Source organism: Ruegeria sp. AF1 (assembly GCF_056542125.1).
Genome location: NZ_JBQFZG010000009.1, coordinates 1 through 57671 on the forward strand (window position 1 = coordinate 1; position 57671 = coordinate 57671).

The 57671-nt window shown below is 57.7% G+C and carries 53 protein-coding genes (1 of these 53 running past the window's edge); 29 read left to right on the forward strand and 24 right to left on the reverse strand.

The genetic code is table 11. The features are described 5' to 3' along the window. Positions 1–203: 203 nt before the first annotated feature. Positions 204–857, reverse strand: a complete 654-nt coding sequence (locus ACR0BK_RS13035) for a GntR family transcriptional regulator (RefSeq protein ID WP_170328650.1) — start codon at positions 855–857, stop codon at positions 204–206. Between ACR0BK_RS13035 and ACR0BK_RS13040 the strand changes: the two genes are divergently transcribed. The 13 genes from ACR0BK_RS13040 (at position 856) to ACR0BK_RS13100 (ending at position 15985) form a co-directional block, all read left to right on the forward strand. After that, complete coding sequence (locus tag ACR0BK_RS13040; RefSeq protein ID WP_480554956.1) at positions 856–2157, forward strand: Gfo/Idh/MocA family protein; 1302 nt, start codon at positions 856–858, stop codon at positions 2155–2157. The two genes, ACR0BK_RS13035 and ACR0BK_RS13040, sit on opposite strands and share 2 nt — an antisense overlap. Positions 2158–2244: 87 nt before the next feature. Then, positions 2245–3255 (forward strand): sialic acid TRAP transporter substrate-binding protein SiaP, encoded by a 1011-nt coding sequence (locus ACR0BK_RS13045; RefSeq protein WP_480554957.1) that lies wholly within the window; start codon positions 2245–2247, stop codon positions 3253–3255. A 30-nt stretch (positions 3256–3285) separates the two neighbouring features. Beyond that, positions 3286–3861, forward strand: coding sequence for a TRAP transporter small permease (locus ACR0BK_RS13050; RefSeq protein ID WP_480520424.1), 576 nt, complete (start codon positions 3286–3288; stop codon positions 3859–3861). Beyond that, positions 3858–5153 (forward strand): TRAP transporter large permease, encoded by a 1296-nt coding sequence (locus tag ACR0BK_RS13055; RefSeq protein ID WP_170753386.1) that lies wholly within the window; start codon positions 3858–3860, stop codon positions 5151–5153. The genes ACR0BK_RS13050 and ACR0BK_RS13055 overlap by 4 nt, the downstream gene beginning before the upstream one ends. Then, on the forward strand, positions 5153–7039 hold the full coding sequence (locus ACR0BK_RS13060) for a bifunctional sugar phosphate isomerase/epimerase/4-hydroxyphenylpyruvate dioxygenase family protein (RefSeq protein ID WP_480554958.1): 1887 nt from the start codon (positions 5153–5155) through the stop codon (positions 7037–7039). Before ACR0BK_RS13055 ends, ACR0BK_RS13060 begins: the two co-directional genes overlap by 1 nt. Continuing rightward, positions 6981–7913, forward strand: a complete 933-nt coding sequence (locus ACR0BK_RS13065; protein WP_480554960.1) for a shikimate dehydrogenase — start codon at positions 6981–6983, stop codon at positions 7911–7913. The genes ACR0BK_RS13060 and ACR0BK_RS13065 overlap by 59 nt, the downstream gene beginning before the upstream one ends. Further along, positions 7910–8725: a citryl-CoA lyase gene (locus ACR0BK_RS13070; RefSeq protein WP_480554961.1), complete on the forward strand. Its 816-nt coding sequence runs from the start codon at positions 7910–7912 to the stop codon at positions 8723–8725. Before ACR0BK_RS13065 ends, ACR0BK_RS13070 begins: the two co-directional genes overlap by 4 nt. After that, complete coding sequence (locus ACR0BK_RS13075) at positions 8715–9902, forward strand: Gfo/Idh/MocA family protein (protein WP_480520416.1); 1188 nt, start codon at positions 8715–8717, stop codon at positions 9900–9902. Before ACR0BK_RS13070 ends, ACR0BK_RS13075 begins: the two co-directional genes overlap by 11 nt. Continuing rightward, a complete protein-coding gene (locus ACR0BK_RS13080) occupies positions 9892–10563 on the forward strand; it encodes a hypothetical protein (RefSeq protein ID WP_480520414.1) in 672 nt (223 codons plus the stop codon). The genes ACR0BK_RS13075 and ACR0BK_RS13080 overlap by 11 nt, the downstream gene beginning before the upstream one ends. Beyond that, positions 10556–11746 (forward strand): Gfo/Idh/MocA family protein, encoded by a 1191-nt coding sequence (locus tag ACR0BK_RS13085; RefSeq protein ID WP_480554962.1) that lies wholly within the window; start codon positions 10556–10558, stop codon positions 11744–11746. The genes ACR0BK_RS13080 and ACR0BK_RS13085 overlap by 8 nt, the downstream gene beginning before the upstream one ends. A gap of 153 nt (positions 11747–11899) precedes the next feature. Next, on the forward strand, positions 11900–12814 hold the full coding sequence (locus tag ACR0BK_RS13090) for a sugar phosphate isomerase/epimerase family protein (RefSeq protein WP_480520410.1): 915 nt from the start codon (positions 11900–11902) through the stop codon (positions 12812–12814). Then, positions 12795–14204 carry an aldehyde dehydrogenase family protein gene (locus ACR0BK_RS13095; protein ID WP_480554963.1) on the forward strand — a complete coding sequence of 470 codons (1410 nt, stop codon included), beginning with the start codon at positions 12795–12797 and terminating at the stop codon, positions 14202–14204. Before ACR0BK_RS13090 ends, ACR0BK_RS13095 begins: the two co-directional genes overlap by 20 nt. Next, the gene (locus ACR0BK_RS13100) at positions 14204–15985 is read left to right on the forward strand and encodes a thiamine pyrophosphate-binding protein (RefSeq protein ID WP_480554964.1); all 1782 of its coding nucleotides are present in this window, start codon (positions 14204–14206) and stop codon (positions 15983–15985) included. The genes ACR0BK_RS13095 and ACR0BK_RS13100 overlap by 1 nt, the downstream gene beginning before the upstream one ends. Before the next feature lie 523 nt (positions 15986–16508). Here the strand turns inward: ACR0BK_RS13100 and ACR0BK_RS13105 are convergent. From ACR0BK_RS13105 to ACR0BK_RS13135, 7 genes are all read right to left on the reverse strand, one after another. After that, a complete protein-coding gene (locus ACR0BK_RS13105) occupies positions 16509–17528 on the reverse strand; it encodes an IS110 family RNA-guided transposase (RefSeq protein ID WP_480554965.1) in 1020 nt (339 codons plus the stop codon). Between the two features lie 338 nt (positions 17529–17866). After that, positions 17867–18169, reverse strand: a complete 303-nt coding sequence (locus ACR0BK_RS13110; RefSeq protein ID WP_480554966.1) for an HdeD family acid-resistance protein — start codon at positions 18167–18169, stop codon at positions 17867–17869. Positions 18170–18282: 113 nt separating this feature from the next. Then, positions 18283–19584, reverse strand: a complete 1302-nt coding sequence (locus tag ACR0BK_RS13115) for a carbohydrate porin (RefSeq protein WP_480554968.1) — start codon at positions 19582–19584, stop codon at positions 18283–18285. 73 nt (positions 19585–19657) lie between these two features. Continuing rightward, positions 19658–21193 (reverse strand): HoxN/HupN/NixA family nickel/cobalt transporter, encoded by a 1536-nt coding sequence (locus ACR0BK_RS13120; protein ID WP_480554970.1) that lies wholly within the window; start codon positions 21191–21193, stop codon positions 19658–19660. A gap of 39 nt (positions 21194–21232) precedes the next feature. After that, positions 21233–22012 (reverse strand): DUF3299 domain-containing protein, encoded by a 780-nt coding sequence (locus ACR0BK_RS13125; RefSeq protein WP_480554972.1) that lies wholly within the window; start codon positions 22010–22012, stop codon positions 21233–21235. Positions 22013–22015: 3 nt separating this feature from the next. After that, entirely contained in the window at positions 22016–23644 is a 1629-nt protein-coding gene (locus ACR0BK_RS13130; RefSeq protein WP_209599453.1) for an amidohydrolase family protein, read from the reverse strand. Between the two features lie 41 nt (positions 23645–23685). Beyond that, positions 23686–25245: an amidohydrolase family protein gene (locus tag ACR0BK_RS13135; RefSeq protein ID WP_224891407.1), complete on the reverse strand. Its 1560-nt coding sequence runs from the start codon at positions 25243–25245 to the stop codon at positions 23686–23688. A gap of 200 nt (positions 25246–25445) precedes the next feature. Between ACR0BK_RS13135 and ACR0BK_RS13140 the strand changes: the two genes are divergently transcribed. Continuing rightward, a complete protein-coding gene (locus ACR0BK_RS13140; RefSeq protein WP_209599455.1) occupies positions 25446–26447 on the forward strand; it encodes an AraC family transcriptional regulator in 1002 nt (333 codons plus the stop codon). A 634-nt stretch (positions 26448–27081) separates the two neighbouring features. Here ACR0BK_RS13140 and ACR0BK_RS13145 read toward each other — a convergent pair. The 4 genes from ACR0BK_RS13145 to ACR0BK_RS13160 form a co-directional block, all read right to left on the reverse strand. Then, complete coding sequence (locus ACR0BK_RS13145; RefSeq protein WP_480554973.1) at positions 27082–28101, reverse strand: IS110 family RNA-guided transposase; 1020 nt, start codon at positions 28099–28101, stop codon at positions 27082–27084. A 592-nt stretch (positions 28102–28693) separates the two neighbouring features. After that, complete coding sequence (gene tcuB, locus ACR0BK_RS13150) at positions 28694–29773, reverse strand: tricarballylate utilization 4Fe-4S protein TcuB (RefSeq protein WP_480554975.1); 1080 nt, start codon at positions 29771–29773, stop codon at positions 28694–28696. Then, positions 29763–31157: an FAD-dependent tricarballylate dehydrogenase TcuA gene (gene tcuA, locus ACR0BK_RS13155; RefSeq protein WP_480554977.1), complete on the reverse strand. Its 1395-nt coding sequence runs from the start codon at positions 31155–31157 to the stop codon at positions 29763–29765. The genes tcuB and tcuA overlap by 11 nt, the downstream gene beginning before the upstream one ends. An 11-nt stretch (positions 31158–31168) precedes the next feature. Beyond that, positions 31169–31849 (reverse strand): GntR family transcriptional regulator, encoded by a 681-nt coding sequence (locus ACR0BK_RS13160; protein WP_480484186.1) that lies wholly within the window; start codon positions 31847–31849, stop codon positions 31169–31171. 78 nt (positions 31850–31927) lie between these two features. Here ACR0BK_RS13160 and ACR0BK_RS13165 point away from each other — a divergent pair, with 78 nt between their 5' ends. Next, positions 31928–32992 carry an AbrB family transcriptional regulator gene (locus tag ACR0BK_RS13165; protein ID WP_480487417.1) on the forward strand — a complete coding sequence of 355 codons (1065 nt, stop codon included), beginning with the start codon at positions 31928–31930 and terminating at the stop codon, positions 32990–32992. Here ACR0BK_RS13165 and ACR0BK_RS13170 read toward each other — a convergent pair. From ACR0BK_RS13170 to ACR0BK_RS13190, 5 genes are all read right to left on the reverse strand, one after another. After that, complete coding sequence (locus tag ACR0BK_RS13170; protein WP_480554978.1) at positions 32961–33941, reverse strand: D-2-hydroxyacid dehydrogenase family protein; 981 nt, start codon at positions 33939–33941, stop codon at positions 32961–32963. The two genes, ACR0BK_RS13165 and ACR0BK_RS13170, sit on opposite strands and share 32 nt — an antisense overlap. After that, positions 33938–34174, reverse strand: coding sequence for a hypothetical protein (locus ACR0BK_RS13175; RefSeq protein ID WP_480554979.1), 237 nt, complete (start codon positions 34172–34174; stop codon positions 33938–33940). The genes ACR0BK_RS13170 and ACR0BK_RS13175 overlap by 4 nt, the downstream gene beginning before the upstream one ends. Before the next feature lie 51 nt (positions 34175–34225). Continuing rightward, on the reverse strand, positions 34226–35314 hold the full coding sequence (locus ACR0BK_RS13180) for a 4-oxalomesaconate tautomerase (protein ID WP_480554980.1): 1089 nt from the start codon (positions 35312–35314) through the stop codon (positions 34226–34228). A 10-nt stretch (positions 35315–35324) separates the two neighbouring features. Next, positions 35325–37355 carry a tripartite tricarboxylate transporter permease gene (locus tag ACR0BK_RS13185; RefSeq protein ID WP_480554981.1) on the reverse strand — a complete coding sequence of 677 codons (2031 nt, stop codon included), beginning with the start codon at positions 37353–37355 and terminating at the stop codon, positions 35325–35327. A gap of 74 nt (positions 37356–37429) precedes the next feature. Further along, positions 37430–38518 carry a tricarboxylate transporter gene (locus ACR0BK_RS13190; RefSeq protein WP_480554983.1) on the reverse strand — a complete coding sequence of 363 codons (1089 nt, stop codon included), beginning with the start codon at positions 38516–38518 and terminating at the stop codon, positions 37430–37432. 139 nt (positions 38519–38657) lie between these two features. Between ACR0BK_RS13190 and ACR0BK_RS13195 the strand changes: the two genes are divergently transcribed. From ACR0BK_RS13195 to ACR0BK_RS13220, 6 genes are all read left to right on the forward strand, one after another. After that, positions 38658–39326: a response regulator transcription factor gene (locus tag ACR0BK_RS13195; RefSeq protein ID WP_480505559.1), complete on the forward strand. Its 669-nt coding sequence runs from the start codon at positions 38658–38660 to the stop codon at positions 39324–39326. Continuing rightward, positions 39323–40690 (forward strand): sensor histidine kinase, encoded by a 1368-nt coding sequence (locus ACR0BK_RS13200; protein WP_480554984.1) that lies wholly within the window; start codon positions 39323–39325, stop codon positions 40688–40690. Before ACR0BK_RS13195 ends, ACR0BK_RS13200 begins: the two co-directional genes overlap by 4 nt. Positions 40691–41245: 555 nt before the next feature. Then, positions 41246–41413 (forward strand): hypothetical protein, encoded by a 168-nt coding sequence (locus tag ACR0BK_RS13205; protein ID WP_480488542.1) that lies wholly within the window; start codon positions 41246–41248, stop codon positions 41411–41413. Positions 41414–41521: 108 nt separating this feature from the next. Further along, positions 41522–41899: a lysozyme inhibitor LprI family protein gene (locus ACR0BK_RS13210; protein ID WP_480554986.1), complete on the forward strand. Its 378-nt coding sequence runs from the start codon at positions 41522–41524 to the stop codon at positions 41897–41899. 93 nt (positions 41900–41992) lie between these two features. After that, complete coding sequence (rlmN, locus tag ACR0BK_RS13215; protein ID WP_480554988.1) at positions 41993–43180, forward strand: dual-specificity RNA methyltransferase RlmN; 1188 nt, start codon at positions 41993–41995, stop codon at positions 43178–43180. A 286-nt stretch (positions 43181–43466) separates the two neighbouring features. Beyond that, the gene (locus ACR0BK_RS13220; protein ID WP_480493906.1) at positions 43467–44087 is read left to right on the forward strand and encodes a cytochrome P460 family protein; all 621 of its coding nucleotides are present in this window, start codon (positions 43467–43469) and stop codon (positions 44085–44087) included. Here ACR0BK_RS13220 and ACR0BK_RS13225 read toward each other — a convergent pair. From ACR0BK_RS13225 to ACR0BK_RS13235, 3 genes are all read right to left on the reverse strand, one after another. Then, positions 44084–45742 (reverse strand): U32 family peptidase, encoded by a 1659-nt coding sequence (locus ACR0BK_RS13225; RefSeq protein WP_480554989.1) that lies wholly within the window; start codon positions 45740–45742, stop codon positions 44084–44086. The two genes, ACR0BK_RS13220 and ACR0BK_RS13225, sit on opposite strands and share 4 nt — an antisense overlap. 64 nt (positions 45743–45806) lie before the next feature. Continuing rightward, positions 45807–46145 (reverse strand): hypothetical protein, encoded by a 339-nt coding sequence (locus tag ACR0BK_RS13230; protein WP_267363720.1) that lies wholly within the window; start codon positions 46143–46145, stop codon positions 45807–45809. Continuing rightward, positions 46142–47062, reverse strand: coding sequence for a DnaJ C-terminal domain-containing protein (locus tag ACR0BK_RS13235; RefSeq protein ID WP_480554990.1), 921 nt, complete (start codon positions 47060–47062; stop codon positions 46142–46144). The genes ACR0BK_RS13230 and ACR0BK_RS13235 overlap by 4 nt, the downstream gene beginning before the upstream one ends. Before the next feature lie 159 nt (positions 47063–47221). On the opposite strand from ACR0BK_RS13235, the gene ACR0BK_RS13240 reads away from it, so the two are divergent. After that, positions 47222–47605 carry a hypothetical protein gene (locus ACR0BK_RS13240; protein ID WP_267363718.1) on the forward strand — a complete coding sequence of 128 codons (384 nt, stop codon included), beginning with the start codon at positions 47222–47224 and terminating at the stop codon, positions 47603–47605. Here the strand turns inward: ACR0BK_RS13240 and ACR0BK_RS13245 are convergent, their stop codons facing one another. Together ACR0BK_RS13245 and ACR0BK_RS13250 are read right to left on the reverse strand one after the other, a co-directional pair. Next, positions 47606–48706: a cystathionine gamma-lyase gene (locus ACR0BK_RS13245; protein ID WP_480554991.1), complete on the reverse strand. Its 1101-nt coding sequence runs from the start codon at positions 48704–48706 to the stop codon at positions 47606–47608. A gap of 3 nt (positions 48707–48709) precedes the next feature. Next, a complete protein-coding gene (locus ACR0BK_RS13250) occupies positions 48710–49552 on the reverse strand; it encodes an LOG family protein (RefSeq protein WP_480484157.1) in 843 nt (280 codons plus the stop codon). A gap of 79 nt (positions 49553–49631) precedes the next feature. Here ACR0BK_RS13250 and ACR0BK_RS13255 point away from each other — a divergent pair, with 79 nt between their 5' ends. The 3 genes from ACR0BK_RS13255 (at position 49632) to dapD (ending at position 52124) form a co-directional block, all read left to right on the forward strand. After that, positions 49632–50543 (forward strand): threonine/serine dehydratase, encoded by a 912-nt coding sequence (locus ACR0BK_RS13255; protein WP_480554992.1) that lies wholly within the window; start codon positions 49632–49634, stop codon positions 50541–50543. Positions 50544–50587: 44 nt separating this feature from the next. Next, positions 50588–51187, forward strand: a complete 600-nt coding sequence (locus ACR0BK_RS13260) for a GntR family transcriptional regulator (protein WP_480517915.1) — start codon at positions 50588–50590, stop codon at positions 51185–51187. 109 nt (positions 51188–51296) lie between these two features. Continuing rightward, positions 51297–52124, forward strand: coding sequence for a 2,3,4,5-tetrahydropyridine-2,6-dicarboxylate N-succinyltransferase (gene dapD / locus ACR0BK_RS13265; RefSeq protein WP_480474194.1), 828 nt, complete (start codon positions 51297–51299; stop codon positions 52122–52124). Between the two features lie 319 nt (positions 52125–52443). On the opposite strand, the gene ACR0BK_RS13270 is transcribed toward dapD, so the two are convergent. Continuing rightward, a complete protein-coding gene (locus ACR0BK_RS13270) occupies positions 52444–52779 on the reverse strand; it encodes a cupin domain-containing protein (RefSeq protein WP_480554993.1) in 336 nt (111 codons plus the stop codon). A 116-nt stretch (positions 52780–52895) separates the two neighbouring features. Here ACR0BK_RS13270 and ACR0BK_RS13275 point away from each other — a divergent pair, with 116 nt between their 5' ends. Continuing rightward, positions 52896–53240: a hypothetical protein gene (locus tag ACR0BK_RS13275; RefSeq protein WP_480474192.1), complete on the forward strand. Its 345-nt coding sequence runs from the start codon at positions 52896–52898 to the stop codon at positions 53238–53240. Here ACR0BK_RS13275 and ACR0BK_RS13280 read toward each other — a convergent pair. Further along, a complete protein-coding gene (locus tag ACR0BK_RS13280; RefSeq protein ID WP_480554995.1) occupies positions 53237–54295 on the reverse strand; it encodes a transporter substrate-binding domain-containing protein in 1059 nt (352 codons plus the stop codon). The two genes, ACR0BK_RS13275 and ACR0BK_RS13280, sit on opposite strands and share 4 nt — an antisense overlap. Before the next feature lie 209 nt (positions 54296–54504). Here ACR0BK_RS13280 and dapE point away from each other — a divergent pair, with 209 nt between their 5' ends. The 3 genes in view from dapE to rnr are tightly spaced (at most 47 nt apart) and all read left to right on the forward strand, a layout consistent with a single transcriptional unit that may run on beyond the window. Next, on the forward strand, positions 54505–55644 hold the full coding sequence (dapE, locus tag ACR0BK_RS13285; protein ID WP_480554996.1) for a succinyl-diaminopimelate desuccinylase: 1140 nt from the start codon (positions 54505–54507) through the stop codon (positions 55642–55644). A gap of 3 nt (positions 55645–55647) precedes the next feature. After that, positions 55648–56223, forward strand: a complete 576-nt coding sequence (locus ACR0BK_RS13290; protein ID WP_480554997.1) for a TIGR04282 family arsenosugar biosynthesis glycosyltransferase — start codon at positions 55648–55650, stop codon at positions 56221–56223. Between the two features lie 47 nt (positions 56224–56270). Continuing rightward, a protein-coding gene (rnr, locus tag ACR0BK_RS13295) for a ribonuclease R (protein ID WP_480554998.1) crosses the window boundary here: on the forward strand, positions 56271–57671 show its 5' portion. It continues 858 nt past the right edge of the window; the window shows 1401 of its 2259 coding nt (coding positions 1–1401); the start codon lies at positions 56271–56273; its stop codon lies off the right edge, out of view.

Genomic DNA, 57671 nt, shown 5'->3' on the forward strand with positions numbered 1-57671 from the left:
GACGCTTGCGCTTCCTGTCTCGATCCCATCATGGCTGATCCCTCCCTTTAGGAAGAATTGAATCAGCAACTTACCAACCGATCAAGCCCGAGTTTTTCAACAAAATAGGCCGCTCACAAACTTCTCGATCTAGATGTGGAATATTGAGATATTCCCTGCCAAATCGACCTGAAGACGTCGAAGCACACAATCAGCATGTCGCATTACATAGCCTCCAACGTGTGGGTGAGGCCGTTTCGGATGTGATCTTCCAACAGTTTCTTGGCCGTGTCAGCGTCTCTGGCCAGCGCGGCATCGAACATGCCCTTGTGTTCCTTGACGGCCTCTTCGCCGCGATATGTCAGCACCAGCATCTGATACCGCAGATACTTGTCGTAGATGATCGAGTGCAGAGACAGAAGGTTCTTGGAGTTGCAGGCCGCGATCATCGCTTGGTGAAACTCCCAATCATATCGTTTCCAGGTTTCTTTCTCGGACTCGTCGCCCTTGAGAAGCTGCTGTTCCATCAGGTGCAGTTTGTGGTGTGCGGCAACGAGGTTGCCTTCCCAGTCCGTGTCGCCATTCGCAATGGACAACTCTAACGCGTGGCATTCCAACAGAACGCGCAGCTCTGAAATCTCGGTCAGGTCTTCTCGTGAAACTGGCGTGACCAGAAAACCCCGTTGCTCGGGAGCTTCGACAAATCCATCGCTGGCGAGCCGGTTCAGCGTTTCACGAAGTGTCGAAAGGCTTGCCGAGTAGCGTTCCTTCAGGGCGTCCAGCTTCAGTTTGGAGCCGGGCTGCAACTCCCCGAAGATGATGTCCCGCTTGATGCGCTGATAGGTACTTGCACCTATCGTAGACGGCTGTTTCGCCATGCGTTTCACCCGATATTATCAGTTTCCTCGTTCAATTAGCATTTTTCAGAGACATCAGCAATCCAAACTGATGTATGGTAAAAATAAAAATATCATACATTATTGCGGAATCACGAAAACCCCAATACGGTCGTGGCCAAGTTGGGCAAAGCAGCCCGATCGCAATCATCGGTTTCGGGATTTTCCGGACCCTCCGGAAGGAAGCAAAGTGTCTAAGAACTTTCGCATTGCCATTGTCGGCATTGGCCTTGTTGGACGCCGCCACGCAGACGCTATACGAGCGTTGCGCCATGTTGATCTCGTCGCGGTGGTCGACCCCAGCGATGAAGGCCGTGCTTACGCCGTTGAGCACGGGGTCGCATGTTACGAAACCCTCGAGGAAATGTTTGCAATTCAGACGCCGGACGGAGCTGTTCTTGCGACCCCGACCACGCTTCATGTTGAACAAGGCCTCACGTGTGTTCGACATGGTTGTCCCGTTCTTGTCGAAAAACCGATCGCCGTGGAAGCCACCACTGCACTGGAGCTTGTCCAAGCAGCGGAGAAGGCCAATGTGCCAATGATGGTCGGACATCATCGCAGACACAATCCTCTGATCAGGGCGGCTAAGGAAGCCATTGTCGATGGGAAGATTGGAGATGTGCGCGCTGTCCATGCGAATTGCTGGTTTTATAAGCCAGACGAATATTTTGATGCTGCGCCCTGGCGAAAGAAACCCGGCGCAGGGCCCATCTCGGTCAATCTTGTCCACGATGTGGATCTGCTGCGGTACCTGGCCGGAGAAGTCATGACCGTACAGGCGCGGTCGGCTGCATCGCAGCGGGGTTACGACAACGAAGATGTTGCCGGTGCTCTGTTGACGTTCGAAAGCGGAGCGATAGGAACCATAAGTGTGTCCGACAGCATCGTTGCTCCATGGAGCTGGGAGATGACGTCTCAGGAATATCCAATCTATCCTTCGACCACTGAGAGTAGCTACATGATAGGTGGCTCTCACGGGTCGTTGTCCGTTCCCGATCTTCGACTGTGGAGTTACCAGAGCGAGCAAAGGGATTGGTGGACGCCAATCTCATCAACCGCGCTGAAGAAGGGTGCATCCGACCCCTTGGTCAATCAACTCAGGCACTTTGTTGAAGTCGCTCGGCGCGAAGCAGATCCGATTGTGTCTGGATGGGAAGGTTTTAAAACACTCCAAGTTATTGAAGCTATACAGAATTCCTGCAGGACTGGCGAGACTGTCAGGATAAGAAACCTTCGGGAAACGCAACAACAGAGATTGCAGGTAATTAAAAATATCTGATATTTTGTAAAAAATCTTGCAAAATGTCCAAAATAGGTCAAAACTCAGAATCGGAAAATGCATCATGATGTCTCAGGGAGGAGCAAAGTGATTACCAAACTTACCCGCCGGGCTGCTGTATCAGCCCTGGTTGCAACCGGTGTTCTGTTTAGCGCAACAAGCGGTGCGTTGGCGGAAGACAAAGTGCAACTTCGCCTCGCAACATCAGGATCGGAGACCGACCAGCGCTCGGTCGCTATGGCCGAGGTTTTTGCGCCCATGGTCGCTGATTTCGCAAGCTACGAGCCCAGCTATAATGGAACCATCTTTGCCCAAGGCACCGAGTTGGACGCCATCAGCCGGGGTAACCTGGAAATGTCGATCACCTCGGCGCAGGAACTGGCACAGTTCTTCCCCGAGTTTTCGATCTTTACCGCAGGCTATGTCCACCAGGACGCCGCGCATCAGGTAGCTGTCTTCAACGATCCCTTGATGGATGCCTTTAAGCAGAAGGCCGAAGAAGAACTAGGCGTCAAACTGCTGTCGGTCATGTATCTGGGCCGTCGTCAGGTGAACCTGCGCCAGCCCAAGGATGAGCTGACAGTCACGACGCCCGCAGACTTGGAAGGCGTGAATCTGCGGATGCCGGGCACCGACGCATGGCAGTTCCTTGGCAAGGCGCTGGGTGCCGCGCCGACACCGATGGCCTTCTCCGAAGTCTATACCGCGCTGTCGACCGGTGCCGTTGACGGGCAGGATAACCCGTTGCCGACCGTCGTTGACGCCAAGTTCTATGAAGTGACCAATCAGATCGTCCTGACATCGCATCTGGTCGACCTGAACTATATAGCCATCGGCAAAGAAGTTTGGGACGGGCTGACACCGGAACAGCAAGCTAAGGTTCAGGAAGCTGCGGACGCAGCAGCTGAATCAGGCCGCCAGAAGCAGCTTCAGAAAGAAGAGGATCTTGTCAGCTTCCTGAAAGAGCAGGGCATGGAGATTTACGAACCCGATCTCGCTGCGTTCCGCGATCAGGTACAGTCTATGTATCTGGACAGCGAATTCGCTGGCTCATGGCCCGAAGGCGTTCTGGATCAGATCAACGCTCTGGGCAACTGAACCCAGTAAGACAGGGGAGGGAGAACCATAATGAAGGCCATTATGAAGGGGTTCTCCCGACTGACCGAAGCGATTGCCGGCGGGATGCTGGCGGCAATCTTCCTTATCTTCCTTCTCCAAATTCTACTACGGTACTTCTTCACCCCAGCAGGCTGGACGCTGGAATTGATCGGCATTCTTTGGGTCTGGGTGATTTTCTTCAGCTGCGCTTTCATCGTGCGCGAACGGGATCACGTGAAGTTCGACATCATCTATCTTTCGGTGCCGATGCGCGTACGGCAGGTCTTTGCGATGCTGGCGGCCGCAGCGATCGTAGTCGGTATGCTCTACAGCTTCCTTCCGACGTGGGACTACATCGACTGGATGAAAATCCGCAAGACATCGACTGTCCGCAATCCGTTCTCCGGTGAGAAGATACCGCTGCGCACAGTATTCTCGATTTACGCGGTATTCATGCTGGTCGTCGCAGCGCGCTACGCGTGGCTATTCTTCGACGTCATGCGCAATGGCCCACCAAAGACAGAGTTGGAACTGGTCGTTGGGTACAACGTGGTTGACGATCATCCCCGTGTCGACGTCGAAAAGGATGAGGAAGTTAAAAAATGAGTTTTGAACTTCTTTCCTGCCTGCTCGCTCTCTTTCTTCTGGCAGGCATCGGGACACCTATCGGCTATTCCATCCTCCTGGCCTCATTAGTGTACCTGGGCACGGCCGGACTGGACGTCGCCCTCGCGGGCGAGAAGATCCTGCAAGGCTTTTACAAAAGCACGATCCTGCTTGCCGTGCCTTTGTTCATCGTCGCCGCGAATATCATGAACGCTGGATCGATCACGGACCGTCTTTTGAACTTCTGCGTCGCTGCTGTCGGTCGTTTCAAGGGCGGCCTCGGGCACGTAAACGTGGTAGCGTCACTGATCTTTTCGGGTATGTCCGGCTCGGCCGTCGCGGATGCTGCGGGGATCGGGAAGATCATCATTGAAATGATGACCAAGGATGGCCGCTACAGCCGAGGCTACGCAGCTGCAATCACGGCAGCGTCGGCAACGATCGGCCCTATTATTCCGCCCTCTATCCCGATGGTTTTGTACGCGCTCGTTTCCAAGGCCTCCATCGGGTCGCTGTTTCTCGCCGGTATTCTGCCGGGCCTGATCATGGGCGTCGTCCTCATGGCGATGAACTATTATCTGGCCGGAAAGCGGAACTTTGCATTGGAAGAACCTGTTCCACTGCGCGAGTTGCCGGCTAAAACCGCCAACGCATTTCCGGCACTGCTGATGCCCGCAATCCTGCTATACGGCATATATGGGGGCGTCACCACTCCGACCGAAGCTGCCGCCGTAGCTGCATTCTACGCCCTGCTACTGGCAGCGTTGTTCTACCGAGCGCTGACCTTTCGCGGCCTTTATCAGGTGTTCGTCGACAGTGCGCGCTCTTCCGCAGCCGTCGGGGTTGTCATTGGTGGCGCGTTCATTCTGAACTTCATCGTCATTCAGGAGCAAATTCCTCAGTCTATCTCGGCGCTGCTGGAGGGTTCCGATGTTAGCCCGATTGTGTTCCTGATCCTCGTAAACCTGCTGATCCTCGCGCTGGGATGCGTGTTAGACGCAACAACGATCATCCTGGTGATTGTGCCCCTGTTCATTCCAACCTGCGAAGCGCTTGGGATTGATCTGGTGCATTTCGGGGTGCTGGTCGTCGTGAACTCGATGATCGGTCTGATCACGCCGCCCTATGGCATTCTGCTCTTTGTGATCAACGCCGTGACGGACATTCCGCTACGCGAAATCATCTCGGAAATCTGGGCCTTCCTCGCGGTTCTCATCTTCGCCCTGGTGATCATGATACTGATGCCTGATTTGGTCCTGTGGTTGCCGCGTATGTTTGGATATCAGGGATAATGTGCCTCTCGGTTTCGACAACGTCGATCCCCGGTGATCTGGCCGAAAAGCTGAGTGCTATCGCTGACGCGGGATTCGGGGGTGTCGAATTACACGAACCGGACTTGACCGCTTTTGACGGGCCGCCATCGCAAATTCGGAACATAGCATCAGATCTCGGCCTGAAGATTTGCCTGCTGCAACCTTTCCATAACCTTGAAGGCCAGTCTGGCGGCGGACGGGAGCGCGCCTTTGATCGACTGAAGCGCAAACTCGACCTGATGAGCGAGTTGGGTACGGATCTGCTGCTAATTGGGTCCGCATTCGAGGTCGATGCCGCTGCGACCGAAGAACAGGTAATCGCAGATCTTGGCGAGGCGGCCGAAATAGCAAAGGCAATGGGGTTGCGTCTGGCCTATATGGGCTTGCCATGGTCGGATCTTATTCACTCGGATGAACAGGCGTTAGGCGTCGTTGAAGCTATCGACAGCCCTTATTTGGGGTTGGCCTTGAATTCCTTCTTCTCGCTTGCCGACGGGTCCAAACCAGCCCGCCTTCGGGACATTCCTGGAGATCGGCTGTTCCATGTGCAGCTATCCGATGCACCCCGACTTGAGATGGATATTCGCAGGCTCAAACGGCACTTTGGGCTTCTGCCGGGGCTTGGGTCACTGAACCTTGCGGGCTTTGTGCGGGTGTTGTCCCGCGCTGGGTACAAGGGGCCTTGGTCCATTGCGCGTGTCAATGAAGCAGCTCCTCAACCCGGTGGCCTGACACTGGCCCGAGACAGCTACAGGTCGCTGGTGAACCTGTTAGATGAGGTTTCCCGGACCGAACCGGGAACAGATTTCGGCATCCCGGACCTGCCGGAACGCGTCTATGCGTCAGGCTTCGAATTCGTCGAATTTACAGCCGACGAAACAAGCGGCGCGCAGCTGGCAGATATGCTGTCAGCAATGTGTTTTCGAATGGAGCGAAAACACGTAACCAAGTCCGTCGAGCTGTGGCGGCAGGGCGCGATAAACATCGTTGTGAATACCGAAAAGGAAGGTTTCGCCCATTCGGCGTTCCTGGGTCACGGCCCCTCCGTGTGTGACATGGGGTTGCGTGTCAAAGATGCGGATCAGACGGTTCAGCGAGCGACCGCGTTGGGCGCGCCGAATTTCTCACAACCGGTAGGGACTGGGGAACTGGACATCCCGGCCATTCGAGGTGTTGGTGGCAATGTTGTCCATTTCATAGATGAGAAATCCGATCTGCATCGGGTTTGGGACATCGAGTTCGAGCCAGTCGCCAAGACCAAAGCGATCCAGCCTGCCGGTCTGCGCCGCATCGACCATCTGGCGCAGACGATGCGTAACGATGAGATGCAAAGCTGGCTGCTCTATTACATTTCGACTTTTGAGATGGCAAAGTCCCCGATCGTAAACGTTGCCGACCCATCAGGTGTTGTGCAAAGCCAAGCCATCGAGAGCCCCGAGGGCGAAGTGCGTTTAAACCTGAATGGTGCAGTTGGGCGTCGAACACTGGCGGCTTCATTCCTTGAAGACGGTTTTGGTGCCGGTGTTCAGCACATAGCCTTCCAGTCGGACGACATATTTGAAACCTCAGCCCAATTGCGGAAGTCCGGCTTTCCCAGCCTGCCCATCCCAGAAAACTACTACGCTGATCTGCAAGCGACATTCGGGTTAAGTGAAGACCTGATCGCCCAAATGCGCAGGGATAACATTCTCTACGACCGCGCAGCGGGTTCCGAGTATTTTCAGATCTACAGCCGACCTATCTTTAACGGCTTCTTCTTTGAAATTGTTGAGCGCCGATCTGGCTACTCCGGCTACGGCGCGCGCAATGCTGCGTTCCGATTGGCGGCCCAAGCGCGACACCACATGGCGGAAGGAACAACCTGATATGAAGGCGGCACTAATCGGCCAAGGTATTGCTGGCTCCATGACGCCTGAGATGCACGAGGCAGAAGGTCGGGCGCAGGGTATCGATCTGAGCTACGGTAGGATCGACACTGCAAAAGAGCCATTTCGTGGAATGTCGGTCGCTGATTTACTGCATTATTCCGTTGAATTAGGCTGCGCGGCGGTCAACGTGACGCATCCCTACAAAGCATCAGTCATTGATCATCTTGATGAGCTTTCCAAGACTGCTGAGGAGCTTCAAGCTGTCAACGCGGTGGTTTTTTGTGACGACCGAATGGTTGGCCACAACACCGACTACATAGGTTTCCACAGTGCCTTCGGAGATTTTTTGGGATCATCGAAGACTGAAACGGTTCTCATGTTTGGAGCTGGTGGCGCGGGCAGTGCAGTCTCTTTGGCTTTGCTTGATTCAGGTGTTCGAGACCTGGAGATAATCGATCCTGACTTCCACCGAGCGCAGGCGCTGGTCAGTCGACTAGAGGTCTTGCGCCCTTATGCAAAGATTCAGGGTTCCCCTTCGATTTCGTTGGATCGGATCGAACTTGTGGACGGAGTGGTCAACGCAACACCACTTGGAATGGACAAGTACCCCGGAACAGTCATTGAACCATCCCTGTTGCGGCCCGATGCATGGGTGGCAGACATCGTATATTTCCCGCTTGAGACACACCTACTGAGCAGGGCCCGCGCAACTGGGTTGAAAGTGATGAATGGTGCTGGAATGGCGGTTCATCAGGCTGCAGCGTCTTTTGAAATCTTCACCGGCTGCACCGCCTCAATCAGTCGCCTTCAAAACGTTTTCGATTCACTTCGTCAGCAGCGCATGCGCGAGTTTAGAGGTGCAACGGTATGACAAACGACGAACAAGCAATCCGCCAATGGTGGCGCACATCCATCATTGACATGAAACCCGGTAAGATCGCGTTTCGTGGCAACGCAATAGAGGATCTGATCGGGAACGTTTCTTTTCCGCAAATGATCTGGCTGATGGTGCGGGGTGATCTGCCCAGCGACGCACAAGCGCGTCTGTTCGAAGCCGCTTTGGTCGCAGGCGTGGATCACGGCCCACAGGCCCCCTCAATCGCGGCGGCGCGCATGGCTGCCACCTGCGGGGTAGGTCTCAATAATGCGATGGCGACTGCGGTGAACATGCTGGGCGATGTGCATGGCGGGGCAGGGGAGCAATGCGCCGAGCTGTATTATGATATCTCGGAACGCATGAATGCTGGGGCATCGCTGATTAATGCTGTTCAGGACGGTCTGGACAGCTGGCGCGAGACGTACGGCAAGATCGTCTCGGGCTTTGGCCACCGTTTTCACAAGCCCGTCGACCCGCGCGCGCCCAGGCTGATGCAACTTGTTCGTGATGCAGCGACAGAAGGTACAGTTTCTGGCCGCTTTGCCGATATCGGAGAAAAGGTTCAGTCCGAACTCGGTCGTCAACGCGGCGGTCGGCCGATTGCCATGAATATCGATGGTGCAACAGCCGTGATCTTCTGCGAACTTGGCTTTCCTGCGCCCTTGTCGCGAGGGCTGTTCTGCCTGTCCCGCTCGGTCGGAATACTTGCCCATGCGTGGGAGCAGATGGGTCAGGGCGGTCGGAACAAAGGGCCCATGCCCCCGAATTACTTACCCCACTACGAAGACAGGAATGATGACACGTGAGACATCGAAATCCTTCCGGGTCGGCCTTATCGGCTGTGGTCGTATCAGCGATATTTATCTAAAAACACTCTCCAATTTCTCAAACGTCGAGGTCGTCGCCTGCGCCAGCCTCGATCCTTTGGAAAGCCGCGCCAAGGCGGATCAATACGGCATCTCCAAGGCCTGCACACCGGATGAGGTGTTCGATGACCCGACGATTGACTGCGTTCTGAACCTGACGATCCCGGCAGCCCATGCCGACATCAGCCTGCGCGCCTTGGAGGCGGGCAAGCACGTCTATTCGGAAAAACCACTGGTCATGAACCGGACGGATGGCAAGGCGATTCTGTACGCGGCCGCCGAAAAGGGGCTGCTGGTCGGTTGCGCGCCCGACACGTTTCTGGGCGGTCGCTGGCAAACCGTTCGGCGCTTGATAGACGAAGGCGCAATCGGGAAACCAACTGGGGTATTTGCCCATGTCGGAACCCACGGGACGGAACGCCATCATCCCAATCCGGATTTCTACTATCAGGCGGGTGGTGGGCCATTGCTGGACCTTGGGCCTTACTACCTGACCGCCATGATCTGCTGTCTTGGTCCCGTTGATCGGGTCGCCGGAATGGCACGACGCACATTCGACAAGCGGATGATCGAGAATGGTCCCCGAAACGGGGAATGGATGGATGTCGAGGTCGACACGCATTCGCTTAGCCTGTTGCAGTTCTCATCCGGCGCCATCGGGTCGATGACAATGAGTTTCGACGTCTGGGACAGCGAAACCCCGCGCTTCGAGATCTATGGTGAAAACGGAACCATCAGCATTCCGGATCCTGACCCGGTGCATGGTGCCAATATCTTTCAAGGCGATGTTTGGCTGAAGACGCGCGAAACCTCGCGCTGGTCACATCAGCCCCGTCCAACAGGTCGCGAAGACTGGCCGGTGGTCGAGAACAAACACGGGTTCAACGAAGACAGCCGCGGCTTAGGCCTTTTGGACCTTGCTCTGGCCACACAGGAAGGGCGTCAGCCCCGTGCCAGTGGCGCGCTTGCCTACCATGTGTTCGAGGTCATGGACGCGATTGAACGGGCACCGAAATTCGGAGCCTATCAGACCATAGAAAGCCGGTGCGAGGCACCGAAGCCTCTGCCGGTCAATTTCCTGCAAGATGAGCGGAAGGAGCTGGCTCATGCCGGTTAAAAAACTCGACTTTGCGCTGCCTTTCTTTGACGTCCAGCACATCACTGATGAACAGATTTCCGTCGAGGGCCGTGCAATCGTTCTTAACCTTGGCGAACGGGGCCTCTTGATCGAGGATCAAGCCGTTGCGCCACTTTCGTCCGTGATTGTACAAAATAGCGTTTTGCACGGTGTGGAGCGCGCGGTGATCGTCCATGGCTTTGATGCCCACGGCGATGACGGCCAGCTGTTTGCAAAGGTGAAAAACACGTGGCCGTCTGCTTTTGACGTCCGGCAAGAGGAGCGTTTGCGCGGTGTCAGCCATTACATGTCGCCAAAGGTCTTCGTCGGTAACGTCGGGCTGACCATGTATCACTCGGGTTCGGTTCCGCTGAATGTCGGATTGCACATGGATCATCCGTTCTGCCCCGTACCGGGGTTTCGCGAAGTGCATACGCAAATCGTTGGCTTTGGCAAAATGCAGCAATGCCGGGAACGGGACGTTGAAACCCTTTATCTCGAAGAGTTCATGGCCCCGGGCACGACGCACAAGCCGATGTATGACACCGAAGGCAACTATCCCTGGCATCAATACGAGACGATTACCCCCAGCATCTTCATGGCGGTGGAAATCCTGCCCGAGGGCGCACGGGTCCCGGAAATGGAGGTTCAGAATGGCTGAGAGACTTCTGCCCGAAAACCTGAATTTTGACGGTCCTTTCCCCCGGTTGTCGCGCCGTTTGCGCCTGGGCGTTGTTGGCGGAGGGCGGATATCTGTCACGCAAACAACGGCCGCGCGGATGACCGACCGGTGGGAGGTCGCCGCAGGTGCGCTCAGTTCTGACGCCGCGCGCAGCAAGGCGCGCGGGGCCGAGTGGTTTCTGCCGGCAGACCGGTGCTATGCGTCGTTCGAGGAGATGGCGCAGGCTGAGGCAGCGCGTCCGGATGGCGTGGATGCCGTGATGATCACCACTCCGAACCACGTTCATTTCGACGCGGCCAAAGCATTTCTGGAGGCGGGCATTGACGTGCTGTGCGACAAGCCCCTGACCAATGAAGTCGCCGAGGCCGAGGGGCTTGAGGAGATCACCGCGCGCACCGGGCAGGTCTTTGCCGTCGGCTATGCGATGTCGTGCTTTCCGGTAATCCGGCAGGCGAAACAGATCGTGGCCGATGGCGGTATCGGCAAGATCAACCAGATCCATGTTGAGTTCATGCAAGACTGGATGACGCCCGAAGATGTGGCCGATGCGCCTCATGTAAAGTGGCGGCTGGATCCCAAGATTTCAGGCCCGACCAGTTGTGTCGTCGATATCGGCACCCATGCCGCGCATCTCGCCAGTTTTGTCTCGGGCCTGCCGATGACCGACCTGCGGGCCGAGTTCCACGTCTGCGGCGCGTCAAAGCCTTTGGAAGACACGGTATTCATGTTCACCAGCTATCAAAACGAGGTTCCGGGAACCCTGATGGCAACGCGCCTTGCCCCCGGAAACCGGGGCGGGTTGCGGTTGCGCATATTCGGGAGCGAAGGAGGTCTCGAGTGGGATTTGGAGAAGTCCGAGCAGCTGAAGTTCAATCGGTTTGGTGAACCGGATCGTATTATCAGCCGAGGTCACGGGCATGGCATCGGCCCCGGTGCAGAACGACTGATCCGTACCGCACGGGGTTTTCCGGAGGGGATTATCGAAGCCTGGGCCAACTTATATACGGAATTTGCCATGGGGGTGGCTGCCCGCCGGGATGGTGTCCCGGTTCCGGCTGATTGGCTTACTTATCCCAGTGTCGATCAAGGTGCAGACGGCGTGCGTTTCATTGGTGCCTCGGTCCGGTCACACCAATCCGGCGGTGATTGGGTCACAGTTTAAAACATAAATCCGAGCAGTTGGAAAACGCCCGTGGCATCGCCCGGGCGTTTCTATTTTCAGAGCAGTATTCAGAGTTGATATTTTAAAAAATATCAGATATTTTTTACTACGTGTGATGAATTTGAGATTCGCAGACACGTGGAGCTGTCGTTCATGGTGAAACCCGATGAGGCTGGCGCAAGCCCCTCTCTTTATTCCTTGGCGCATCTGACGCTGATCGGCTGCACGCCGCCCGAGTTGGTTTATATCGCCGCCCGGGCCGGTTACGATGCCGTCAGCCCGCGGTTCATTCCGATGCACGTGCCCGGTGAATTTACTCAGTCTCCAATCGACAAGGCGCAGGTGCAGGCCACCAAAACGGCTCTCTCTACCACCGGGGTGAAAGTCCTCGATGTCGAGCTTGCGCGCATCACGGAAGATGTCGATCCGCGCAGTTTTGAGCCCTCGTTGGAGATCGGAGGGGAACTCGGCGCCAAACGCATGATCATGAGCGCATGGACCAACGCCCGCGATGATCGTGACTTTCTGATCGACGTCTATTCCGAAACCTGCGAACTGGCAGCGCCCTACGGGTTAACGGTGGACTTGGAGTTTCCGAGCTTCTCCCGCTTGCGCACGCTGGATGAAGCACTGGACATTGTCCGCGCCTCTGATCAGCCCAACGGCGGTATTCTGGTTGATACGCTCTACCTGCACCTCAGCCGCGTAGATCTTGGTGAGCTGTTGCACGTTCCCTCGGACCTGTTTCACTTCCTGCATATCTCTGATTGCCTGCCCGGCATCGCCGATACGCGTGAGGGCATGATCCAACTGGCCCGCGATGCGCGGCTATATCCCGGTGAGGGATGGATCGATTTCACCGGCATCATCGAACGGATGCCACCCGTCGACTATTCCATCGAACTGCCCAACCAAAGCCGCGTGGCCGAGTTGGGATATGAAGAACACGCGCGTCGCTGTCTCAGCCACGCCAAGCGAACATTCGGCGAGGCGCGGTCACAGCGTCGTATGCACGATGCAGCAATTCCAAAACACCAAGAGGATCACCATGGGCAAAGAGCTCACTGAAAACGATCGCAACATGGCGGCCGATATGCTGGAACGCGCCCGCGCCGCCATGGCCGAGATTGAGGATTGGGATCAGGACAGGCTGAACCGCCTGTCCCAAGCAATCGCGTGGTATGCGGGGAACGAGAAAACTTTCACGCGCCTGGCCCAGCAAGGCGTGGACGAAAGCGGCATCGGAGATCGCGAAGGGCGTCCAGCGAAACGGTTCAAAATCCACATGGTACTGCGTGATGTCTTGCGCACGCCCTCGACGGGGATCGTCGAAGTCGACGAAGAAAAGGGGCTCGTGAAATACGCCAAACCTGCCGGTGTGATCGCGTCTCTGATCCCCATGACCAATCCAGCAATGACACCGCCAGTGACCGGCGTGTCCGCCGCAAATGCCCGGAATGCGGTCATCTTCAGCCCGCACCCGCGAACCGCTCACACGACCTTTGAAATGGTCGAAGTCATGCGTGCAGCTTGTCGTGCTGCCGGTGCTCCCGAGGACTTGTTTCAGTCCATTCGCAAACCGTCGATACCATTGACGCAACATCTGATGGAGATCTGCGACCTGACTTTGGCGACGGGAGGCAAGCCCATGGTCAAAGCAGCGTACAGTTCAGGGCGTCCAGCCTATGGTGTCGGCGCGGGCAATTCATCCATCGTCATCGATGAGACAGCCGACTTGGACATCGCCGCTCAGAACACCCGAATTTCCAAGACGTCTGACTTTGGTTCGGGTTGTTCGGCCGACGGTAACATCATCATCCAGCGCTCGGTTTACGACGATATGGTCAAGGCGCTTGAGGCCGAAGGTGGATACCTGTGTTCGGACGAAGAGAAGGCCATGCTCGAAGAGGCCATGTGGGACGAAAAGGGCAACCGCACGTTTCCGACCATCGCCTGTCCGCCTCAGCAAACGGCCAAGGTCGCCGGGTTCTCGATCCCAGAAGATCGCAAATTCCTGATGGTTGAAAATCAGGGGCAAATCGGGCCGCAGCACAAGTTTTCGAAGGAAAAACTGACAACGCTGATGGCGCTATATCACTTCGACACATTCGATGACGCGCTGGAAACGGTTAGCCAGATTTACAACACCGGGGGCAAGGGCCATTCCTGCGGCATCTACAGCCACAATGACGATCACATCGATCGGTTGGCGCGCCTGGCTCCGGTCAGCCGTATGATGGTGCGACAGCCTCAGTCCAAGGCCAACGCGGGTGCCTGGACCAATGGCATGCCAATGACCAGCAGCCTTGGTTGCGGCATCTGGGGCGGAAACATCACGAATGAAAATGTCACCATGAAACACATGATGAACTACACCTGGGTCAGCCGTCCGATCCCCGAGGATCGCCCCTCGGAGCCGGACCTGTTCGGTGAGTTCTACGGACAGGAGGTCGCGTGATGGACGGAGCGAAACTGGACGGCAAAACCGTTGCCGAGCACATCGTAGACTTTCTCGAACGCCGTGAGGTCAAGCATGTGTTCGGGCTTTGTGGCCATACGAATATCGCGGTTCTGGCCGCTCTGGCCGAAAGCCCGATTGATTTCGTTACCGTGCGGCACGAACAAATCGCCAGTCACGCGGCGGACGCTTATGCCCGCGTGACGGGCAAGGCCTCGGTGGTGTTGTCCCATCTCTCCCCGGGGCTTACCAATTGCGCCACCGGGGTCGCCAACGCGGCACTGGACTGTATCCCGATGGTGGTGATCGCAGGCGATATTCCCACGCATTACTACGGCAAACATCCGCATCAAGAGGTGAACCTGCACGCGGACGCCGCCCAGTGGGAAATCTATCGCCCCTTTGTCAAACGTGCATGGCGGGTAGATCGGGCTGACCTGATGGCCGAGATCCTGGAAAAGGCGTTTCATCTGGCCGAAAGCGGACAGCCCGGCCCGGTGCTGGTCAACGTGCCGATGGACATCTTCTCGGAAGTCATCCCCTCAGACAGCTTCGACCGTATTCTCGACAACACGCGCGCGCTCAAGAAACCGTCGATTGACGATGAAACGGCACGCGAGATTGTCGAAGCCTTGGCAAGGGCCGAAAACCCGGTCGCTTATGTCGGCGGTGGTATCCTTCTGGCTCAGGCCAGCGAGGAGTTGCGCGACTTCGTTGAACATATGGGCCTGCCGGTCGCGCATTCCCTGATGGGCAAGGGCGCATTGCGGGACGACCATCCGCTGGTGTTGGGCATGACCGGGTTTTGGGGCACCGAGCTGGTCAACCAGTCCTGCCTGATTGCGGATTACATCTTTGCCGTCGGCACTCGGTTCAAAGAGGCCGATTGCTCCAGCTGGTATCCCGGCTACACGTTTAACATCCCCGGTTCCAAGGTCATTCATATCGACATCGAACCGCAAGAGATTGGACGGAACTATCCCACCGAGATCGGAGTCGTTGCTGACGCCAAGGCCGCTTTGCGAGTCGTCAACCGGGTTGCCCGCGAGATGTATCCTGAGGGCTTCAAACGCCCCGCGCTGGAACAGAAGATCACCGACTTCCGAACGAACTTCAAAGCGCGCAACGTGGACATGGCGACCTCGTCGTCCTTTCCGATGATGCCCGAACGTATTTTGGCAGATACCCGCAAGGCACTGCCCGAGGATGCCATTATCACTACGGACGTGGGATGGAACAAGAACGGCGTCGGACAACAATTCGATATCCTGGCACCCGGTTCAATCCTGACCCCGGGTGGATTCGCGACGATGGGCTTTGGCCCTCCGGGAGCGATCGGCGCAAAACTGGCAGCCCCTGACCGTGTGGTGATAAGTCTTGTCGGCGATGGGGGGTTCGGTCAGAACCCGTCGATGCTGGCAACCGCGGTCGAGCTTGATCTGGGCATCATCTGGCTGGTTATGAACAACAACGCCTTCGGCACTATCGCGGGCCTTCAAAAGGCGCATTACGGTCTGACATACGGGACCACGTTCCCTGGATCAGCCGCAGCTCCAGCAAACGGACCGGGTTATGCAGATATTGCAAGAGCTTATGGTGCAGAAGGGCACAGGCTCAGTGCTGCTGATGAATTGTTGCCCGCATTGGAAGCGGCAATCGCCAGCGGCAAACCAACCGTTCTTGATGTCCCAATGATCAACAACCCAACACCAACGACCGGACATTGGAACATCTTGGACATATACTCACCGGACAAAGAGGTATCTCACGTCGCGACTTGACGAAACTGGGCGCGTTCAGACGCGCCCAGTTTCTTGTGTCAATGCTCATCCGTGTTCGAGCAAATATCAACAGCTCCGTCGCGGCGCGGTCATCGTTGTTGTGTGTCTGAACTTTTTTGTTGGTTAGTTATTCTCAACGAAGCACGTGAGATAATGTCAAATTGCAATAACGCTGAAGTATGTGCGTTCTTAGCGTCCAAGTTTTCTCTCTCGCAGCGAATGGCAGATTCGACGGGATGCGTCGCAGCATCACCAACAGGCGGCCAACGGCATCTGTGGGTGGCTCCTGCATTGCAAGAATTTTTTGGCGATTTCTGCGGTCGATTTCGTCAGTACTGTCGTCTGTCCGGCCTGTTCGTGCGGTGGTGTTCCGCTGGCCCTGATGAATTCCGCGAGCGAGGTTCCAATCGGCTTATCGGCCTCGGAAGAGGGCCGCTGCCATTCCCGGAGTGTCCTTGCTCTTGGTTGACTTACTTCCGCATCATCACTTCAACGTCTTGCATCTCGTGGGCAGTCGGTGTGGTTAGAACGCCGGCTGCCGGTATTCCTGTTTCTTCGTGAGCATCGCCCAGATGGCCCGCGCTGCCTTGTTTGCCATGGCGACTGTTGCCAGCCGGAACGGCTTGTCAGCGATGATCTTGGCAGTCCAGAGATCGACCTTCTCGGGTGAGCGTTTCGCCATGACCGCGCGCGATGTCATGCTCACGACCAAAAGTTTGCGAATGTAACGATCGCCTTGCTTTGTGATCTTGCCCAGCTTCTCCTTGCCGCCGCTCGACTTGTTGAGCGGGGTGAGGCCCAGCCATGCGGCCAGATCTCTTCCTGTCCGAAACTGATGCGCGTCACCGATTGTGGCGACAATTGCTGACGCTGTGATCGGCCCGATGCCAGGCATGCGCATCAATCGGCGTGCATCTGCACCCAGCAATGCATGTTGCTCGATCATCTTCGAATAGCCGTCGATGCGTTCATTCAGGCCGATGAACTGATAGCACTGTATGCCAAGCATGCCGTTCGCGATTTCAGGCATGTCGGGATGATCGCCGCTCAGATGGCGCTTCGCAAAAGCCGTCACCGCTTCGATCCCGATGGGCAATATTTGCCCAAACTCGCGCAATAGGCTGCGGATCATGTTGGCCAACTGTGTGCGCTGTCGGACGGCCAGGTCGCGCGTTCTGTGAATGGATAATATGGCCTGCTGGTCTTCCGTCTTGAAATCTACGAAACGCATTGTCGGACGGCGGACCGCCTCGCAAATCGCTTCTGCGTCGACAGCATCGTTTTTTCCGCGCTTAACATATGGTTTGACATATCCGGCAGGCATGAGCTTCACATCATGCCCGAGCTTGCGCAGCTGACGACCCCAATGATGGGATGAACCGCAGGCTTCCATGCCAACCGTGCACGGTGGCAGTGTCTCAAAAAACGCCAGCAGCTTCGCGCGTTTGATCGCCTTGTTGAAGATGACGCGGCCGCTCTCCGAAATGCCGTGTACTTGAAAAACATCCTTGGCCAGATCGAGGCCGACGGTCTTTACTGTCATTGGGTGGCTCCTTTCCTAGCAGTCTTTGACAACTGCACTTTGGCACATTCGATGCCGGTGGAGCAGGAGCCACCCACCTCATCCGGTTTGGGCCGTCCTCATCGGAGCCAGCCAGCCGGGCGATCAGATGCTGCGTTTGCTCCGAGGTCGGCAGTGATCCCATAGGAGAAGTGTCCAAATCCTGCTGCGTGCGCACGCAGCGCGGATTATTCTGCGGTTGCTGAGCTTTAGTTGTCGCAACGCGGGAAGAAAACCGGCCATTCGATCAGAGCGCGACGAAATTTGTTACTCGAACCAATAGATCGCGGACGAAACTGCCATTCGTCCTTGTGCTCACATCACCCGAATTTGGACCGAACTTCAGTTATGGCCCTATGATTGGAGGAGGCTTCCGGCGTTCTCCTGACATAGCGTTTCCGACAATCGCGGCAAGCAGGATTGCGCAGGAGGACAAAGCCCACGATCGCCGACATCGCGGCCGAAATCAGTTGCAGCCAGAAATCCGGAGTCTTGCTTCTACCTATCAGTGTAACGGCTTGAACGATGCTGCTGAAGAGCAGCTTCCACCCGAGAAATACCGCAAGCGCGACGTTGGTCGTCAGAGGGTAAATGAGAGCGAGAACGCAGGCGAGAACGAGCAAAATGCCCTGTAGTAAGAACAGCCTCGAACTGCGGCTGCATCAAGTGTCATCGGTACAGCCATATATCCGGCTCCCTCCGTTTTGGGCGCGGCATCCCTGTCTCGTTTTGCGAATCAGAAGTGGGCACGCACGCGCAACCCGAGAACCACCATGTTTTCGGTCGTGGGGTCGTTCGCAGGGTTGGTAACAAGCTGCACACTTGGTGTGATCTGGAAGAAATCCGTCACGTCCCACCGGTAGAATGCCTCCATTGTGAACTGGTTTCGTGAGTTACCAGGTGCCCGTCCCCAGTTCACCCCGACTCCAGCAAGATCCTTGCCGTCGCGGGCGTCGTACCCGGTTCCAACGCTGATCGATCGGTCGAGAAGCGTTCCGCCATCTTTGGCATAGCCTGCACGGAAGAACGGCCTCCACGCGTCCTGGCGACCGCTCGCCAGAAAAGAAACGCCGTAACCGCCGGGCACACCAGCCTGCATTCTCTGATCAATCTGCCAGAAAGTCAGCTGAACTGACTGGTCGTATCGATTGTCCCAATCAGGCGCCCAACCTATGCCGAAGTGTTTGAAGGTCTCGCCGGTGTCGAAAAGAGTTCTGGCGCTACCGACCGGGTCTGCCGGGTCTGCGTTGGCATCTGCAAAGCCAGCGAGGATCGCCCAACTGTCGCTTAGTCTCCACTGCAGCGCGGCTCCCAATCCCTGAGAGGGCGCTGGAACAGTTGGTAGTTGCTCAAAGGCGAGGTTTGTGAAGGCAGTCCATGGGTTGGCGAGGTTGTTGACGTCAATGTAGTCGGTGACATCAACCTGACCGATGACGAAGCTGCCCCGACCATCGGCAAACACTTGACGCCAGTAGAGGTTGGTCAACAACCACCCCGCATCGCTAAAGGTCGACGAAAAAAGCCCCGCATATCCTAGGGATGGCCCGAGCGCCTGGGGCGAGAGATGGCTTCCGAAGGCGCTCCGATTCTCGATCTTGAAGACCAAAGCGCCAGCGTAGGGAGTGCCGCGTCCGGACGCTGTCCAAGTGCCGAATAACCGAAACACGTTGCTTGCCGCATCGGACGGCGTCAGGTCTGAGTCGGTACCGAGATACTGGGCCATCTCCTCGAGACCGAATGTCAGCCCCACGCGGTTCTCAAACCCATTTTTCCAGTCCCGGTACGCCTGCACCCCCCCCAGATCCTGCTGATCGGACGTGGCTGCCAGCGTTCCGAGAACGCTTTTTGGAGATGAAAACCCATCACGGCTTAGGCCTTCAGGTCGGACTTCCGCGGGAAATATGGTGGCGAGTAGCGCGCAGACGACCGTCAGGGTATATCGCAACCATCGGCACCAAACATAACGCCGCATCGCGACACAGACGCAATGAGGGTCAAATGCGCCTTGCATGCTCTGCTCATCAGGTGCCTGTGACATAGTTTATCAACTCCAATTGCAGGTAATTGAGGGGACAAACGCCTCGCAGGCCAACTATATGTTATGAGCTCGCTTAGCTCGTCCCGAGGACCGATGTTTGCTGCGGTCGATCCGCGCCTGGCGGCTGAGCCAAGGTCATGGCGAATAAGGTGCTCCCGATAGCTAGCACGCAGGCCGCGCCTGCGAGCCGTGAACGGGCTTCAAATCTCAGGCGTCTCTGGGGGGTGCTCCCGAGGCGCGCCTCGGCCCAGTTGCGACCCAGGATCGCCGCTATGCCGAGGGCCGACATGGCGAGCGCCATACCCGCCGAAATCGCGATCACCATCATGACCGCGGGAACCACAAGGTCGTTCGCGAGGCCAAACAGCATGACGATAAGCGCGCCGGTGCAAGGCACCACACCTACCGCGGCTGCAATCCAGCCGCCGCCTTGCGATTCGGTGTTTGCAGCGGAGCAGGCCGCACATCCGGCGTGGGCGTGGCCGCCGTGGTGATCGTCATGAGCTGCTCGTATGTTCGCGATGGCATGCCACAACATCACCGCACCTATTGCCATGATCAGCGCGTAGCTTCCGAGCCGGATCAACCTGTAATCCGAGGGCGCCGCTCCCGTCGCTTGTCGTACGGCGAAGTCGAGCAGGAAGACGACGACTACCGCCGACAGCACGTGCATAACGGCGATCCGGCCGCCCATGACGACGCCACGTCTGAGACTGCCACCGGTTCCGATGAAGTAGGAGACGACGACGGCCTTGCCGTGTCCCGGGCCAAGCGTGTGCAGCGTACCGTAGGCGAACGCGATCAACAGCGCGAGCCCGACTCCGCCGGCAGACCGGCCTTGCTCCATGTCCGACATCGCTGTGGTGAAGATATTGGTGATCTTGGCCTGCGCGCGCGCCAAATAAGAAAGGTCCCCGAACGCCGAGTCGGCTGCAACGATTTCCCCTGGCGTCCCGCCAACCACAACCTGCTCCATCGCGTACGACGTCGGAATGCTGCGCGAACCGTCTACAAGGAACAGAGTGTGACTTGCCGGCCGATGCGTCAGGCGCCCCGCAAGCCGTACCGGCGTGAACATACCAATGGAATCGACCCCCTCGGGATAATCGACATGAATGATCTGGTTCGGTGGAGGCGCAGGGGCGTGTATGCATGCTCCTATCCACGGCACCAGAAGAAACTCAACGACGCGCCCTTTTTCCCGGCGCAGCGGCAAGACATACCCGTCAATGGATACCTGAGATTCCAGCAAGCCCGATGCGACCTCAAACGCCGTTTCGTCCCAGTCTTGGACCGCGATGCCGTCAGACGAAAGCGGATCGAAGAGGTCGTCCGGCGGCAGAACCGTTTGCGGGCCGCTCAAGGATGACTGACCCGCATACGTTCCATCATCCGCTTTATCGTCTTTCTGGGCCTCGAGGCTCATACCCAGGTCGTTCCATGTGATGACTGTGGTCGGTCGATCTTTCGCATGGGTCGAACCAGCAGCAGCCAGGAGGAAAATTGACACCACGAAACAAATGCTAAGTACAAACCGATGTGGCGTGCGCTCGTCTGTTTCTTTGAGGCTATGTGACGCGTCCTGCGCGCACTTGTAATGACCAAGCATCCTGATTGGGGTTGAGAGCCAAATCATCAATTCGAAGCCTCAATTATTGCCGGTTTGTTGATCTTCCCCGGTGGGCGTGGAGTGGGAGACGTTCCTGATCTGCGACGCGGTGCGCAAAGGGGTTCGAGGCGTATTCACCGCCAGCGTGACTTGGGTTGCTTCGAGGTTCCACATACTCGCCATCCGCGCTTCGCCGTCGAGGACGAAGATGGTTTCGTTGCTCTCCTGAGGCGCAAGCAGCCCCGTCACTGTCACCGGGGTGTAGAGCGACCTAGCGGGAGAGCCTGCGTCGAACGTCACCCGGATCAGCTGATTTGGAGGTGGCGGAGGAATGTGGCTACACATGCCCACCTCCGGAACAAGATAGCCGACGGTGAAACCGTCCTCGTTTGTGCCAGCTGGAATGAGAAATCCGGTGATGGTTACCGTCGCCTGGTGGAGGTTTGGATTGGTTGAAAAGAACGCACGCTTGCGGGCCTTGGCTACAACCCATCGCTGTGCCAAAAGTCCCTCAATGTCATGGCCGGCAAGCCTTAGCGCGCCGCGTGCCGTCTCAAGCCGCGCCTCGAGCCGCGGTCGCGCCTCCTCCGGAACCTCCCCGTTCGCAAGCCGCTGCTCAAGACGGACAAAAGTTCGAAGTTCCCCCATCATCTCGAACCCCATGTCGCGAAAAGGGTCGTCGAACTGCAGCGCAACCGGGTCCGGCAAGTCGCGAAACGAGATTGCGACCTGCTCGGCGAACGCGCCTGTGGCTGTCAGAAAGACGGCGATGAGGCTCCGCAGCAGTCGCGTGCGCAGCTTGGCTGCCAATGTCTGCATCGCTCAATTCCCTCCCTGCGGAGGAACGCCCGGCGCCACATCCGGCATGCCGGTGGAAAACTCCCGGTTCCAAGCGTCTTCCGACACCGACTCGAACCGCGGTTTGTCTTCCGGCTCGAAGCGGATCGGCTGGCCGGCAAAGACCTCCAGCAGTTCGTCGTCACGCACGGTCACCTCGCCATGCACAATAACCGCCTTGAACCCGGTCGAGGGGATTGATCCCTGATCATAGGTCGCATTGTCGGCAACGGTTTCGGGGTCGAACACCACGATATCGGCGATCATGCCCTCCTGAACCCGGCCCCGCTCCTGCATGGCCTTCAGCCCCGTACGGCCCAGATGGTGCGCCGCGTTGTAGCTGAGGATCGACAAAAGCTGCATCATCGGGATGTCGTTTTCGCGCCCAAGGCGCAGTGTTGCAGCGCGCGCCCCGGCGCCGCGCGGATGCATGTTTCCCAACTTCTCAAATGGAGTATTCCAAGGCGCCATAAGAGGCTCCGCGAACATCGCATCGCTGGCCATTGTTGTCCCCCTGAGAGTCAACCATTTGACTGAGTCCTCTGGCGGAGTCTTGAACAACAGAATTTCTTGGGTCGGATTATCCTTCAGGACCTGATCGTATTTTTCCTGCGTATAGAAATCACCTGTAATCGGATCCTGCATCGTGTCTTCGTAGCGATGCCCCTGTCTTTCAACCCAGTTTTCGGGTTTGAGGAAGACTGCGTTCACCGTGGTCGATCCGGCGGAATAGGGGTAGATCTCTCCCCAGATATTATGTCCGTTCTCCTGAAGCCGGGCGATGAGTTCATGCGTGAGTCGCCAGCCGGGATTGTTGAAGTGCTGCAGTATTGCGGGCGCGTTCAGAGCCAATGCATTGGCAATGACTTCTTGCGCACCGACGTTTTCCAACACGTCGCCATCGGGTGTGAAACGCGTATGAACGGCAGTCTGGCGACCATATCGCGCGCCAATCTTCTGCACCTCGAACAACTCACGCGTGGTGACACCATCGCGCATGTATCCCAATGTCGATCCGATACCGAGCGCGCCAGCCTGAAGGCCTTCGTCGATGATCTGCAGAATCTTGTTACCAGTGTCGTAATCCGCCTTGTCCAAACTCCAACCCGATCCCTTGCGGGAGGTAAGCGCCGCCGCCGGCCCCAGCAGAAGGGTTTCCTCGTCGTCGAAACCGTCGAGCACGATGGCGCGGGCTTGTTCGTGGCTGGAGGCGCACCCGAAATTCGCCTGGTTCTTGCCTTCGCGTTCCTCATACCACCGCGCGATGAATGTTCCTGCGCAGCCCTCCTCGAGGTCCATGCTCGAAGTCAGTCCGTCACGCAGGCCAAGCGCATAGCCCATCGGTTGTTGCCAGTGGAAATGGGTGTCAATGAATCCAGGCGCCACGATGTGACCTGTTGCATCGATTTCCTCGGCACCGCTCAGCGCCTCCTTGGAGATCGCCACGATACGGCCGTCCGAAATGCCGACATTTGCGATGCTGTCGTATAGCGTCTCCGGATCCATGACCCGGCCGTTCGAGATGACGAGATCGTAATCCTGCGCCTGAGCGATGCCGACACAGAAGAACGCAGATGCGAGCGTGGTTATCGCGAGGGTCGAGAGCGGCTTCATGAGCAAGGTGCTCCTTTCAAATTTTGTTGGAGGCCCGGTGTTTACTGCGTCTGCGTCCTGCGGATCGGCTGGCCATGCGGCGCGTCGAGGACAAGCGCGCCATCCTGGACAACGAATCCGCCGTTTACCAGCACGGTCTGCACGCCCACGGCAGGCTGGTTCGCGTTCTCGTAGTTGGCTCTGTCAGAGACCGTCTCAGGGTCGAACACCACGATGTCGGCATCCATGCCCACCTGCAGACGTCCCTTGCGGCGCATCTGCGGCACGAAGTCTTCCAGCGTCTGCGCTGGCATCAGCGACATCTTGCGGATCGCCTCGCTCATCGAAAGCACACCACGCTCGCGTACATAGCTGCGCAGGACCTTCGAAAAGGTTCCGGCAGATCGCGGATGGGCGAACACGTTGTCAGGAAGTGGCCATTCATCGCCGGTGTAAGTCTGAATGTTCCCCTTGTCGTCGAAGTACGACCAGAAAGTTGCGTCCGAGGCGATCAGCGTCGCAGGATGAGTCACCGACAGGTCGAGCTTAGCCAAATCTTCTGCCTTGCTCTCATCGAGGAAGTGCCAGGTGATGAAAGTGCCCGGCTTGTTCTCCTGATAGTCGTCGAGTTGGTCTTCGGTCATGCGATCCTGGCCGAGCTGAAAATTCTCGGCTGTCGATTGCATCCGGTCCCGCCAGTCGGGCCCAGTAAACATGGCCGCGCCGACGACGGTGCTCGCCGCGCCGTAGGGATAGGCTTCCACGGTGATGTTGATACCCTTGTCCATCGCCTCTTCGACAAGGGCGAGTGTGGCCTCGATATCAGCCATCGACGTGCTGTTGATATGGCAGATGTGCATGTGCGCGCCGGTGATGGCGGCGTTCGAGATCAATTCCTTGAGCGCCTCGAATGAACTCTGCGGCTCGATGTTGCTGGCGTAACGAACATGGGTGAAGGTCGCCACGCCGTATTCGTTGGCCAGTTCGGCCAGCGCAAAATACTCCTTTTGCCCGTATCCCGGCGCGTAGCCCGCGTTTACCCCAATACCAAGGCCCCCCTCCTTGAGTCCCTGTTCGACCAGCGACAGAATCCGCTCGGACTGATCTTGGTCGGCGATGTCCATCTTCCAGTCGTTTTCGGCCTGGGCCGCTTGGAAGAACTCAACGGTTGCCAGCGGGTCGGTGTTGTCGAAGGTGGCGATCCGGCCATAGGTCCAGCCCGCCGCCGCACCGTAATTGATTGGCAGGTTTTTGGCAGCCTGACTGTCATACCAGTCGGCGATGGGCAAAACGCCAGATTCTAGCTCTAGCGCCGTTGTCACCCCCTGCATCGCCTGCATCCGATAGTCACCAATACTCTGCCCGTGAGCGTGCAGGTCGATGAACCCCGGCGAGACGACGTGCCCCTTAGCATCGATCACCGTGTCACCTTCAAGCGAGAACTCGCTGATCGCCGAGATACGGCCGTCCTCCACGCCAACGTTGCGGATCGCATCGAGGCCCGTCTCCGGGTCGATCACGCGCCCATTTAAGATCACGATATCGTTGGCAAACGCTGTCGTTGCGGTCGCGACCAAAACCGCCAAGGTGCCGATTGCGGACAAAGTTCTTTCTGGTTTCATAGGCGATGTACCTTTACCTTCGACCACCTTCTGGAAACGTGGTCTTTCGCAAAAAGGATACTAAACGCTAATCAAAACAAAACTGTATGCCCTCACGCGACAGGTAGTGTAGAAACTTGTCCTTGAAAGTGCGTTCTGGGAGTATTCGTAGTGAACGGCATGTACATCGTCGTGTAGAACTAACAACGGACGACAGACAAATGGTCTCTGAGCGAATCGCGTTCAACCGCGCTCTGCAGCTTCGCCCCTTCCTTGATCTGTTCGAGAAGCGCGGCGGCAAGGCTGGCCCTGTTCTCAAGGCGGCTGGGCTTGACCAGGTCGATCTCACCGACCCGGCTGCGATGATCACCGGCAATGCACTCTACAAGGCCGTCGAGAAAATGGCCGATGTGCTCAACGACCCGTATTTCTCGGCGCGCGCAGCTGAGACATTCGTCGAGGCGGGCCCCGTCTTTGTCCGGGAGAGCTATGCGATATCCCACACCCTCGCAGAGTTCCTACCGCTGGCTATTCTCGAACTCGACCGGCAGATCAACAACGTTCGATACTCCCTCCAAATCAATGCAAATGTCACCGTGATCCGAGCTGAGAGGACTTTCTTACCGGCAGCACCCGTCGTTCAGGCAGATGCCGCCACTGCGAGCCTGTGGTTGACCCTCCTGCGGTTAGTGACCGAAGACGATTTCAATCCGTCTCGCATAACAGTTACGGCGCAGGAAAACGCAGGTATTCCGCTGGATCTGCTTCCGAAGTCTTCTTTCTTGAAACGAAAGTGCAACAGTGTTCAGATCGGGTTTCCCTCTGAGTGGCTGCAACGGCCACTAGCCCTGAACTGGAAAATCCCGCCCACCTCGCGTGGAGAGTTCCGCGATACTTCCCCGCGCGATGCGATCCTGAAATGGGTCGAAAAGGTCTGCTTCCAAAAGATTGGTGAGCGAACCTTCGGCCTCGAGGAACTCGCGCGTAACCTCGGCGTCCATCCAAAGAGCCTACAGCGCACGATGTCTGAATTGGGCACCTCGTTCCAAGAGATCCGCGACAAGGGGCGTAGAGAGAGGGCCCTAGAAATCATTGACAGCGATAGATCCGCACCGAACGAGGAGATCGCCGAGTTGCTTGGTTTCTCCGGTGCAACAAGTTTTTCCAGAGCGTTCAAAAGGTGGACTGGTGTCACACCGAACGAATATCGGCGAAATCAGTGACTCGTTCCCTGCTCCCTTGAGCCAAAAGAAAACTTGGAAGATGAGGTCCTCGTTGGATCAGTTTGGAGAAGTTGTAGTGCGACGTTAATAAATTAGCCGACGGCATTAATTGGTGGGTTGCCAAAATCGATGCAATCTCTGCAACTGGCAGTTTTGTTGTATATTTCGGAGTTAGCAATGCATGGTCGTGAATGTCCGGTTTGCGCTGCCGGTTCAACCGATGGCCGCAACACGCTCCTCGAACTTCTCCGCGAGTGAGAAGTAATTCAAGGTTATTCTCGGCCGCTCGTTGAGCTCCCGGGCGACGGCGTCGAGGTGTTCTCCGCGACGGGATGCGAGTTCGATCGCGAAGTTCGCCGCATCTGCATCAGGCTGCTAAGTCCTGTGTGGATGGCGTCTGCTTTGCAAGGACAAAATGCTCTGATTGCGCGGCTGGTCAGTACAGTCCTGTGTCCGGCCTTTGATTGCGGCATTTGCTTGAGCCGCTGGCCTTGATGGGTTCCGTGAACCTGGTCCCAATCGGCAAAGCGAACCTGAGAGTTCAGGACGAAGCTCGGGTTTTCCGGGTTCTCGGATGACCGCACGTGCTATCATGGCATTCGTCTTGCAATTCTTTTTTGTTCAGTGCCTCCGGTTATGCCGCTGATTGCCGGTAGTATGTTTCTTTGGTGAGGATCGCCCAGATGATCCGTGCGGCTTTGTTTGCCATCGCGATCGTGGCAAGTCGGACGGGTTTGCGCTCGAGGAGTTGCATGATCCAAGGATGCACGCGTTCTGGATAGCCGCGGGCGCGCTGTACTTGTGAGGTCATACCGATCACCAGAAGCCTTCTTATGTAACGGTCACCCTTCTTGCTAATCCGGCCGAGGCGTTCCTTGCCACCACTCGATCTGTTCAATGGGGTGAGACCAAGCCAAGCAGCAAACTCGCGCCCGTTCTTGAACTGTTTGCCGTCGCCGATGGTGGCGACGATGGCAGAGGCGGTGATTGGACCAACACTAGGGACGGTTCTGATCCGCTTGGCCCGTTCATCGATCCGCGAATGATACTCGATCAGTTTGTCGTAGAACACCACGCGCTCGTCGAGTGCAACAACCTGCTCGCAGAGGGTTTTGAGCATGCTCTTCGCAACGTCTGGCATGTCCGGGCAATCGTTGGTTTTGAACCCTTTGACGAAGCGCATCGCCGCCACCGGCCCGTTCCCGATCACATGACCAAACTCTCGAAGAAGACCCCGGATCACGTTCAGCATCTGGGTTTTCTGGCGCACGACAAGCTGGCGCACGCGATGCATTGTAAGAAGGGCTTGTTGTTCCTTCGATTTCACAGCGACGAACCGCATGGTCGGTCGCGTGACGGCCTCGCAGATTGCCTCGGCATCAACCGCATCCGTCTTTCCACGCTTCACGTAGGGCTTTACGTAAGTCGCCGGCATGAGGCGCACGTCATGGCCGATTTCAGTCAGCTCACGCGCCCAGTGATGTGCCGACCCACACGCCTCAATTCCGACGAGGCAGCTCGGCAGGGTCTCAAAGAACTTCAGCAATTGTCTGCGGCGGATCGAACGATTGAAGACAACCGTACCGTCATCAGCGATCCCGTGGACCTGAAAGACGTCTTTACCGAGATCCAATCCTATTGTCGTGACTTCCATGGTGGGGCTCCTTTCCTTGCAGAAGATGTCTTCTGCAGTTTGCCGCAAAGCGCGACGGTTGGCTGCAGACGCCATCCACCCCATCCGCATATGAGACGCTCGAAATCGACGCGGAGAAGGTCCGGTTTGGATTTCGGCCATTTTGACTATTTTGAACGGCCGCTTTCCGGAAATCGCGCTGTGGTGCGGCGATCAGCTACGAAATTCGGCCGTCGCGCGGAGGCCGATTTTGCCGCATCTGCGACCGGCGGAAATGTCCGCTCACCTACCATTTGCCGCCTAGTTCTAAACGTCCGGAATGTGCGGTAGGCTACGTGCCGCACATGCGAAAGACCAAAGCTCGGTCGACGGCAGCTGTGGGCTCTGACCGCCATTCGGTGCGAACCGCAGAGAATGGCGGCGGCGAGCCCAGAGTGCAAATTGCTGCGGTCGGCCCAAATACGTGCGAAGCGTGCGTCGCTGCCGTTGGTCCTACAATGGACGGCCCATTCCGGACGTTGACCGCCACTCGAAGTGCCGCAACGCAGAGTTCTTCACAATCATATTTGATCCTATTGCATGTTCTTTCTGCTCACTCAGACGCGACGGGCTGTTAACGGACCATGGACGCATCTCTTTTTCGTTGTGCGTCTCGGACCAGCGCCGCAAGCCGATAGAAGCCGTGTGCCATTTTTGTGTAGGGCGTCAGCAGGAAGAAGGTCAGGACCGATCCGAGGTGGATGGCCAGCAGTGCGGGCATCAGAGGTGTTGAACCGAGGGCGTAAAGAACCGGCCCGCTGAGCCCCACAAACCCGAGCAACAGGATGAAGCCGATATCCCCGCCCCAGGCCGACGGATCGCCGAGGTCTCGGTCTGACTTTAGCTTGAGCAGCGCCATCGCACCGCACCCCACCGTCAGCAGAAGCCCCCCGGAAATCCCGAACAGTTTCGGCAACGACCAGAACCCGTAAGGCGCGTACATTCCGAAGACATAGTGCATGATCGTCGCCACCGAGGTCGACGCAAAGCACAGCAGAAAACCATACATAACAGCGTGGTGGATGTGACGTCGGCCCTGACTGAACCGGTCTTCGTCCTCGAAGTTACAACCCTCGCCATGGCCTGCGGCCAGATCCTGCATCTTGCCCGCGCGTTTGAGCGCAACCGTCAGATCAGACATCTGGATCGGTTTGCCACCAACCTCTGCCCAATAGCGCCTCAGGCTGAAGGCGATACTGAACAGAGGAAGCAGGAATGCAGGCGCAAAGATCGCGACCATCGCGTTGTGGGACAGGACGGCATAAAACCCTTCGCCTCCACTGGAACCGATGGCGCGGGTCGCCCAGAACAACAGGGCAAATCCGACCACCAACGCCAGGGCGATGGCTCCGCCATGGGTGTGGAACCGGCGTGCCAGCGGCTGCGGCCAGGCGAAGCTTTCCCAACTGTCGCGCCGCACTTCAGCCAGCGCCTTGGGCAGGTTCAGGTCAAACGCGTGCGGGGCGGTGTACTGACAGGCGTAGTAACAGCCCCGGCAGTTGTGGCACAGGTTGGCCAATTGCGTGATGTCCCCATCCGAGAACGCGCGCGCTGCGTGCAGCGACGGGAAGACCGAGCAATAACCCTCGCAATAGCGGCAGGCGTTGCAGATCTCGGCCTGGCGGCGGGCTTCCTGAATAAGATCAGTTTGCATAAGCGGCGGCCTCTCGTCCTGCGATGCGTCCAAAGACAGTTCCGATGGTCATGCCAAAGCCCGCCAGATAGCCTTGCCCAAGGATGGACCCGGCCATCGTTTCCCCGGCCGCCCAAAGGTTTTTGATCTTGCCGCTTGGGGTCGAGCACCGGGCTGTCTCGTCAACCTTCAACCCAAGATAGGTAAAGGTCACGCCGGTCCGCATCGAGTAGCCGTAAAACGGCGGTTCGGTAATTGGGCGCGCCCAGTTGGTCTTGGGCGGGATCAGGCCCGAGGTCGCCACCCCGTCCAGTTCGGTCGGATGAAACCCGCTGGTGTCACCGCAGGCGGCGTTGAATGCGCTGACGGTTGCTTTCAGTTTCTCCGCGGGCAGGTCCATCATCCCGGCCAATTCGTCCAACGTGTCCGCCTTTAGCGGAGGGAACACGGACGGCATGAACAGGTTCAGCGATTTGGCGTCGATGATGGCATATCCCACCTGATCCGGCTGCGCCGCCACCAAACGGCCCCAGATCGCGTAGCGTTTGGGCCAGACGTCTTCGCCCTCGTCATAGAACCGCTCGGCATGTTTGTTCACGACGATGGAAAACGGAACGCAGTCCAGACGGGTGACGATGCCGCCGTCGAATTTCGGCGCGCGCCCGTCGATGGCAACGGCGTGGCATTGGGTCGGGTCGCCAACGCTTTCTACTCCTTGGTCCAGCAGATCAGACAGGACAACGCCTCGGTTGTAAGGCGTTCCCCGGATCAGGAAGTTCTTGGCAGGTTCACCCCAGGCTCGGGTGAGCCAATCCGTGTCGGCCTGAAAGCCGCCGGAGGCAACGATGACCGCCTTGGGCGCGATGCGATGAGACTGGCCTTCATAGCTATAGTCGACCCACTCGATCCGATCACCATTCAGTTCCAAATGCGTGACGGCGGCTTCGTACAGCACATCTACACCCAAACCTGCCGCCGTGCGGTAATAGGCATTCACCAGAGATTTGCCGCCCCCCATGAAAAACGCATTGGTCTGTGCCAATGACAATGTGCCGGAAAGCGACGGCTGAAACCGGACCCCGTGTTCTTGCATCCAGGGAAGGCATTCTTCCGACGTGCGGATCGCCAACCGGGCAAGATGTTCATCGGTTTTTCCACCGGTGACTTTCAGCAGATCCGAGAGGTATTCGTCTTCGCTATACGCCTCGACGAGCGGACCCAACGGGCCCGAATGCATGCAGCGAAAATTGCGCGTATGGCGTGAGTTTCCGCCGCGATAAGGTTTTGGCGCCGTTTCAAGGATCAGAACACGGGCGCCTGCCTCGGCTGCAGTCATCGCAGCGCAGAGAGCCGCATTGCCGCCACCGATCACAGCGATATCGTAAGCTTCCTTTGGGGTGGCCATATCCTGTCTACCTACTGGCTTTCGTCGATTGAGCGGTCGCGGTCCTGCAACGCGCGGATGCGCATCCGCTGCGCAGCCTGAATATGCGCGCGCATCTCTGTCTCGGCCGCTGCGCCATCGCGGGCCTTCAAAGCCGCCATGATGCGCCGATGCTCGGCCACTGCGGCCTCGGCGCGGTCGCTATCCAGCAATTGCGAGGGACCCAGGATCAACAGCGCCTTTTGCAAGGACAACATGGATTTTGCCAGAAATCGGTTCTTGGCCGCATCCAGAAGTGTTTCGTGAAAGATCTTGTTGATTTGGGCCGCATCGGGGCCAGTACCCGCCTCGGCCAGCCGGTCGTTCAGAACTTCAAGCTCGTCCAGTTCGACATCAGACGCCGCGCGGGCTGCCAGACGGGCCGCTGTCCCTTCAAGCACGGCGCGCATCTCATAGAGTTCCATGACCTCGGCGTAATCCAGACTGCGCACGGTGGCACCTTGCCGTGGCACATGCGTGACCAGCCCGTCGGCCTCCAACTGCCTTATCGCCTCGCGTACCGGGGTACGGCTGACGCCCAACCGTTCAGACAGCTCAATCTCACGCAGCCGGTCGCCGGGCAAAAGAGTGCCCTCGCGAATCTCGCCCAGCAGGCGCTGATACGCAGAATTGCCTTGTGGGCCAGGTTGTAACGGGTCGTCCTGAAGGGTCATCGCAGGCTCTCTTGTCATCTTGCGTCCAGTTGTATACACATGTATACATTATAAGTCAACGAAGCTGGAACGCTTACCTTGCACAGCCAAACTGATACCCCCTCTCTTCTGACGAAACGGGCCGTCACGCTCGGCCTGGCGGTGTTGGGCACAGGAGTATTTTGGGCGCTAAACCTGCCGCTACCTTTTCTGTTCGGGCCAATGAGCGCATGTTTGATTGCAGCTCTTGCGCACGCACCGATGGAAGGCTTTGGACAGGTCTCGGTTGCCGCCCGCACTATACTGGGCGTGGCGGTAGGGGCATCGATTACGCCGGCTCTGTTTGCTGAATTGCCAAAAATGGCCGCGTCAATTGCGCTGATCCCGTTCTTCATCCTGCTAATCGCGCTGGTAGGTGTGCCATTCTTTCGCAAATTCTGGGGCTTTGACTCCACAACGGCTTTCTACGCAGCCATGCCGGGCGGTTTGCAAGACATGATCATCTTTGGCACTGAGGCGGGGGCCAATCCGCGTACCTTGTCCTTGATCCACGGTACGCGCGTGCTGATCATCGTGACGTTGGCCCCCTTGTTCCTCACCGTGTTCTATGATGCCCAACTCACCAATCCGATTGGCGAGCCCGCGCACAACCTGCCAATACATGAATTGGCGCTGATGGTTCTGGCCGCCATTATCGGCTGGAAAGGCGGGGAGCGGATCGGCCTGTTCGGGGCGTCAATCCTGGGGCCAATGATCCTTACAGCCGCCTTGTCACTGGGCGACTTAATTCATACCCGACCGCCTCGCGAGGCCATCCTTGCAGCGCAGTTTTTCATTGGCTGCGGAATTGGTGTGAAATTCGTAGGTGTCACATGGGTCGAACTACGCCGGGTAGTGGCAGCGGGCTTCGCCTATGTCATTGTCCTTGCCGTCCTGGCAGCCACTTTCACCGCCGTTGTCACCACCTTGGGACTGGGCCAACCTGTCGAGGCGTTTCTGGCCTTCGCGCCCGGTGGGCAGGCAGAGATGACGGTGCTGGCCATCGTCTCGGGCGCGGATTTGGGCTTTGTGATCACCCACCATCTGACAAGGATCGTGCTGGTGATCATCGGTGCGCCCATCGCCGCGAATCTTATTCTGCGTTGGTCCAAACCTCGGGGTTGATCATGTGGATCGGAGCGCCTTCGGCATAGGCGTTCACCTGATCGAAAATATCCGCGAATTGCAGGTCGAACTCGTCTTCAGTGACAAAGCCGATATGTGGGGTCGCGATCAGGTTGGGATGTGACAAAAGCGGGTCGGTCGGATCAATCAGTGGCTCGGAATCAAACACATCAATCGCCGCTTTGCCGGGGCGACCGACGTTCAGCGCCTCAAGCAAAGCACCAGGTGCGATCAGCCCGGCTCGCGAGGTGTTCACAAACAGCGCCTCCGGCTGCATCTGTGCGAAATCCGATGCGGTGATGATCCCGCGCGTATCCGGTTTCAAGCGCACATGGACCGAGACAACATCGCTGCTGCCAAAGAACGCTTCACGGCTGGGCGCGACCTGTGCGCCATCCGCCTGCGCACGCGCCCGGCCTTCTACGGATGACCACCAGACCACATTCATCCCAAAGGCCTCGGCATAACTTGCAATGGCGCGAGCAATGCGGCCATAGCCATAGAGCCCCAACTGACGCCCCCGCAGCGTCTTGCCCACGCCCGCCTGCCAGTGCCCTGCTTTGACCGAGGCCATTTGTGCGGGCAAATCCCGCATCCCGACCATGATTAGCGCCCAAGTAAGTTCAGCTGCAGCATAAGACGGCGTTCCGCCGTGCATGTTTGAGCACAGCAGCACGTCTTGATCTGTACAGGCTTCGACATCGACATGCGGATAAACGCTGCGCTGGCTGATAAGTTTCAGGTTTGGTAATTTCTCCAGCAAGGCGCGGGTGACTTTGGTACGTTCGCGGAACAGGACAAGCACCTCCGCGTCATGCAGTCGTTCGGCCAGAGTGTCAGTTTCTTCGACATGATCCGTCCATAACGTCACCTCATGACCGGTGAGTTTCTCAAAACAAGGCAGGCCACGCAGCGTGTCAAACCAGTCATCAAGAATGTGGACCTTCATCGGCTTTCTATACCCTGCTCGGTGTTCAGTTTTCTTGGCGTCGGCACAAAATGACATGTGTTGAGAGCGGAAAGTGCTTTGCGGACCCGTTCGCTTTGATCCAGCAGATGGTTGAACTGCTCATCGCAGCCAGCAATCGGTGTCGGGTAGTCCGCGATGTCCCGCCGTAGGGCCGACTGCGCCAACATGAGTTCCTGACGCGCGATATCGAGGCATTCCGAGTAGTTGTCCATCGTGTCCCTCCCACTATGTATACAATAGTATACTATTTGGGTTGCACTTGATCAACTCCCGTTCCAAACAGACTCAGGCACATAAACATGCCCGTCCGCCAACTTGCGCGCGGTCCGCACCAAACCCGCCGCGTTCACTGTGAACCCGTCGGTGGTGGAAAAATCCACTAACACGTCGATATTGCCCGAGGCGTGTTCCAGAACGACTTCAGCCGGGCTGTTCGTGGGGCGATCCAGCAAACCGTCGGCGACGGTTCCGGGAGTCAAAGCGCAAGACGCCATGCATTGCGCGCCGGTGACCGCCATGGTCGGGTGGGTTTTCCACGGCATGAAATACCGCACTGCGAGCGTTCCGCCTTCTCTGGCCGGAGCAACAAGGCCGAACTTAGGGGTGACCGATTTGGACACATCCCCCATACCCATCCGCTGCCCTGCTTCGATCCTAACGGCCTCCATCCGGTCAAAGAACGCGCGGTTTGCGTCCAGCTCATTGGCGCTCTCATAGCCCGTCAATCCGAAGTCTGTGGCGCGGGCGATAGCCATCGGCATAGCGACATCCATGCAGGTCAGTTCGACGCCCTGAACTGCATCGCGCAGGTTGCCCGTAGGCAGGAACGCTCCGGTGGCCGAGCCCACCACGCCCATGAAACTCAACTGCACCGGCGCTGAATGACCGGGAACGCCGGCGATCTCCGCATCACCCTCATAGGTCAATTCGCCCCCGGGTGTATTCACCTTGGCCACGATCCGAGCCCCAGTGTTGACGGCCCGAATGCGAACTTCAGTTTCATCACCCTGCGGTTTGAACAAGCCCATCTCGATGGCAGCAGGGGCAACGCCAGACAGGATATTGCCGCAAGTGGGTTTGAAATCGACCAGCTTGTCCTCGACCGAGACCTGCGCGAAGAAATAGTCGATATCGGCCCAGTCATCCGCGCCGACCGACAGCATCGCGACCTTTGTGGTCACCGCCGCGCCGCCGCCGATGCCGTCGATGTTCAGCGACTGCCCGGACCCAAGAGCGGCGATCAGCACCTCGGCCAGCGCGTCCAGATCCTCAGGCAAATCCGAGCGGCGGAAATACGGGCCTTTCGACGTGCCGCCACGCATCAAGATATAAGGGATTGCGGTTTGAGTCATTTTGAACCCCTCACTTCAACGGCCAGGGCAGGCTGACCATGTCCTGCAACAGACCTGGCGGGAAATCGCGGTTCAGAGCGCCCGCCATCAGGCACATGAACCCGATGCCGCAGGCGGTCAGGATCAGAGTCATCTGCCAGCTGGACCCGGCGCGGATACGGAGAAAGGCGATCAGGAACCCTATCAGGGCGAGGATGAAGCCCACCACCCACGTGGCCGCGATCAAACTGGCGAACCACGCCAGAGTGGACCACAGACCGTGGGGTGCGCTGGCGTCTTCACCGGCGATTTCCTTGTCGGAAAAGATCACGTCGCCTTCGGGACGTCGCATCATCTGGATCAGAAGGATCACGCAACAGAATAGCGAGACGCTGCCGATAACCAGCGGGATGATCTTGTCGGTCATATTGTAGTCGGGGATCATGTTGGCGTTGACCAATGCGACGATCAGATAGGCCATGATCACCAGCAGAAAGATAAGCGGCGCGCGTTTGGTACCGGCCTGAACATCACCCTCGGCCATGATCATCTTGGCCTGCCGGATACCCAGAATGACCGAAACAACCGTGACCACGATCAGCACGATGACGATAGGGCTGAAGACATATTCCATCCCCTCGCCAAAGCTTTTGCGGAACCGGAATGAGGCGATCTGGAACGCCTGATTGGTGAACTTCTCAACCGGGTTCGACAGAACGAAACCGATCAGGAAGGCCGGGCGCGACCAGTCGAAACGGCGTAAAAAGATGCCGATCAGGCCGATCACGAACAGGGCCAGCAAGTCTTCGAAGTTTTGGCCGGATTGGAACGCCGCAAAGCTGATCAACATGAACAGGAACGGCGCCAGATAGGTGAAGCGGATCGTGGTCAGCTTGGCGATCCCGCCCGATGCCGCGATGCACAGGATGGTCCCGACGACGTTGGCCAACGCCAGCAGCCAGACGATCGAATAGGTGATGTCGAGATTGTCCTTGAGCATGCTCGGACCGACCTCGATATCGCCTGACCCCAGCAAAGCCACCGCGCCGATGAAGATCGCCATCGAGCCTGAACCAGGGATGCCAAACAGCAGAGTTGGCACCAGCCCTCCACCCTCTTTGGCGTTGTTCGAGCTTTCCGGGCCGATGACGCCGCGCACTTCGCCTTTGCCGAAATTGCTCTTGTCCTTGGTGGATTGCACCGAGTGACCGTAGGCGATCCAGTCGACAACCGAGCCGCCGAGGCCGGGAATGACTCCAACAATCACGCCAATGATCGAACAACGCACCGACAGCCATATATTTGCGAACCAGTCTTTGACGCCGTCCAGCCAACCGGCGCCCAGTGAGGCCCCCTTGGCAATCGACCGATCTTGACGCAGCAGCGATACGATCTCGGGCACCGCAAAGATACCCAGGCCAACGATGACCAGCTTCAAACCGTCCGTCAGATAAGGAATGTCGTAAGTTGCCATGCGCAGCGAACCGCCTGCATCCGCCTCACCAATCGTGCCGACCATCAGGCCCAGACCGGCGGCGGCGACTCCTTTCAGCGGGATCCGCCCGGCCAAAATGGCGACCATCGACAGGCCGAGAATTGTGATCATCAACATCTCGGGCAGGCCGAAGGCCAGAACGATGGGTCGCGCGATAAGTATGAACATGGTCAGGAAGGTCGCGCCGACGAGCCCTCCGAATAGGGACGAGGAAAAGGCTGCTGACAAGGCCCGTGCAGCCTCGCCCTTTTTCGCCATCGGAAAGCCGTCCAGCACGGTGGCCTGCGAAGCAGAACTGCCGGGGATGCCCATCAAGACGGACGCAAACGTGTCCGAGGTCGGCACCACCGCGACCATCCCGATCATCAGCGCCAGACCAAGGATCGGGTCCATTCCGAACATGAAAGGCAACAGCAGGGACAGACCGGCAATACCGCCAAGCCCCGGAAAGACGCCCACAGCCAGCCCCATGACGACGCCGAGAATGAGATACCCCAGAACGATGGGTTGCAGGATCAAACCCCACGCGTCACCAAGCGCAGGTAGAGCGGTGGCGAAAACCTCCATAGCGGCCGCCTTTCATAAACTGTTTTGTATGTAGAGAAACGCGCGCCCTTCGTTGGGCGCGACGACGTGTCAGCTTAGTTCAGCTCGACGCCGTAGGCCTCTTTCAGCCAGTTCAGGACGTATTGCTTGGCATTGTCATCCACATTGGTCGCCGTCTGCAGAGCAGATTTCGAGCCGTCGCCGACGAACACCGGATACTTGCCGACGTGCTTCGAGGAGATATCAGCAAAATCACCCCGCTCGGTCACTGCTTGAAACGCTGCGGTATAGGCGTCGACGACCTCTTGCGGCGTGTCACCGGGCAGGAAGGCCAGCTTTTGAACCGGGAAACCTGCCACGAAGAAGGCTTTCCATGCGTCCCATGCCTCACCACTGGTTTCGCAGCCATCGGTGGCCTCGCAGACCTCCTTGAAAGTCGGAATGTCCGGGAAGGTCGGGTCACGAACGATATTGCCATCAGCATCCAATGCGCCCCAAGTCATCATGGGAACGGCCTGACCGGCTTCGACCAGCGGGACCGAACCACCCAGATAGCCCGAGGACGTCTGGTAATCTATATTGGCTTCACCACGTTCAAACATCAGCCGACCATCCCCGCGGCCTTTGATCCCAAATACCGGTTCCACATTCATACCCAACATCTGCCAGGCCAGCAGAGGCACAAGGTCCAAACGGGTTGCACCCTGCGAGCCGTAGATGAAATTGGTGTCCTTCAGCGCATTGGCAGAGCCGTCAAACTTGGCTCCGTCCTCGGCGTTCAGATACGCAACACCACCCGTTCCAGATGCCATTACCGGAATCCAATCGTTGTATTCATAGCGTACGCGGGGATCGCTCAGCAGATACGGGAACTGAGTAGACCCGGACGTGCCAAACAACAGGGTACCGTCATCATGGCTTTTTTCCTGAAACCAGTTCGCGCCTTTGGTTGATCCCGCGCCCGGCATGAACTTGACCACCACAGTCGGCTGACCGGGCAACGCCTCGGATAATAGTGGCGCGAAGAAGTTGGCCCATTTAGCCGACCCGCCCGTTTCCGAGAACGGAATGACCCATTCGATGGTCTTGCCCGAGAAATCGACCTCGGCAGCGGCAGGTGCAGCGAATCCGGCAGCGGCGATCAGCCCCACGACGGCACGACGAGTGAAGTTGGAAATGGCCATTGGTTCCTCCCTGTTGACCAGACAACCACGTCGGCGCCCTCCGCGCCACCGTGATTGCAATTAGAACTGCGGGGTTGATTCCCCCTCCCATCTGGCAATCATGGGGCGCCAACCTTGCGCGAAACTTGCGGGAGACCTGATGCGGATCGTCATCGTCGAGGATAATGAGACCCTTGCCAACGCCATTGCCTATCGCCTGCGGGATCGGGGCCATGCCGCTGACGTGCTGACAGATGGCGGCGCGGCCGATTTGTATCTGGAGCAAGAAGGCGCAGATCTGATCGTTCTGGACATCAACCTGCCGGGTCGGTCTGGGCTTGAGATTTTGCGGTCCCTTCGCAACCGGGGTGACAGCGCGCCCGTCATCCTGCTGACCGCGCGCACCGAGACCAGCGACCGCGTTTCGGGTCTGGATATGGGCGCCGACGATTACTTAGTGAAACCCTTCGAGATGGATGAACTCGAGGCCCGCATCCGTGCCCTGTCCCGCCGCAAACAACTGGATTACGGTGCGCGCGAAACGATCGGAGACCTGGAATTCGACCGCACCGCCCGGCAGGTGAGCGCAAAGGGCCAAGTTCTCGATGTGCCGCGTCGGGAAATGGCTGTGCTTGAATGCCTGCTGGAACGTCGCGGCAGGATCGTCCCCAAAAGTCAGTTGATCGACTACGTCTACGGCGTGGGAGCCGATGTCGACGATTCGGCCGTCGAGCCGCATGTGTCACGACTGCGAAAACGCCTTCAGAACCTTGGCATCCGGATCAAGACCGCCCGTGGCCTTGGATATCTGCTAGAGGTGCAGAAGTGATCCGGCACGGCTCACTCAGGCTCAGGCTTTTCATTCTGATCCTGACGCCATTGGTGCTGCTCGCAATCCTGCTTGGATACTGGCGCTACACGGTTGCTCAACAAACGGCACAGGAGCTTTTTGACGACAGCCTATTGTCCGCCGGTCTGGCCATTTCTCGCGATGTGGCGGTGTCAGAAGGCGATGCCCTGTCGCCCACCACGCGCAGCTTGATCCGCGACGCATCGGGCGGAGAGATTTTTTATCACGTGACCGGACCCGGTGGCATCTACGTCACAGGGTATGCATACCCTCCGGCCGCTGCAAACCCGTCTGAGCAAGACGCGTACCAGCCGAGGTTTTTCGAGGCGATATATCGGGATGAGCCGGTGCGCGTACTGAAAATGACCGAGCGCGTCACACTTGATAACCTGGTGGGCGATGCGACAGTAACAGCTTGGCAACGCGTTGCCGATCGCAACGCCTTTGCCAACGAACTGTCGATCCGCGCGGCGATCCTGATGGGTATCTTGCTGGCCACCCTTGCTGTTGTCGTGTGGTTCGGGGTCGCACGCGGGTTGCGGCCCTTGCTGGATTTGCAGGATGCGATCGACCTACGCTCACCTGACGACCTGAGCGAAATCAAACGCCCGGTCCCGGTCGAGGTTTATGGTATTGTTCAGACCCTGAACCGGCTGTTTGGACAGGTCGAGCACAGCATCAACGCCCATCAGGTGTTTATCTCAGAAGCCGCGCACCAGCTGCGAAATCCGGCGGCAGCGGTCCAGTCCATGGCCGAGGCGTTGCGGGACGCAAGATCGGATGAGGACAAGGACAAACGGATTATCGAGCTTGTGTCGGCAGCGAAAAACTCCGCCACGGTGGCCGAGCAGCTATTGTCGTTGGAGCGGTTGCGGCAACCTACGCATCAGGATCAGATGGACAAGATTGATTTCCGTGCGGTTGTGGAAGAAGCCTGCGCTGACATGGGTGTACAGATCCTCGCAAAAGGGATCGAGTTTGATGTTACGATGCCGGACTCGACAATTCCGGTTTCAGGAGATCAGGTTTTTTTAACTGAGGCCATCAAAAACCTGCTGGACAACGCAGTTAAGCACGGTGGGACTAAGTTGAGCCAAATTTCAGTCGCGCTGCGCTCTGATGGCGAGAACGTAAAGCTTACCGTATCCGATGACGGAACCGGCCTTTCACCCGAACAAAGCGAAGCCGTTTTCAGTCGATTTTCGCAGCTGGAATATTCCGAAGGCAGCGGTTTAGGGTTGTCGATTGTCTCAGCTGTAGCGAAGCGCCACGGAGGAGTGGCCGCGATCAACCAAGTCGAAAAAGGAGCAAGCGTCACGCTTCAGCTTCCCATAGCCCTGTAGTTTGTTTCAATTTCTGCTCGGAACCCGAAACCTGTCACAATCAAAGAGAGTTTTTCGATTACAGCGAATGACCGGTTTCCACCCCAGGTGCCGGGCACGGTGGTCTTGATACGTCTTCACCGGACTTTGAAGCCTTTTGCAGCGAAATGGCGCTTGGTCCCGCGTTGCGGTCACTGATCGTTCGCATATCAACCCAATCCGCTCGCGTTGTGCGCGGCGAGTTGAAGGCCAAGACTGCGATGTTGACCGGTCTGCGTAAGCCTTTTCTTATTCGTGCCTGTCAGGATGCAGTATCACCAAGCGCCGCTTTCGGTACGCTCCACATTCAAACAGTATGCCACACAAGCGCTTCCGTCGCGGCTATGTTGAAACCTTCTGAGGTGGGAACTCTTCGACACCGCAGAACTCAATCACAACGTGGACCAGTACTGTAATTCCCTCCAGAGCGTGGGTTGTAACTTTACGCAGGATCAACGCGTTTACTTGATCCGTGTCAAAGTGAGCTTTGACGGTTTCTGAACTAATCAGTTCAAGAGAAACCAAGGAGTTGCTACCATGCTGAACAAATCTCTTGCTGCGCTGATGATGATATCAGCCATGCTGCTGAGTGCCTGCGAAAACAAGGGCGAGACTTATCCTGTAACCGGCGAACAATGCGGACCGAACGATCCGGTCAAGACCCTGGATGCCGAAGATTGCTATATCCCACCCGCGGGTGTCTGACGCGGAACTGCATTTCCGTTGGTTTAGGGGGCCAACCGGCATCTAAACCTTTCTGGCAAAACATGTTACTCTGGCCTGACCCCAGCTGAATGGATGAATGAGGCGGCCATGCGTCTGATCTTGATCGCGCTGCTTTTGCCAGCCACCGCAACCGCCGACCCGGCGTTGGAATGTTCCGACGCCGGATCACAAGTCGAAATCGGATCCTGCGTCGGAGAGATGGAAGCACGGGTCTCGCGCGCTCTGCAGGTGAGTTTTGACTTGGCGGTACAATCTGCCAAGGAGCTGGACGAGGTCACCGGGCGGATAGTGGCTGAACCTGCCCTCATAGCGGCGCAACAAGCCTGGGAAACCTATCGCGATACGCATTGCACCGCCGTCGGCGCGTCGTTTGGTGGCGGATCGGGTACAGGTATCGCAATCACATCATGCCGGGTGAATTTAGGGCGGGCACGCGTTGAAGAACTGTTGAGTTTTGCCAACTGACTGAAACGATTCCTTTTGATCTTTGCACAGGTTCCTATATAGAGGCGCATCCCAAGCCAGAATCCTTGAAGATACGCCTCAGCAGGTACCACAATGTCGCCCAAAGCGCCGATCACTCAAGACGTCATGACCCTCCCTCGCAAATTGCCCGAGGGGAAGGTGAACCTTGTCGGTCTCACCCGCGACCGTTTGCGCGAGGTCCTGATCGAACATGGTACGCCCGAAAAGCAGGCAAAGATGCGCACCGGTCAGATCTGGCAGTGGATCTATCAATGGGGCGTGCGCGATTTTTCCCAGATGACGAATCTTGCCAAAGCCTACCGTGCGCAACTGGCCGACAACTTTGTGGTCGAGATACCCGAGGTGGTGACCCGACAGGTGTCCGAGGACGGCACCCGCAAATATCTGTGCCGGATCGCGGGCGGGCACGAGGTCGAGGTGGTCTACATCCCCGAAGAAGATCGCGGTACGCTGTGCATATCGTCTCAGGTCGGATGTACGTTGACATGTTCGTTTTGTCATACCGGCACCCAGAAGCTTGTACGTAATTTAACATCTGCCGAAATTGTCGGGCAGATCATGATGGCGCGCGACGATCTTGACGAATGGCCGACCCCCGGTGCGCCAAAGGATGAAACGCGCCTTCTGTCGAACATCGTTCTGATGGGAATGGGTGAGCCGCTATACAATTTCGAAAACGTTCGCGATGCGATGAAGATCGCGATGGACCCCGAGGGGATTTCCCTGTCGCGCCGCCGCATTACGCTGTCAACCAGCGGGGTGGTACCCGAAATTGCGCGCACGGCTGAGGAAATCGGCTGTTTGCTGGCGATCTCGTTCCATGCAACCACGGATGAAACCCGCGACGTTCTGGTTCCGATCAATAAACGCTGGAATATCGAGGAGTTGTTGCAGGCGCTGGCCAGCTATCCCAATGTCTCGAACTCCGAGCGGATCACGTTCGAATACGTGATGCTGGACGGTGTGAATGACAGCGACGCGGATGCCCATCGTTTGATCGACCACATCAAGCGTCACAAAATTCCGGCCAAGATCAACCTGATCCCGTTTAACGAATGGCCCGGCGCGCCGTACAAGCGCAGCTCGAACAACCGCATCCGCGCTTTTGCCAACATCATCTATCAGGCAGGCTACGCCTCTCCCATTCGCAAGACACGGGGCGAGGATATCATGGCGGCGTGCGGCCAGTTGAAATCGGCAACCGAACGTGCCCGCAAATCGCGCAAACAGATTGAGTCCGAAGCCGGTTTAACCCGGTAGTTTTTCTGTCGGGTTCATCATGGATTGGGTGGTCGTGCTTTGATTGTCCAAAATGACCGCCTGCACGCATGAAGTGTGCCTGTAAACTTAATGTTTCAGATACTGATTCAATATGCATAATTTGCTATATTTTAAAGATTCAATGCCGCAGGATGCAGGTTCAAATCGAAGCACAAGGCGGTGAGATTCTGGGACCTGAGCTGGTAAGAGATCCCAGAGCCGCTAGAATAAGAACTCTGTCGTCACGTGGCGCTCAGGCGAACTGATTTTCAGGTGGGTCGTAATAATGGACTCCTATCTACGAATAATTCTCCAGCACAAAGCCATTGCGTGCGCGATACTTCTGATTTCTTCAGGACTGGCAACGGCGGATGGTCACAACGCTCATATCGCGATCGAAAATCCGGCAGAGCTGAGCAAGGATGAGGCCGCGGCCCACTACCATTCACTAAGCCGTCGCATGGCACGGGGGTATGCCGCGGCGCAACTGGATCTGATCCTCAACTACCAAAGCTGGCCGCTTTTTAACGACGCGCCTTATATCTCGGCCACGCACGGGCAGCGTTACGTAAACTCGTATGCCAACCGAATGGCACATAACTACGGGACATTGCAGCAAGGCGAAAAACTTCCCATGGGATCGGTGCTTGCCAAGGACAGCATGACGGTGACCGATGAAGGTCACATACATCCAGGCGCCATGTTCATAATGGAAAAATTGCCAGACGGTACCAGCCCGATCACCGCTGACTGGCGTTATATAATGGTGCTGCCGGACGGGTCGGTGTTCGGGGATACTATGGGGGACCGCGCCAGTGAGGTCGCGTACTGCCATGTCTGTCACGAGCAAGTGGCGGATCGCGACTATACGTTCTTTATCCCCGAAGAATATCGGGTGGGAAACTAAGCCGGTTCACCCGGCAGCTTGAGTTCTGTCGCCTCACGGCGGCTGAGCTGTTCGCCTTGTTTTCGTTTGGACAGTACCTCGCGGGCCAACGCGTATTTGTCATCCTGCCAGAAGATCAGGCATCCGTTGCAGCCCTTGCCGCAGCATCCTTCCGTGCCGATGCGGTTTGTCTTGAACCGGCGTTCGTTACCGTCTTCGCCAATCTTTTCAACCAGATCATCGCGACGGCGTGCATAAGCTGTTGAATTGTCGCGACCGGAGGTTTCCAATCCCTGCACGAGCTTGTCAAAGCGAATGCGGCTCCAGTGTTCGTCGGTCAGGGCGCGTTCCTTGCGCAGCACTGAATAGACCGGAAAACGGGCGCGCAGATCGTCGATATCCTCGTGATCAAACAGGGTGAAAGGCAACCGGATGATGGTTTTTGTGCTGCCATGAACCACGTCCAACCGTGCGCCATCATGGGCGCGTTCGAAATCATAGACCCGCAGCAGAACCGTGTCGCGTGCGACTGGCGAGACGAAATCCAGCACATCACCCGGTTCCAGCTTGTTCTTCACCTCAACCAGAAAGGCATCCTCGGTCACTTCGGTGACGATCCCGGCATATTCCCATTGCGAGATCGAGGCCGTGTGTTCGTAATCATGTGCATAGTTTGTCAGCCGACCCTCGTGAAAGGCCAGCGTATAGCCGCGATTTCCGACGGTTTCGAGCTCGCGCATGTAAGGCTTGGGGTCCCAGTTTTCGGGATCCGCGAAATAGTCATCGATGGCCATACGATAGGCCCGCGCGACGATCGCGGCGTAGTATTCCGATTTGCCGCGCCCTTCGACCTTGAGGCTGTCGACACCGATTTTCAGGTACTCGTCCAGCTTCGGCATGATGCAGAGGTCGCGTGAGTTTAGGATGTACGAGCCGCGATCATCCTCTTCGACGGGCATCAGGTCACCGGGGCGACAGCCTTCTTCCAGCAGGAATTCGAACAGGTCGGCGTTTTCTTTGGTGATACGCAATTCCTGATGCGTACCATCCTTGAGGCGCAGTTTCAGACCGTAGTTCCAGCGGCAGGAATTGGCGCAGTTGCCCTGGTTGGCCCCGCGTTCGGCCATGAAATTCGACAGCAGGCAGCGGCCCGAATAGGTCATGCACATAGCGCCGTGCACGAAGGCTTCTAACTTGATATCAGGGCATTTCTCACGGATCTCGACCAGTTCGGGATAGGAAACCTCACGCGCCAGAACCACCAGCTCGGCCCCCTGATCCTGCCAGAACTTCACCGACAGCCACGAACAGATATTGGCCTGGGTCGAGATATGCAGCGGCAGTTCGGGCGCGCGCTCGCGGACGTATTGGAATACGCCCGGATCGGCGATGATCAACCCGTCGGGCTGCACCTTGCGCACCGTGTCGATGTATTCGTCCAGTTTCGGGATGTCTTTGTTATGCGAGAACAGGTTCAGTGTCAGGTAGGCGCGCCGGCCATGGTTGTGGCAGAACTCGACCCCTTCAATTACCTCGTCCAGCGAAAACTCGGACTTGGTGCGCAGCGACATATCCGGCGTGCCCAAATACACGGCGTCTGCCCCATAGAGGATGGCGAGCTTAAGTTTGCGCAAATTGCCCGCAGGCATCAGCAATTCGGATCTGGGCTGGGTCATGGAAGCTACCTGACAAAGGATCAAGGCGGCCTTCTACGCCAAAATCATTGCGCCCAAAACCCTGTTATCTGCGACGGAACCGCGCTGTGCCAATGACCTCGATCAGTTGTTTGCGCACCGGCTCGGGTTGCGCCTCGACTGCGTTCAGAACCTCACGCAGTTCAGCGCGCAGCCCATGCATCTGATCGATCAATGAGATCATCATCGACAGCGCATCGGCCTCCATGTCGTATTGCTCGTGCAACTCGCAAGCCAGTTCCAGCCGGGCAACGTCGATACTGTGATAGACCAGCCCCTGCTCCGATTGTTCAGGGATCACGATTTCGGCCGCAAGATACTCGGTCAGGCGGTCCGAGGTCAGGCGCGAGACGGTTTCGATCAGTTCCTTTTCGGTCAGGGTCATGACGGCATTCCTTTCCGCGGATCGTAGCGGTGCGTTTCGCGCCATGTCTCCATGAACTGCCTGAGATCATCATCGATCTTGTCGGGCATCGAGACAGTCAATTCGATCAGTTGGTCGCCGCGCAGGGACGAGCCGCGTTTCTTCACCCCCTTGCCGCGCAGGCGAAGGGTTTTGCCGCTGCTTGTGCCCGCCGGAACATTGACGTTCACACCGCCATCGATGGTGGGGGCGGCGACTTTCCCGCCCAGAATGGCCTCATCGATACTGATCGGCAGGGTGATATGGATGTCGTCGCCTTGACGGTCAAACACCGGATGTTTGGCGACCGTGACGGTCACCAACGCATCCCCCGGAGGGCCTTCGCCATAACCCGGAGCACCCTTGCCGCGCAGACGGATGGTCTGACCTTCTGTTATGCCGGCGGGGATCTTGACCTCGATCCGGTTGCCGTCTGGTAGCGTCAGTTTCTGACTGGCGCCAAACACGGCATCCAGAAAGCTGATTTGCAGGGAATAATTCAGGTTATGCCCTGGCGCATGAAACTCATGTCTTTGCTGGCCGCCAAATCCACCGCGGCCGCGCATGAATTCGGCAAAGATGTCCGACATGTCGTCCGGGTCCGCCTGACGCCCGCGATAGGGGTTTCCAGCGGCCTCGGCATAGTCCCGGTAATAGTGATGTTGCTGGCGTTCCTGACCCGATGCGTCGATTTCGCCATTGTCGAAGCGGGCGCGGGTTTCAGGATCTTTCAGCAAGTCATACGCGGCAGCGGCGGCCTTGAATTTGGCCTCGGCCTTGGCATCGCCGGGTTTCAGGTCCGGGTGGCACTCCTTAGCAATACGCCTGTAGGCTTTCTTGATTTCGTCGGCGCTGGCGTCTTTCGGTACGCCAAGGACGGAATAGGGATCGTCGCTCATCTCACACTCGCGGGTCAGGGCAGGTCTGATCTTGATGAATGTGTTCTATCACGTGTTTTCAACGGGTCAAAAGGAAGAGGCAATTGAATTGTCTCGAAAAAACTCAGAAGCCTGCTAATATCTTCATATTTCTGATTGTAGATAGACGGAGGCCATCCCATGTCGCGCAGAATCAAATCCGCTTTGGCCCTGCTGGCCGGCAATGCCATCGGGCTGTTGTTGGCTTCGCTGATACTGTCCGGTTTCGCGATCAAACCGATCTCTTTTATCGTGGTTGTGATCGTTTTCACTGTCGTTCAGGTGATCGCCGAGCCCTTGATACTGAAGCTTGGCGAAAAGAAAGCGCCCGCATTGAAAGGCGGGATAGCCCTGGTCGTGACATTTGTGGGCCTGCTGGTGACCGACCTCATCGCGTCGGGGCTGACCGTTGGTGGTATCTCGAACCTGCTGGCGGCGACGCTGCTTGTCTGGCTGGGGGCGCTGATCGCCAGCGTGGTGCTGCCGATCTACGTTTTCAAGGATCTGCGTGCCGCGAAGAAGTAATCACAGCGCGTTCAGGCTGACCTCGATCGCCTGCCACAGTTCGTCCACCGGTTCGCATCCAACGGACAGGCGGATGAAGGCCGGGTCGACGCTATCGCCCCAGCGCGCGCGGCGTTCGGCCGAGCTGTGAACACCTCCGAAGGATGTGGCGGGGCGCAAAAGCGGGCAAGTGTTGATGAAGGCTTCGGCCTTATCTTCGCTTTCCAAAGTCAAGGATAGCAGAAATCCGAACCGGGCCGTTTGTGCCTGCGCCAGTGCGTGTGATGGATCATTGGCTAGCCCGGGATAGCGGACCTGTTTGACCGCTGGGTGACCTGCCAACCGTTCTGCTATTACCTGAGCCGAGTTGCACATCCGGTCGAACCGGACATCCAGCGTTTCCAACCCGCGATGCAGCAGCCATGCCTCATGCGGTCCGGGGATCGAGCCTGAGATTTTCCGCCATTCCTCGACCCGTTCCATGATGTCACTGTTGCGGCTGGCCACATGGCCCATCAGCATGTCGGAATGCCCGCCCATCGCCTTGGTGTCGGACGACACGACCACGTCGATGCCCAAATCCAACGGGCGCTGACCCAGCGGTGTCATCGTCGTATTGTCGGCAATCGTCACCCCGCCAACAGACCGCACCTGTTCGGCTATAACTTTCAGGTCAATCATGTCCAGACCGGGGTTCGAAGGGCTTTCGGCGAACACAACGTCAAACCCGTCAAAACCACCTGCGGCAAACGCAGTGGTCGGGCGCTCTTCAATTGTCACGCCAAGACGCGAAAGGAACCGGTCGGCCAGCAGACGGGTGACATAGTACCCGTCCGAAGGAATCAGAAGGCGCGACCCGGCTTGCACCGTTGCAAAAAGAGCCGCAGAAATTGCGGCCATCCCTGAAGGAAAACTGAGGCAAGGCGCGTCTTCCAGATGGGACAAAACATGCTCAAGATGTACCCAGGTGGGGTTATCGACACGGCCATAGGTCGGGTGACCGTCCGGCACGCCCGGCAGATGGAACATGCTGCTTTGCGTCAGTGGAAGGGCGACGGGTTCGCCTTTTGACAACGCGTTGCCACGTAGGTGGAGCATTTCGCCTGTCTTTGGGGGTTTCATCGCTCAGCGCCCCGGAATTTCGTCGCGGGGCGGGGCGGGTTCCCAGTTCTCGATGATCTCGGCCGCCTCCTGCGCGGTATCGACAAAGCGGAACAGGTCCAAATCCTCCTCCGAGATCGTACCGGCATCCGCCAGTGCGTCCCAGTTGATAACCTTCTCCCAGAACGCGCGGCCAAACAGCAGGAATGGCACGCGATCCATTCTGCCGGTCTGGATCAGGGTCAGGGATTCGAACAGTTCATCCAGCGTCCCAAACCCACCGGGAAAGATGGTGATGGCGCGGGCGCGCATCAGGAAGTGCATTTTGCGGATCGCAAAATAGTGGAAATTAAAGCTGAGCTCTGGCGTCACGAAACTGTTTGGCGCCTGTTCGTGCGGAAGCACGATGTTCAGCCCGATCGAGCACCCGCCCGCTTCGTGTGCACCGCGATTGCCAGCTTCCATCACACCGGGGCCGCCGCCAGTGACGATCACATTCTCGCGGCAGCCGGTTTCTTTTGATTTTACGGTCATCAGCCGGGCAAACTCGCGCGCCTCATCATAATATTTCGACAGGCTGGCCAGAGTCTCTGTCCGCGCGGTGTGCTTTTGCGAGGGTTCGGGAATGCGGGCGCCGCCGAACATTACGATGGTCGACGCGATCTCACGCTCGGTCATGATCATTTCGGGTTTCAGCAACTCAAGCTGCAAGCGTACAGGGCGCAGCTCGTCCCGGCACAGAAACTCGTCATCCGCGAAAGCCAGACGGTAGGCCGGAGAGCGTGTTTGCGGTGTGTCCGGAACCTCTTTCGCGGTCGAGCGGTCGGTCTGCGCATCGCGAAACGGACTGTGACGGTCTTCTCTCATCGGTGATCGATCCCTGCTTGCGTGTTTGACAAACAGCTATAGGGTTCGCGGGCAGAGTGCCAGTCACGGAAAGACGAGAATGAATTGGAAAAGTGAAATATCGGCAGCACGGGACCGCATCGCGGGATATGCGCAAGTGACCCCGGTTATGGAAAGCAACATTCCCGGCTATCCGGTTGAGCTGAAACTCGAGCACATGCAGCATACTGGCAGTTTCAAGGCGCGGGGTGCGTTCAATACGCTGCTCAGCTCGGATGTGCCGCCCGCGGGTGTGGTCGCCGCATCCGGTGGCAATCATGGTGCGGCGGCGGCTTATGCAGCGCAGACGCTGGGTTATCCTGCAAAGATATTTGTGCCGGAACTGGCAGGCCCTTCCAAGATCGCACTGATCCGGCAAACCGGCGCCGACCTGAGCGTTGTTTCCGGTGAATACGCGAACGCGCTGACCGCAGCGCAGGAGCATGAGGCGACGACGGGGGCAATGCAGATCCATGCTTATGACGCCCCGGCCACGGTGGCTGGGCAAGGAACCTGTTTTGCGGAATGGGACGCCCAGGGCTTGCAGGCGGATACGGTACTGGTCGCTGTTGGTGGCGGCGGGCTGATCGCCGGGGCGCTGGCCTGGTTCGGTGGCGCGCGCAAGGTTGTGGCGGTCGAGCCGGAAACGTCCTGCGCGTTGAATGCAGCGTTGCGCGCTGGTGAGCCGGTTGATGTTTCCGTGTCGGGCATCGCCGCAAACGCGCTGGGCGCGCGGCGGATCGGCGAAATTTGTTTTGAATTGGCACAGGGTATGAGTTCGGTTCTGGTGTCAGACGATGCCATCGCGGCGGCACAGCAAGCGCTTTGGCGCGCGCATCGCATTCTGGTAGAGCCTGCGGGCGCGACCGCATTGGCCGCCTTGACCTCGGGTGCGTATCGACCTGAACCGGGTGAGCGCGTGGCCGTTCTGGTTTGTGGTGCAAATATCGCGCCGGACCCGTTCGCTGAGTGAATTATCGGGTTGTGGATGTGGATGGTGGATTTTATCTATAATCCATGACTGCAATGATCTCCGACACGATTTACCAAAGCCTTAGCCAGCGGATCATCACCGGAGAGCTGGCGGCCGGTGAAAAGCTGCGGCAGGACCATATTGCCCGAACCTTCGATACCAGCCATGTTCCGGTGCGCGAAGCCTTGTTGCGGCTTGAGGCGCATGGGTTGGCCCGGCATGAACCGCGCAAGGGAATGCGTGTTACAGCGTTAGACCCGGCAGAGGTTCGGGAGGTGATCGAAATGCGTGTGGCCTTAGAAACGCTGGCGTTGCAGCAATCGATACAAAACATGTCTCCGGTCGCGTTGGAAAAGATCGAGAACGCACGCATCGCCTGTGACGAGGCGCAGTCGATGCCGCAATGGGAGGCCCTCAACAGAACGTTCCATCGCGCCATCCTGACACCTTGCGGGCTGCCTCGGCTTTTGCACGCAATTGACGATCTGCATATCGCAAGCGCACGCCATCTGTTCGCGCAATGGCGGTTGAAATGGGTGCAGCGGGCTGACACGGATCATGCGGCCATTGCGCGAGCGTTGAAGCGCAAGGAAATGGCCACAGCAACGGCGATCCTGACCCGCCATATCCGGCGCGCAAGCTGATGACCCTGAGCCTCAGACGCAATTGGGCTCGTCTACGTCGCATTGCGCCATGGGTCGGGCTTGCGTATAGGCCAAATCAACGTGAACAGATTCTGTAGGGAGACACCCCATGTCCAACGCGCAACTGGAAGCCGCCATCGAAACCGCCTGGGAGGCACGCGAGACCATCACGCCCGCCACCACAGGCGAGCAGCGCGAGGCGATCGAGGATACGCTGAATGCGCTGGACAGTGGCTCGTTGCGCGTGGCGGAAAAGCTGGAATCCGGTGACTGGCACGTAAACCAATGGGCCAAAAAGGCGGTTCTGCTGGGCTTCCGTATCAAGGACATGGAAATCCAGCCGGGCGGTCCGCAGGACGGCGGCTGGTGGGACAAGGTGGACAGCAAGTTCGCCGGTTGGGGTGAAAACCAGTGGCGGTCTGCCGGGTTCCGCGCGGTTCCAAACTGCGTTGTCCGCAAATCCGCTTACATCGCACCGGGCGTGGTGCTTATGCCGTCTTTCGTGAACCTTGGGGCCTATGTTGACGAAGGCACGATGGTTGATACCTGGGCCACCGTCGGATCCTGCGCACAGATCGGCAAGAATGTGCACCTGTCGGGCGGCGTTGGTATTGGCGGAGTGCTTGAGCCGATGCAGGCTGGCCCGACCATCATTGAAGACAATTGCTTTATCGGCGCGCGCTCGGAAGTGGTGGAGGGATGTATCGTCCGCGAAGGCTCGGTTCTGGGGATGGGCGTGTTCATTGGTAAGTCCACCAAGATCGTGGATCGCGAAACCGGAGAAGTCATGTATGGCGAGGTTCCGCCCTATTCGGTTGTGGTCGCGGGTTCCATGCCGTCGAAGAACAACGTCAGCCTCTATTGCGCTGTGATCGTGAAGCGGGTTGACGAAAAGACCCGCTCGAAAACGGGCATCAACGAATTGCTGCGGGACTGATCGTTCTGATTAACGCGCAAGGCCGGGGCATAACTGCTCCGGCCTATTTGTTTTTTGGGTCAAGCCGACTGAACCAGATACGAAGTTCTTGGCCGCGATCAGCTTTGAAGTGCTGCTTAGCGGTTCTCACCCTGCATGGCTTCGACTTCAGTGCTTCCTGTGTTTACTTCCGCACTTTCGGTTTCGCTGCCGCCTTCGGATTCACCGTTGCCTTCGGTTTCACCATCGCCGCCGGATTCAACTCTACAGCTTTTCGGGCCGGAGGCCTTCAATCAATGAGGGAGGCCGAGACTCGCGTTCACTGAGTCTCTCACCCAGCTTATCCCTTGATCGGATACCGGTCCGGTTCCTCGAAAACATCGATAACCCGTGTGCCTGCCTTGATTTTGCCGCCATGTTCCACGCCTGACGGGATCGAATAACTGTCGCCAGAGCGGTAGGTCCGGGTCTGCCCGTCGATGGTCAATTCAACCTCACCCTCGACCACTGTGCCCCATTGGGCTTTGTGAGAATGTAAGGGCAATTCGAAATCCTGAAGAAACGTAAAGAACGCCACCACCCCTGCATCCGACCGGATCACGGCCGTTTGCACCACGTCGTCGGGGAACGGTACGTCGAGGCTGGGAAATCTCGTTATGAAATCTGGGTAGGGCATGAAGGCGTCCTTTGGTATCCGGGATCGGTTTATTCTGGGTACTATGGGCGCAAGGCGGGGCTCCTGCAATTGTTGGCTGCTTGACCGCGAACCGGCGCGGGGCTATGGCCCGGTGCATGGAGAAGCAAAAGAAACCCTCACGTCAGCAAGTCTATACCCTTCTGGTCCAGATTGGCCGCAAGGAGGGCGACGGCCTGCCTGATGGGGCGACCGGCGCGGCACTGATGTGTTATGCCAGCGGCGTGGACGAGGCCGAGGCCGTGCGTGAGACGGTTGCGATCCTGAAGCAGGCAGACACCGCACCGCTGGATGTTACCGGATATGGCACATTGGCCGAGCGTGAAGCGCAAGGCCACGATATCGAGCCGGACGAACGTGCGCTGATGCAAAGAGCATTGGATGAAAACGCAGTGATCGTCGCGCAGATGACACCGTTTTTCGAAGACGAAGCACAAGCCTAGTTTCGCGACCCGAACCACTTGCGATAGATTTCGTCATAGGTTCCGTCTTCGCGCAGGCCGAGCAATGCCTGGTTAACATCCTCGACCAGCGGTGATCCGGTCGGAAATGCGATGCCGTAATTCTCGCGCAGGAAGACGCCACCTGTCATCGATGCAATCCGCCGCCCTTCATGAGCTGCGAAGTAGGACAGGATCGGCGCGTCGAACACGACGGCATTCAGTTCTTCGGCTTTGAAGGCGTCCAGCATCTCGTTTAGTCCGGGGTAGCCGGTGAATTCGATCTCGCGCCGGTTCAGAAAGCTCGCCGCTGTAGACCCCGAGATTGTCCCGACATTCTTGCCGTAAAGGTCGTTCACCGAATTCACGCTGCCGGTAATCGCGTCCACCGTCATGACCGAGGTGATGCGGGCGGTAAACACCGACACGATGAACAAGGATGACACCACCAGGGTAACCCCCAGCATACGACCGAACGGTGTTCGCGGCATTCGTTCTTCGAACCCGCCATTCACAACCAAATTCAGTGCCCACCAGAACGATGGGAACCACGCCTCGTTAAGGTTGCGGTCGAAATAGGGTTGGGCACGGCGTTCAAAGCTCCACATCAGCATGCCGCCACCGAGGAGAATGGCAAAGGCAAGCCCGATAGCGATGAAAAGTTCTTTCGATAGCAGAGCCTGCAAAATCGAAGGTTTTCGTACCGCGTCCGAGGGCACCATGATCTGAAGACCCGCTTCAAAGATCGGCTGAGAAAAGTCCATTTGCGTTTCGCGCAGGGCGGTGATCGAGATATTGGCGATGGCAAGGTCTGCAGATCCGCTCTGCACGGCACCCAACATGTCAGAAAACGCGTCGACGCGGTTGACCGTGTAGTCCCAGTTCAGAGCCTCGGCCAGGGCCGCCAGCAAATCCATAGAGAAACCGGTTTCGTCGCCATCCTCGACATAGGAAAATGGCGGGCGGGTCACGGTTGTGACCGAAAGGGACTGTGCCAGGCTTTGCTGTGCGATGACGGCGAAAGTCAGGCAGATCAGTGCGAAGAAGGCGCGCTTCATATTCAATTCACCTGTTTCGCGGCCCTGTAACGCGAATTTGTGGCGGGCGGCAAGGTGGTCGCAGGGTAAAGTTCCATGTTTTATTGGGGTGCCGCTTTGACATCTACATATTCGGATGACCGTTTTTTTACGGATTGGGGTTGGAAAACCGGCCAAATCGTTGAATCTGTGCGCGAACCCGCGTCAGACACAGTTTCAGAGGTCCCTGCATGACTGATCCCGTCCAATTGACAGCCGAACTGATCCGTTGCCCTTCGGTCACACCTTCAGAGGGCGGAGCACTTGTTTTGCTTGAGACAGTGCTGTCGGAGGCAGGTTTCGAATGCACGCGCGTCGATCGCGGCGGCATCAGTAACCTGTTCGCGCGTTGGGGGCAGAAAGGTCATGCGCGTAGTTTCGGATTTAACGGTCACACAGACGTCGTCCCTGTCGGCGACGAGGCTGCCTGGACTGCGCCGCCCTTCGGGGCCGAAGTGCGGGATGGTGTGATGTATGGGCGCGGTACTACCGATATGAAATCCGGTGTTGCGGCTTTTGCGGCTGCCGCAATGGATTTCGTGCGTGACACCCCGCCGGATGGGGCAATTGTTCTGGCGATTACTGGTGATGAGGAAGGCGATGCGTTGGACGGCACCACTGCGCTTCTCGATTACATGGAAGGCGCGGGTGAGCGTATGTCGGTCTGTCTGGTGGGTGAGCCAACATGCCCGAACAAAATGGGTGAGATGATCAAGATCGGTCGCCGGGGCTCAATGACTGCGTGGTTTAAGATTACAGGTGTGCAGGGACATTCGGCTTATCCCCATCGGGCCAAAAACCCTCTGCCCGCCATGGCGCGGCTGATGGATCGGCTTGCCAGCCATGAACTGGATCAGGGCACGGACCATTTCGACGCCTCAACACTGGCTGTTGTCACCATCGACACCGGAAACGCCGCAACCAACGTGATCCCGTCGCAATGCAGCGGCGCGGTCAATATCCGCTTTAACGATCTGCATTCCGGGGCCAGCCTGAGTGACTGGTTGCAATCAGAGGCGGATCAGGTGGCAGCCCAATACGGTGTCGACATCGGTGTCACGATCAGCATATCGGGTGAAAGTTTTCTGACCCCACCAGGGCTTTTGTCGGATCTGGTGGCCAAAGCGGTCGAAGCCGAAACCGGCGTTACGCCTGAACTGTCGACAACCGGCGGCACCTCGGATGCGCGCTTTGTCAAAGACCATTGTCCGGTGGTGGAGTTCGGCTTGGTCGGGCGCACGATGCATCAGGTGGACGAGTGCGTTGAGGTTGCGCAGATCGAGCAACTCAAATCGATCTATACCCGTATCCTGACGGATTATTTCGCCTGATCCATGCAGCGCACATTGGTGATCATGGTCAAGGAACCTCGACCGGGCCGTGTCAAGACGCGGCTGGGGCGTGATATCGGCATGGTTGGTGCCGCGTGGTGGTTTCGGCACCAGACCCGCGCTTTGATCCGAAAGCTGCGTGACCCTCGCTGGCAGATCGTGCTGGCCGTGTCGCCCGATGCAGAAGGTCTTGCAAGCCGTATCTGGCCCGTTGATCTGCCGCGCGCGCCGCAGGGGTCCGGCGATCTGGGGGACCGGATGAGACGGATGTTGCGCGGAATGCCCAAGGGGCCGGTTTGCCTGATCGGAGCGGATATTCCGGGTATTTCGCGTGCACATATTGCCCGCGCTTTTGGTGCGCTAAGGCGAACCCAGATGGTGTTCGGCCCCGCGCCGGATGGCGGCTTTTGGCTGGTCGGTGCGCAGCGCTATGGCGCGCTGCCCGCAGGTCTGTTCCACGATGTGCGCTGGTCCACAGAACATGCTTTGGCCGACACACTTGCCTCAATCCCAAACTGCCGTGTGACCCTGCTGGACCAGCTGCGCGATGTGGATACGGTCGCTGATCTGAAACCCTGAGGTTTTTTGGTCATGACGCGGTCGCAAACGCGTGCTACGCCGGAAGCATGACTCGCATCCCTACCAAGCAGGAGGTCCTTGACTGGATCTCGGCGAACCCCACCCTGACCTCGAAGCGCGATATCGCCAAAGCCTTTGGCATCAAGGGCGCGGATCGTATTGACCTCAAGCGCATCCTCAAAGAGCTTGAGGCCGAAGGGCATCTTGAAAAACGCAAACGCAGCTATCGCGATCCGGACCGTCTTCCACCTGTCAGTGTCTTGCAGGTGAAAGAGCCGAATGCCGATGGTGATCTGTTCGCCCGACCACTGGAATGGCATGGCGAAGGGGTCGAGCCCATCGTTCTGATAATCGCGCGGGCCAGCGACCCGGCCTTGGGCGAGGGTGACCGTATTCTGGCCCGCCTGACCGTCGTGCACGAGGAAGATCACAATTACGAAGCGCGTCTGATCCGCCGGATCGGAACCAACCCGCGCAAGATCGTGGGCATATTCCGTAAAGGGGCCGAAGGGGGAAGAATCGTCCCTATCGACAAGGCGGGCCAGACCGAATGGCTGGTTGCCGATGGCGCGGTGCATGGTGCCAAAGACGGCGAATTGGTCGAGGCCGAACAGGCCGGGCCGAAAAACCGCATGGGCCTGCCGCGCGCGCGCATCGTTGAACGGCTGGGTGATCCGACCGCGCCCAAGGCTGTTTCGCTGATCGCGATCCATCAGCACGGTATCCCGGATGACTTTCCCGACAAGGTCATAGCCGAAGCAGACAATGCCAAACCCGTTGGCCTGAAGGGCCGCGAGGACCTGCGGGACATGCCGCTGCTGACCATCGACCCCTCGGATGCGCGTGATCGTGATGATGCCTGCTACGCGCACGCGGATGAAGACCCCAAGAACCCTGGTGGACATGTGATCTGGGTCGCTATCGCCGATGTTGCTGCTTATGTGCTGCCCGGCTCGGCCCTGGACCGCGAGGCGCGCAAGCGGGGCAATTCAAGTTATTTCCCTGACCGAGTGGTCCCGATGCTGCCTGATCGGCTGTCGGGTGATCTGTGTTCCCTGCATGAAGGCGTCCCGCGTGCCTGTATCGCTGTGCGGATGCAGATTGACGCGGACGGTAACAAGATTGGTCATCGTTTCGTGCGGGGGTTGATGCGTTCGGTCGCGTCGCTGAACTATGCCGAAGTGCAGGAGGCCATCGACGGCAACCCGAACGACCGCACCGGGCCATTGGTGGAGACGGTCTTGAAATCGCTTTATGCCGCCTATACCGCGCTGAAGAAAGCGCGGGCTGTGCGACAGCCGCTGGAACTGGACCTGCCCGAGCGTAAGATCGTGCTCAGCGAAACGGGTCATGTTGAAAGCGTGGCGTTCCGTGACCGGTTGGATGCGCATCGGTTGATCGAAGAGTTCATGATCCTCGCCAATGTCTCGGCTGCGGAGACACTGATC

Coding starts and splice junctions, on each gene's coding strand:
- ACR0BK_RS13040 (WP_480554956.1), top strand. CDS start 856: ATGCGTTTCACCCGATATTATCAGTTTCCTCGTTCAATTAGCATTTTT.
- ACR0BK_RS13035 (WP_170328650.1), bottom strand. CDS start 857: ATGGCGAAACAGCCGTCTACGATAGGTGCAAGTACCTATCAGCGCATC.
- ACR0BK_RS13050 (WP_480520424.1), top strand. CDS start 3,286: ATGAAGGCCATTATGAAGGGGTTCTCCCGACTGACCGAAGCGATTGCC.
- ACR0BK_RS13055 (WP_170753386.1), top strand. CDS start 3,858: ATGAGTTTTGAACTTCTTTCCTGCCTGCTCGCTCTCTTTCTTCTGGCA.
- ACR0BK_RS13060 (WP_480554958.1), top strand. CDS start 5,153: ATGTGCCTCTCGGTTTCGACAACGTCGATCCCCGGTGATCTGGCCGAA.
- ACR0BK_RS13065 (WP_480554960.1), top strand. CDS start 6,981: ATGCTGCGTTCCGATTGGCGGCCCAAGCGCGACACCACATGGCGGAAG.
- ACR0BK_RS13070 (WP_480554961.1), top strand. CDS start 7,910: ATGACAAACGACGAACAAGCAATCCGCCAATGGTGGCGCACATCCATC.
- ACR0BK_RS13075 (WP_480520416.1), top strand. CDS start 8,715: ATGACACGTGAGACATCGAAATCCTTCCGGGTCGGCCTTATCGGCTGT.
- ACR0BK_RS13080 (WP_480520414.1), top strand. CDS start 9,892: ATGCCGGTTAAAAAACTCGACTTTGCGCTGCCTTTCTTTGACGTCCAG.
- ACR0BK_RS13085 (WP_480554962.1), top strand. CDS start 10,556: ATGGCTGAGAGACTTCTGCCCGAAAACCTGAATTTTGACGGTCCTTTC.
- ACR0BK_RS13090 (WP_480520410.1), top strand. CDS start 11,900: ATGGTGAAACCCGATGAGGCTGGCGCAAGCCCCTCTCTTTATTCCTTG.
- ACR0BK_RS13095 (WP_480554963.1), top strand. CDS start 12,795: ATGGGCAAAGAGCTCACTGAAAACGATCGCAACATGGCGGCCGATATG.
- ACR0BK_RS13100 (WP_480554964.1), top strand. CDS start 14,204: ATGGACGGAGCGAAACTGGACGGCAAAACCGTTGCCGAGCACATCGTA.
- ACR0BK_RS13105 (WP_480554965.1), bottom strand. CDS start 17,528: ATGACAGTAAAGACCGTCGGCCTCGATCTGGCCAAGGATGTTTTTCAA.
- ACR0BK_RS13115 (WP_480554968.1), bottom strand. CDS start 19,584: ATGTCACAGGCACCTGATGAGCAGAGCATGCAAGGCGCATTTGACCCT.
- ACR0BK_RS13120 (WP_480554970.1), bottom strand. CDS start 21,193: ATGCTTGGTCATTACAAGTGCGCGCAGGACGCGTCACATAGCCTCAAA.
- ACR0BK_RS13125 (WP_480554972.1), bottom strand. CDS start 22,012: ATGCAGACATTGGCAGCCAAGCTGCGCACGCGACTGCTGCGGAGCCTC.
- ACR0BK_RS13130 (WP_209599453.1), bottom strand. CDS start 23,644: ATGAAGCCGCTCTCGACCCTCGCGATAACCACGCTCGCATCTGCGTTC.
- ACR0BK_RS13135 (WP_224891407.1), bottom strand. CDS start 25,245: ATGAAACCAGAAAGAACTTTGTCCGCAATCGGCACCTTGGCGGTTTTG.
- ACR0BK_RS13140 (WP_209599455.1), top strand. CDS start 25,446: ATGGTCTCTGAGCGAATCGCGTTCAACCGCGCTCTGCAGCTTCGCCCC.
- ACR0BK_RS13145 (WP_480554973.1), bottom strand. CDS start 28,101: ATGGAAGTCACGACAATAGGATTGGATCTCGGTAAAGACGTCTTTCAG.
- tcuB (WP_480554975.1), bottom strand. CDS start 29,773: ATGCAAACTGATCTTATTCAGGAAGCCCGCCGCCAGGCCGAGATCTGC.
- tcuA (WP_480554977.1), bottom strand. CDS start 31,157: ATGGCCACCCCAAAGGAAGCTTACGATATCGCTGTGATCGGTGGCGGC.
- ACR0BK_RS13160 (WP_480484186.1), bottom strand. CDS start 31,849: ATGACCCTTCAGGACGACCCGTTACAACCTGGCCCACAAGGCAATTCT.
- ACR0BK_RS13170 (WP_480554978.1), bottom strand. CDS start 33,941: ATGAAGGTCCACATTCTTGATGACTGGTTTGACACGCTGCGTGGCCTG.
- ACR0BK_RS13175 (WP_480554979.1), bottom strand. CDS start 34,174: ATGGACAACTACTCGGAATGCCTCGATATCGCGCGTCAGGAACTCATG.
- ACR0BK_RS13180 (WP_480554980.1), bottom strand. CDS start 35,314: ATGACTCAAACCGCAATCCCTTATATCTTGATGCGTGGCGGCACGTCG.
- ACR0BK_RS13185 (WP_480554981.1), bottom strand. CDS start 37,355: ATGGAGGTTTTCGCCACCGCTCTACCTGCGCTTGGTGACGCGTGGGGT.
- ACR0BK_RS13190 (WP_480554983.1), bottom strand. CDS start 38,518: ATGGCCATTTCCAACTTCACTCGTCGTGCCGTCGTGGGGCTGATCGCC.
- ACR0BK_RS13195 (WP_480505559.1), top strand. CDS start 38,658: ATGCGGATCGTCATCGTCGAGGATAATGAGACCCTTGCCAACGCCATT.
- ACR0BK_RS13205 (WP_480488542.1), top strand. CDS start 41,246: ATGCTGAACAAATCTCTTGCTGCGCTGATGATGATATCAGCCATGCTG.
- ACR0BK_RS13210 (WP_480554986.1), top strand. CDS start 41,522: ATGCGTCTGATCTTGATCGCGCTGCTTTTGCCAGCCACCGCAACCGCC.
- rlmN (WP_480554988.1), top strand. CDS start 41,993: ATGTCGCCCAAAGCGCCGATCACTCAAGACGTCATGACCCTCCCTCGC.
- ACR0BK_RS13220 (WP_480493906.1), top strand. CDS start 43,467: ATGGACTCCTATCTACGAATAATTCTCCAGCACAAAGCCATTGCGTGC.
- ACR0BK_RS13225 (WP_480554989.1), bottom strand. CDS start 45,742: ATGACCCAGCCCAGATCCGAATTGCTGATGCCTGCGGGCAATTTGCGC.
- ACR0BK_RS13230 (WP_267363720.1), bottom strand. CDS start 46,145: ATGACCCTGACCGAAAAGGAACTGATCGAAACCGTCTCGCGCCTGACC.
- ACR0BK_RS13235 (WP_480554990.1), bottom strand. CDS start 47,062: ATGAGCGACGATCCCTATTCCGTCCTTGGCGTACCGAAAGACGCCAGC.
- ACR0BK_RS13240 (WP_267363718.1), top strand. CDS start 47,222: ATGTCGCGCAGAATCAAATCCGCTTTGGCCCTGCTGGCCGGCAATGCC.
- ACR0BK_RS13245 (WP_480554991.1), bottom strand. CDS start 48,706: ATGAAACCCCCAAAGACAGGCGAAATGCTCCACCTACGTGGCAACGCG.
- ACR0BK_RS13250 (WP_480484157.1), bottom strand. CDS start 49,552: ATGAGAGAAGACCGTCACAGTCCGTTTCGCGATGCGCAGACCGACCGC.
- ACR0BK_RS13255 (WP_480554992.1), top strand. CDS start 49,632: ATGAATTGGAAAAGTGAAATATCGGCAGCACGGGACCGCATCGCGGGA.
- ACR0BK_RS13260 (WP_480517915.1), top strand. CDS start 50,588: ATGACTGCAATGATCTCCGACACGATTTACCAAAGCCTTAGCCAGCGG.
- dapD (WP_480474194.1), top strand. CDS start 51,297: ATGTCCAACGCGCAACTGGAAGCCGCCATCGAAACCGCCTGGGAGGCA.
- ACR0BK_RS13270 (WP_480554993.1), bottom strand. CDS start 52,779: ATGCCCTACCCAGATTTCATAACGAGATTTCCCAGCCTCGACGTACCG.
- ACR0BK_RS13275 (WP_480474192.1), top strand. CDS start 52,896: ATGGAGAAGCAAAAGAAACCCTCACGTCAGCAAGTCTATACCCTTCTG.
- ACR0BK_RS13280 (WP_480554995.1), bottom strand. CDS start 54,295: ATGAAGCGCGCCTTCTTCGCACTGATCTGCCTGACTTTCGCCGTCATC.
- dapE (WP_480554996.1), top strand. CDS start 54,505: ATGACTGATCCCGTCCAATTGACAGCCGAACTGATCCGTTGCCCTTCG.
- ACR0BK_RS13290 (WP_480554997.1), top strand. CDS start 55,648: ATGCAGCGCACATTGGTGATCATGGTCAAGGAACCTCGACCGGGCCGT.